This is a genomic window from Vulcaniibacterium tengchongense (assembly GCF_003814555.1).
GTDB lineage: Bacteria > Pseudomonadota > Gammaproteobacteria > Xanthomonadales > Xanthomonadaceae > Vulcaniibacterium > Vulcaniibacterium tengchongense.
The window spans coordinates 101,332-158,672 of sequence record NZ_RKQN01000003.1 but is presented as its reverse complement, the minus strand read 5'-3'; the positions used below and the strand labels follow the sequence as shown (position 1 = coordinate 158,672).

At 73.6% G+C, this 57,341-nt stretch carries 42 protein-coding genes and 1 pseudogene (2 of these 43 only partly in view); 17 read left to right on the top strand and 26 right to left on the bottom strand.

Annotation, left to right across the window (positions count from 1 at the left end; genetic code table 11):
* The 3 genes from EDC50_RS11150 to EDC50_RS11140 form a co-directional block, all read right to left on the bottom strand.
* Positions 1-382, bottom strand: the start of a protein-coding gene (locus EDC50_RS11150) for a TonB-dependent receptor (RefSeq protein ID WP_123770565.1). The gene continues 2,432 nt to the left of window position 1, outside the view; 382 of the gene's 2,814 nt are visible here — the first part of the coding sequence; the start codon lies at positions 380-382; the stop codon falls past the left edge of the window.
* Between the two features lie 165 nt (positions 383-547).
* Positions 548-727, bottom strand: a complete 180-nt coding sequence (locus EDC50_RS11145) for a hypothetical protein (protein ID WP_123770564.1) — start codon at positions 725-727, stop codon at positions 548-550.
* A gap of 11 nt (positions 728-738) precedes the next feature.
* The gene (locus tag EDC50_RS11140; protein ID WP_425477918.1) at positions 739-1,503 is read right to left on the bottom strand and encodes an SIMPL domain-containing protein; all 765 of its coding nucleotides are present in this window, start codon (positions 1,501-1,503) and stop codon (positions 739-741) included.
* Between the two features lie 118 nt (positions 1,504-1,621).
* Here EDC50_RS11140 and EDC50_RS11135 point away from each other — a divergent pair, with 118 nt between their 5' ends.
* From EDC50_RS11135 to tldD, 4 genes are all read left to right on the top strand, one after another.
* Positions 1,622-2,203: a Maf family protein gene (locus EDC50_RS11135; RefSeq protein WP_123770563.1), complete on the top strand. Its 582-nt coding sequence runs from the start codon at positions 1,622-1,624 to the stop codon at positions 2,201-2,203.
* A gap of 145 nt (positions 2,204-2,348) precedes the next feature.
* A complete protein-coding gene (gene rng / locus EDC50_RS11130; RefSeq protein WP_123770562.1) occupies positions 2,349-3,845 on the top strand; it encodes a ribonuclease G in 1,497 nt (498 codons plus the stop codon).
* Between the two features lie 90 nt (positions 3,846-3,935).
* Positions 3,936-7,814, top strand: coding sequence for a YhdP family protein (locus EDC50_RS11125; RefSeq protein WP_123770561.1), 3,879 nt, complete (start codon positions 3,936-3,938; stop codon positions 7,812-7,814).
* Positions 7,815-7,976: 162 nt separating this feature from the next.
* Complete coding sequence (gene tldD / locus EDC50_RS11120; RefSeq protein ID WP_123770560.1) at positions 7,977-9,434, top strand: metalloprotease TldD; 1,458 nt, start codon at positions 7,977-7,979, stop codon at positions 9,432-9,434.
* A gap of 92 nt (positions 9,435-9,526) precedes the next feature.
* Here tldD and yjgA read toward each other — a convergent pair whose 3' ends face one another.
* Positions 9,527-10,099, bottom strand: a complete 573-nt coding sequence (gene yjgA, locus EDC50_RS11115; protein WP_123770559.1) for a ribosome biogenesis factor YjgA — start codon at positions 10,097-10,099, stop codon at positions 9,527-9,529.
* A gap of 143 nt (positions 10,100-10,242) precedes the next feature.
* Here yjgA and pmbA point away from each other — a divergent pair, with 143 nt between their 5' ends.
* Both pmbA and EDC50_RS11105 read left to right on the top strand, forming a co-directional pair.
* Positions 10,243-11,616 carry a metalloprotease PmbA gene (gene pmbA, locus EDC50_RS11110; RefSeq protein WP_123770932.1) on the top strand — a complete coding sequence of 458 codons (1,374 nt, stop codon included), beginning with the start codon at positions 10,243-10,245 and terminating at the stop codon, positions 11,614-11,616.
* Positions 11,617-11,733: 117 nt separating this feature from the next.
* Positions 11,734-12,180, top strand: a complete 447-nt coding sequence (locus EDC50_RS11105; protein ID WP_277872366.1) for a DUF4870 domain-containing protein — start codon at positions 11,734-11,736, stop codon at positions 12,178-12,180.
* A 219-nt stretch (positions 12,181-12,399) separates the two neighbouring features.
* On the opposite strand, the gene ispA is transcribed toward EDC50_RS11105, so the two are convergent.
* From ispA to tilS, 3 genes are read right to left on the bottom strand one after another with little or no spacing between them, the layout of a single operon-like run.
* On the bottom strand, positions 12,400-13,281 hold the full coding sequence (gene ispA, locus EDC50_RS11100; protein WP_123770558.1) for a (2E,6E)-farnesyl diphosphate synthase: 882 nt from the start codon (positions 13,279-13,281) through the stop codon (positions 12,400-12,402).
* Positions 13,274-13,555 (bottom strand): exodeoxyribonuclease VII small subunit, encoded by a 282-nt coding sequence (locus EDC50_RS11095; RefSeq protein WP_123770557.1) that lies wholly within the window; start codon positions 13,553-13,555, stop codon positions 13,274-13,276. The genes ispA and EDC50_RS11095 overlap by 8 nt, the downstream gene beginning before the upstream one ends.
* Positions 13,556-13,586: 31 nt before the next feature.
* Positions 13,587-14,894 carry a tRNA lysidine(34) synthetase TilS gene (tilS, locus tag EDC50_RS11090; protein ID WP_123770556.1) on the bottom strand — a complete coding sequence of 436 codons (1,308 nt, stop codon included), beginning with the start codon at positions 14,892-14,894 and terminating at the stop codon, positions 13,587-13,589.
* A 483-nt stretch (positions 14,895-15,377) separates the two neighbouring features.
* Between tilS and EDC50_RS11085 the strand changes: the two genes are divergently transcribed.
* A complete protein-coding gene (locus EDC50_RS11085; protein ID WP_242002995.1) occupies positions 15,378-16,439 on the top strand; it encodes an NADH:flavin oxidoreductase/NADH oxidase in 1,062 nt (353 codons plus the stop codon).
* A gap of 205 nt (positions 16,440-16,644) precedes the next feature.
* On the opposite strand, the gene EDC50_RS11080 is transcribed toward EDC50_RS11085, so the two are convergent.
* A complete protein-coding gene (locus tag EDC50_RS11080; protein WP_123770930.1) occupies positions 16,645-17,604 on the bottom strand; it encodes an acetyl-CoA carboxylase carboxyltransferase subunit alpha in 960 nt (319 codons plus the stop codon).
* 162 nt (positions 17,605-17,766) lie between these two features.
* Here EDC50_RS11080 and EDC50_RS11075 point away from each other — a divergent pair, with 162 nt between their 5' ends.
* On the top strand, positions 17,767-20,217 hold the full coding sequence (locus EDC50_RS11075) for a glycoside hydrolase family 31 protein (protein ID WP_123770554.1): 2,451 nt from the start codon (positions 17,767-17,769) through the stop codon (positions 20,215-20,217).
* 388 nt (positions 20,218-20,605) lie between these two features.
* On the opposite strand, the gene dnaE is transcribed toward EDC50_RS11075, so the two are convergent.
* The 15 genes from dnaE to pyrH form a co-directional block, all read right to left on the bottom strand.
* Positions 20,606-24,157 carry a DNA polymerase III subunit alpha gene (gene dnaE, locus EDC50_RS11070; protein WP_123770553.1) on the bottom strand — a complete coding sequence of 1,184 codons (3,552 nt, stop codon included), beginning with the start codon at positions 24,155-24,157 and terminating at the stop codon, positions 20,606-20,608.
* 235 nt (positions 24,158-24,392) lie between these two features.
* Complete coding sequence (locus EDC50_RS11065) at positions 24,393-25,016, bottom strand: hypothetical protein (protein ID WP_123770552.1); 624 nt, start codon at positions 25,014-25,016, stop codon at positions 24,393-24,395.
* Positions 25,017-25,186: 170 nt separating this feature from the next.
* Entirely contained in the window at positions 25,187-25,867 is a 681-nt protein-coding gene (locus EDC50_RS11060) for a ribonuclease HII (RefSeq protein ID WP_123770551.1), read from the bottom strand.
* Complete coding sequence (lpxB, locus tag EDC50_RS11055; RefSeq protein ID WP_123770550.1) at positions 25,860-27,044, bottom strand: lipid-A-disaccharide synthase; 1,185 nt, start codon at positions 27,042-27,044, stop codon at positions 25,860-25,862. Before lpxB ends, EDC50_RS11060 begins: the two co-directional genes overlap by 8 nt.
* 270 nt (positions 27,045-27,314) lie before the next feature.
* A complete protein-coding gene (gene lpxA / locus EDC50_RS11050) occupies positions 27,315-28,118 on the bottom strand; it encodes an acyl-ACP--UDP-N-acetylglucosamine O-acyltransferase (protein ID WP_123770549.1) in 804 nt (267 codons plus the stop codon).
* A gap of 5 nt (positions 28,119-28,123) precedes the next feature.
* The gene (gene fabZ / locus EDC50_RS11045) at positions 28,124-28,579 is read right to left on the bottom strand and encodes a 3-hydroxyacyl-ACP dehydratase FabZ (protein ID WP_123770548.1); all 456 of its coding nucleotides are present in this window, start codon (positions 28,577-28,579) and stop codon (positions 28,124-28,126) included.
* 132 nt (positions 28,580-28,711) lie between these two features.
* A complete protein-coding gene (gene lpxD / locus EDC50_RS11040) occupies positions 28,712-29,728 on the bottom strand; it encodes a UDP-3-O-(3-hydroxymyristoyl)glucosamine N-acyltransferase (protein ID WP_123770547.1) in 1,017 nt (338 codons plus the stop codon).
* Between the two features lie 22 nt (positions 29,729-29,750).
* A complete protein-coding gene (gene bamA, locus EDC50_RS11035; protein WP_123770546.1) occupies positions 29,751-32,198 on the bottom strand; it encodes an outer membrane protein assembly factor BamA in 2,448 nt (815 codons plus the stop codon).
* An 80-nt stretch (positions 32,199-32,278) separates the two neighbouring features.
* Complete coding sequence (gene rseP, locus EDC50_RS11030) at positions 32,279-33,643, bottom strand: RIP metalloprotease RseP (RefSeq protein ID WP_123770545.1); 1,365 nt, start codon at positions 33,641-33,643, stop codon at positions 32,279-32,281.
* A gap of 25 nt (positions 33,644-33,668) precedes the next feature.
* A complete protein-coding gene (locus EDC50_RS11025; RefSeq protein ID WP_123770544.1) occupies positions 33,669-34,838 on the bottom strand; it encodes a 1-deoxy-D-xylulose-5-phosphate reductoisomerase in 1,170 nt (389 codons plus the stop codon).
* Positions 34,838-35,674: a phosphatidate cytidylyltransferase gene (locus EDC50_RS11020; RefSeq protein WP_123770543.1), complete on the bottom strand. Its 837-nt coding sequence runs from the start codon at positions 35,672-35,674 to the stop codon at positions 34,838-34,840. The genes EDC50_RS11025 and EDC50_RS11020 overlap by 1 nt, the downstream gene beginning before the upstream one ends.
* The gene (gene uppS / locus EDC50_RS11015; RefSeq protein ID WP_123770542.1) at positions 35,671-36,438 is read right to left on the bottom strand and encodes a polyprenyl diphosphate synthase; all 768 of its coding nucleotides are present in this window, start codon (positions 36,436-36,438) and stop codon (positions 35,671-35,673) included. Before uppS ends, EDC50_RS11020 begins: the two co-directional genes overlap by 4 nt.
* Positions 36,439-36,457: 19 nt before the next feature.
* The gene (gene frr, locus EDC50_RS11010) at positions 36,458-37,015 is read right to left on the bottom strand and encodes a ribosome recycling factor (protein ID WP_123770541.1); all 558 of its coding nucleotides are present in this window, start codon (positions 37,013-37,015) and stop codon (positions 36,458-36,460) included.
* Between the two features lie 81 nt (positions 37,016-37,096).
* Positions 37,097-38,011: a cation diffusion facilitator family transporter gene (locus EDC50_RS11005; RefSeq protein WP_123770540.1), complete on the bottom strand. Its 915-nt coding sequence runs from the start codon at positions 38,009-38,011 to the stop codon at positions 37,097-37,099.
* Positions 38,012-38,307: 296 nt separating this feature from the next.
* The gene (pyrH, locus tag EDC50_RS11000; RefSeq protein WP_123770539.1) at positions 38,308-39,030 is read right to left on the bottom strand and encodes a UMP kinase; all 723 of its coding nucleotides are present in this window, start codon (positions 39,028-39,030) and stop codon (positions 38,308-38,310) included.
* Between the two features lie 392 nt (positions 39,031-39,422).
* Between pyrH and EDC50_RS10995 the strand changes: the two genes are divergently transcribed.
* The 3 genes from EDC50_RS10995 to EDC50_RS10985 all read left to right on the top strand — a co-directional run bounded on the left by EDC50_RS10995 (position 39,423) and on the right by EDC50_RS10985 (position 44,021).
* The gene (locus EDC50_RS10995) at positions 39,423-39,995 is read left to right on the top strand and encodes an RNA polymerase sigma factor (protein WP_123770538.1); all 573 of its coding nucleotides are present in this window, start codon (positions 39,423-39,425) and stop codon (positions 39,993-39,995) included.
* Positions 39,995-40,987, top strand: coding sequence for a FecR family protein (locus tag EDC50_RS10990; protein ID WP_158635686.1), 993 nt, complete (start codon positions 39,995-39,997; stop codon positions 40,985-40,987). The genes EDC50_RS10995 and EDC50_RS10990 overlap by 1 nt, the downstream gene beginning before the upstream one ends.
* Before the next feature lie 187 nt (positions 40,988-41,174).
* On the top strand, positions 41,175-44,021 hold the full coding sequence (locus EDC50_RS10985; RefSeq protein WP_123770536.1) for a TonB-dependent receptor: 2,847 nt from the start codon (positions 41,175-41,177) through the stop codon (positions 44,019-44,021).
* 718 nt (positions 44,022-44,739) lie between these two features.
* Here EDC50_RS10985 and tsf read toward each other — a convergent pair.
* Both tsf and rpsB read right to left on the bottom strand, forming a co-directional pair.
* On the bottom strand, positions 44,740-45,621 hold the full coding sequence (tsf, locus tag EDC50_RS10980; protein WP_123770535.1) for a translation elongation factor Ts: 882 nt from the start codon (positions 45,619-45,621) through the stop codon (positions 44,740-44,742).
* Positions 45,622-45,798: 177 nt separating this feature from the next.
* Positions 45,799-46,611 (bottom strand): 30S ribosomal protein S2, encoded by an 813-nt coding sequence (gene rpsB, locus EDC50_RS10975; protein WP_123770534.1) that lies wholly within the window; start codon positions 46,609-46,611, stop codon positions 45,799-45,801.
* Between the two features lie 324 nt (positions 46,612-46,935).
* Between rpsB and map the strand changes: the two genes are divergently transcribed.
* The 5 genes and pseudogenes from map to dapE all read left to right on the top strand — a co-directional run bounded on the left by map (position 46,936) and on the right by dapE (position 52,994).
* Positions 46,936-47,730: a type I methionyl aminopeptidase gene (gene map, locus EDC50_RS10970; protein ID WP_425477917.1), complete on the top strand. Its 795-nt coding sequence runs from the start codon at positions 46,936-46,938 to the stop codon at positions 47,728-47,730.
* Positions 47,727-50,348 (top strand): [protein-PII] uridylyltransferase, encoded by a 2,622-nt coding sequence (glnD, locus tag EDC50_RS10965; RefSeq protein WP_123770532.1) that lies wholly within the window; start codon positions 47,727-47,729, stop codon positions 50,346-50,348. The genes map and glnD overlap by 4 nt, the downstream gene beginning before the upstream one ends.
* Before the next feature lie 29 nt (positions 50,349-50,377).
* Positions 50,378-51,250 (top strand): annotated as a pseudogene (gene dapD, locus EDC50_RS10960) (2,3,4,5-tetrahydropyridine-2,6-dicarboxylate N-succinyltransferase); the annotation flags it as partial.
* A 131-nt stretch (positions 51,251-51,381) separates the two neighbouring features.
* The gene (locus tag EDC50_RS10955) at positions 51,382-51,732 is read left to right on the top strand and encodes a Spx/MgsR family RNA polymerase-binding regulatory protein (protein ID WP_123770530.1); all 351 of its coding nucleotides are present in this window, start codon (positions 51,382-51,384) and stop codon (positions 51,730-51,732) included.
* 131 nt (positions 51,733-51,863) lie between these two features.
* Entirely contained in the window at positions 51,864-52,994 is a 1,131-nt protein-coding gene (gene dapE, locus EDC50_RS10950) for a succinyl-diaminopimelate desuccinylase (protein ID WP_123770529.1), read from the top strand.
* A 180-nt stretch (positions 52,995-53,174) separates the two neighbouring features.
* On the opposite strand, the gene EDC50_RS10945 is transcribed toward dapE, so the two are convergent.
* On the bottom strand, positions 53,175-55,505 hold the full coding sequence (locus EDC50_RS10945) for a penicillin acylase family protein (RefSeq protein WP_123770528.1): 2,331 nt from the start codon (positions 55,503-55,505) through the stop codon (positions 53,175-53,177).
* Between the two features lie 398 nt (positions 55,506-55,903).
* Here EDC50_RS10945 and asnB point away from each other — a divergent pair, with 398 nt between their 5' ends.
* On the top strand, positions 55,904-57,341 hold the 5' portion of the coding sequence (gene asnB, locus EDC50_RS10940; RefSeq protein WP_123770527.1) for an asparagine synthase B. It continues 257 nt past the right edge of the window; the window shows 1,438 of its 1,695 coding nt (coding positions 1-1,438); its start codon is at positions 55,904-55,906; its stop codon lies beyond the right edge, outside the window.

Here is a 57,341-nt window from a genome sequence, read left to right as displayed (position 1 = left end):
GGGCGAGGCGGCGGCCGTTGAGCAGCACCAGGGTGCTGCCCGCGCCGAGGCCGCGCAGCGACACCGCGGCGCCGCCCGGGGAGAAGCCGGTGCCGAAGCTCTTGGGCACCGACCCTTGGCCGTCCACCGCCAGCGTCTGCAGGTATTCGGCGATCGTGTTCTTGCCGGTGCGGTCGATCTCCTGGCGGCTGATCGTCTGGATCGGCGAGGAGGTCTCGCTGTCGGTGCGGCGGATGCGCGAGCCGGTGACCTCGATCCGGTCCAGGGTGGTGGCCTGTGGGTCGGTCGCGGTTTCCTGCGCGTACGAGGCGGGGCTCGCGAGCGTGCCGAGCGCGAGCGCTTGCAGGATGGCCAGGCGGAGCGTGGCGGCGCGTAGCTTCATGTCGTTGTTTTCTCGATGGTGGCGGAGTGTGACGAACGCCTTACAGATTCGTTGTGAATCCGTCGAGAGAACATAAAGAGTGACACGAATCCAGTAAACCGCCAGATTCGGCAAAGTGCTTGCGGCCGAAAAGCGCTGGGGCCGGACGGGCCGGAGGACGCGGGCTCAGCGCCCGCGCCGGTCCGGGCGTTCGCCGCCGCCCTCGCGCGGCTCGCGGTCGGGCGGGTTGGGCGGCGGCGGCAGCTTGACGTCGTTCTTGTGCCGCGGTTCGGGTTCCGAATAGCCGGGGTTGCGGCCCGGCCGGGTGTCGGGCGCCGGGGGCGCGCTCTCGTCGCGGCGGGACATGGCTCCTCCTGTTACTTGCCCAGTTCGAACACCACGTCCAGATTGACCGACAGGGTGTTCTCGCCGGGCGAAATCGAGGTGTCGTAGGCCGCCTTCTCGGCGCGGGCCATGGCCATCATCACCGGCCGCGGCGGGGCGAAGCCGCCGCCCTCGCTGATGCTGACGATGCGGCGCACGCGCATGCCCAGGGTCCGGGCGTAGGTTTCGGCGCGCGCCTGCGCCTTCTCGACCGCGGCGCGGCGGGCCTCGTCGAAGGCGCGCTCCTTCTCCTGCTCGTCGACGTCGAAGCTGGGGCCGTTGATCTGGTTGGCGCCGGTGGCGACCAGCGCGTCGAGCAGCTTGCCCAGCTTGGCGATGTCGCGCACGGTGACGTTGACGGTGTTGGTCGCCTGGTAGCCGGTGATGGTCGGCGGCTGGTTCTCGGCGTAGCGGTATTGCGGGTTGAGGTTGACGCCGCTGGTCTGCACGTCGCGGTCGGCGATGCCGGCGGCCTTGATCGCCGCCACCACCTTATTCATCTGCTCGGCGTTCGCGCGCATCGCCGCATTGGCGTCGGCCGCCTGGGTGACCACGCCGGTGGAGATCGTCGCCAGGTTCGGCGCGCGCTTGGTTTCGGCCTGGGTCGACACCGAGAGCAAGGTGCCGTCGGTGGCGACGTAGGGCGTGGTCTGGGCGCGGGCGGGCATGGCGGACAAGGCTCCGAAGGCGAGGGCGGCCGCCGCGGCGAAGGCGAGCGGGCGCAGGGCGGGGCGGAACGACGGGACGCGTGAGGTCATGACAACTCCTTTGGTCGGGGCAAGGGTCTGGCCGTTCCAGTGAACGATCCGTGAGCCCGGTCGGGGTTATGCCCGCGCGCGCGGCGTTCGTCCAGCCGGTGCGGGTTATTCTTCCGCGATGCTCTATCTCGCCTCGAAATCGCCCCGCCGGCGCGAACTGCTGGCCCGGCTGCTGAGCCCTTCCCGACTGGAATTCGACGTGCTCGACGTCGACGTCCCGGAGCATCCCCAGCCCGGCGAGCCGGCCGAGGACTACGTGCGCCGGGTCGCGCGCGAGAAGGCCGGCGCCGGGCTGCTGCGGGCGGCGGGCCGTCCGGCCGCGCTGGTGCTGGGCTCGGACACCGAGGTGGTGCTGGACGGCGAGGTGTTCGGCAAGCCGCGCGACGACGAAGACGCCCGGGCGATGCTGCGGCGCCTGTCCGGGCGCACCCACCGGGTGATCTCGGCGGTGTCGCTGGTGTCGGCCTCGCGCGAGGAGCAGACGGTCTCGGTGTCGGAGGTGACCTTCGCCGAGCTGGCCCCGGCGCAGATCGACGCCTACGTCGCCAGCGGCGAGCCGCGCGGCCGCGCCGGGGCCTACGCGATCCAGGGGCTGGCGGAAAGCTTCACCGTGCGGCTGTCCGGGAGTTTCTCCGGGGTGATGGGCCTGCCGCTGTACGAGACCGCGCAGCTGCTGCGGCGGTTCGGGGTACTGGCATGAGCCGGCGGCGGTTCGCATCGGCGCTTCGCCCGTCGGCGCCGGGGCCCGGGGCCTCGCTCCTCCCCCTCTCCCGCAAGCGGGAGAGGGGGAGCCGGGGCGGGGCGGGCGTCGTTTTGCCGGGCGTCCGTCGCGCCGGGGCCCAGCGATGACCGAGGAAATCCTGGTCAACGTCACCCCGCGCGAGACCCGCGTCGCGGTGGTCGAGAACGGCATGCTGCAGGAGCTGCACATCGAGCGCGGCTGGCGGCGCGGGGTGGTCGGCAACATCTACAAGGGCAAGGTGCAGCGGGTCATGCCCGGCATGCAGGCGGCCTTCGTCGAGATCGGCCTGGAGCGCGCGGCGTTCCTGCACGCCGCCGACATCGTCAAGCCGGTGCAGTCGGCCGAGCGCGACGAGGGCGGCGACGACGCCGCGCCGTTGCCGCCGGCGCCGGCCCGGCCGATCGCCGAGCTGCTGCGCGAGGGCCAGGAGATCATCGTCCAGGTGGTCAAGGACCCGATCGGCAGCAAGGGCGCGCGCCTGACCACCCAGCTCAGCATCCCCTCGCGCTACCTGGTGCTGCTGCCGCGCACGCGGGTGGTCGGCGTCTCGGCGCGGATCGAGGACGAGGCCGAACGGATGCGGCTGAAGTCGATCGTCACCGCGCTGGCGCCGACCGGCAGCGCCCACGGCTACATCGTCCGCACCAACGCCGAGGGCCAGCCGGAGGAACAGCTGGCCGAGGACATCGCCTACCTCGGCCGGGTCTGGGGCCTGATCGAGGAACGCACCCGCAGCGCCCGCGTCGGCGAGTGCGTGTACGAGGACCTGAGCCTGCCGCTGCGCGCGGTGCGCGACCTGATGCGGCGCGACGTGGAGAAGGTGCGGGTCGATTCGCGCGAGACCAGCGAGCGCCTGCGCGTGTTCGCCGCGCAGTACATGCCCGGCCTGGACGAGAAGATCGAGCACTACACCGGCGCGCGGCCGATCTTCGACCTGTACGGGGTCGAGGACGAGATCCAGCGCGCGCTGGAGAAGGAAGTGCCGCTGAAGTCCGGCGGCTACCTGGTCATCGACCAGACCGAGGCGATGACCACGATCGACGTCAATACCGGCTCCTTCCTCGGCCAGCGCAACCTCGAGGAGACGGTGTACCGGACCAACCTCGAGGCCGCGCAGGCGGTGGCGCGGCAGCTGCGCCTGCGCAACCTCGGCGGCATCATCATCATCGACTTCATCGACATGCTCGACGCCGAGCACAAGCGCCAGGTGCTGCGGCAGCTGGAGAAGTCGCTGGCGCGCGACCACGCCAAGACCACGGTGTACGACTTCTCGCCGCTGGGCCTGGTCGAGATGACCCGCAAGCGCACCACCGAGAGCCTGGCGCGGCAGCTCAGCGAGCCCTGCCACGAGTGCGGCGGCCGCGGCACGCTGAAGACGCCGGAGACGGTGACCTACGAGATCTTCCGCGACATCGTCCGCCAGGTGCGCCAGTTCGACGCGCAACGCCTGCTGGTGATCGCCTCGCCGAAGGTGGTGACGCGGATCACCGACGAGGAATCGGCGGCCGTGGCCGAGCTGGAGGAGTTCATCGGCAAGTCGATCCGCTTCCAGGCGGACGAGCAGTACGCGCAGGAGCAGTTCGATGTCGTGCTGCTTTGAGCCCGCGATCCGGCGTCCGGGATCCGGGCGTCGTCGGGTCGGTCTTGCGTCCGTCGCAGCCATGAAGCCCGCGCCCGGGGCGCGACGCTGATGCCCACCCCGCTGCGCCGCCGCCTGCGCCTGCTCCGCCGCGGCATCGGCTACGCCGTGGCGATCGGCCTGGTGCTGCTCGCGCTGCTGCTGGCGGTGGCCAGCCAGGTGCTGCCGCTGGCCGAGAGCCACCCCGGGCGCATCGCCGCCTGGCTGAGCGAGCGCGCCGGCCGCGCGGTCGCGTTCGACCGGGTCGAGACCGCCTGGACCCGGCGCGGCCCGCTGCTGCGGCTGGACAACCTGCGGGTGGGCGAGGGCGCGAACACCTTCACCGTCGGCGACGCCGAGATGCTGGTCTCGCTGTACGCCGGCCTGCTGCCGGGACGGGCCTTCTCGGAACTGCGCCTGCGCGGGCTGGACCTGGCCCTGGAGCGCGCCGCCGACGGCCGCTGGCGGGTGCGCGGCCTGCCCGGCCAGGAGCAGGCCGCCCAGGGCGACCCGCTGGGCGCGCTGCAGGGGCTGGGCGAGCTGCAGGTGATCGACGGCAAGCTGGCGGTGCTGGCGCCGCAGCTCGGCGTGGACGTGCGCATCCCGAAGATCGACCTGCGCCTGCGCGTGACCGGCGACCGCGTGCGCGCCGGCCTGCGCGCCTGGCCCAGCGTCGGCGTCCCCGGCACGGCGGCGTCGCCACTGGACGCGGCGATCGACTTCGACCGCAAGCGCGGCGACGGCCGCGCCTATGCGGGCCTGCGCCGCGCCGAGCTGGCCGCATGGGCGCCGCTGCTGCAGTTCGCCGGCATCGGCGTGGAGTCCGGGCAGGGGCGCGCCGAGGCCTGGGCCGAGCTGCGCGGGCATCGCGTGGTCCGGGTCCGCGCGGCGGCGGCGCTGGAGCGCATCGGCCTGCGCGGCGCGGCGCTGGGCGCCGATCCCGCGCCGCGCCTGGCGTTCGGCCGGGTCGATGCGCTGGCGCGCTGGCAGCTGGCGCCCGGCGGCTGGCGCCTGGACGCGCCGCGCCTGCGCGTCGGCGCCGGCGCCGGCACCCAGACCCTCGACGGCCTGCGCGTGGCCGGCGGCGAGCGCTACGGCCTGCACGCGGCGCGGCTCGACGCCGGCCCGCTGCTGGCCGCCGCCGCGCTCAGCGACGCGCTGCCGGCGCGCCTGCGGCAGTGGCTGGTGCGGACCCGGCCGCAGGCCGCGCTGCGCGGCATCGCCATCGACGGCCGACGCGGCGGGCCGCTGCACGCGCGGGCGCGGGTCGACGCGCTCGGCTTCGCCGCGGTCGGCGACGCGCCGGGGCTGCAGGGCCTGGCCGGCGATTTCGAAGGCGACGCCGACGGCTTCAGCCTGCGCCTGGATCCGGCCTCGCGTTTCCGCTTCGACTGGCCGCGCGGCTTCGGCGTCGTCCACGCGGCGCGCCTGCAGGGCACGATCGGCGGCTGGCGCGAGGGCGCCGGCTGGCGCGTGGCCACGTCCGGCCTGCGCGTGCGCGGCGACGACATCGGCCTGCAACTGCGCGGCGGGTTGTGGTGGCAGGGCGACGGCAGCCGGCCATGGATCGACCTGGCGGCGAACGTCGACACCGCCGCGGTGCCGGCGGCCAAGGGGTTCTGGGTGCGCCACAGGATGCCGGCGCGGGTGGTGCAGTGGCTGGATGCCGCGCTGATCGGCGGCGAGGTGCGCGACGGCCGCGCGCTGGTCTCGGGCGACCTCGACGAATGGCCGTTCCGCGATCGCAACGGCCGCTTCGAGGCCGACGCGCGGCTGCACCAGGCGACCGTCAAGTTCCAGCCGGACTGGCCGGCGGTGGAGGGGCTCGACGCCGCCGTCTCGTTCGTCGCCGACGGCTTCCGCGTCGAAGGCAGCGGCCGCCTGGCCGGCGTCGGCATCCGTTCGATCCGCGCCGGCATCGACCGCTACAAGGACGGCGCGCTGACCGTGCAGGCCGAGGGCGGCGGCGACGCGGCGCAACTGCTGGCGCTGCTGCGGCAGAGTCCGCTGCGCAAGGAACACGGCGAAACCCTGCGCCAGCTCGACGCCAGCGGCCCCGCCCGGGTCGGCTTCGCGTTGGACCTGCCGCTGCGCCGCGGCGCGACCGCCGCGATCGAGGGCACGGTCGAGCTCGCCGACGCCAGGCTCGCCGACCCGCGCTGGCAGCTCGCCTTCGACCAGGTCCGCGGCCGCGCCCAGTATTCCCGCGACGGCTTCCGCGCCGAGGGCCTGCGCGTGCGCCACGAAGGCCAGCCCGGATCGCTGTCGCTGCGCGCGGGCGCGCCCTACGTGCGCGATCCGGCCGCGGCGTTCGAGGCCGAGCTCGACGCCGCGCTCGACGCCGATGCGCTGCTGGCGCGCGCGCCGGACCTGGCCTGGCTGAAGCCGTACCTGGACGGGCGTTCGAACTGGAACGTCGGCGTGAGCATGGCGCGCGGCGCCGGCGCGGCCAACGCCGCGGGCCTGCTGCGGCTGCGCTCGAACCTGGCCGGCACCGCGCTCGACCTGCCGGCGCCGCTGCACAAGCCGGCCGGCGAGGCGCTGCCGGCCACGGTCGAGGTCCCGCTGCCGCTGGGCAGCGGCGAGATCGCGGTCGGCCTGGGCTCGCGGATGGCGCTGCGCGCGCGCAGCGGCAACGGCCAGACCGGGGTGCGCGTCGCCCTGGGCAGCAGCCGGGTCGAGCAGCCGGCGCCGCCGCACGGGCTGGTCGCCAGCGGGCGCGCGGCGACCCTGGATGCGATCGACTGGATCGCCCTGACCCAAGGCGGCGGCCGCGGCGGCGGCCTGCCGGTGCAGCGCATCGACGTCGCCGCCGAACGGCTGCGCCTGCTCGGCGGCGAATTCGCCGACACCCGCCTGCGGGTGGTGCCGGCGCCGCAGGGCGCGCTGGCGGTGCAGGCCGAGGGCGAGGCCCTGGCCGGCGCGCTGCTGGTGCCGGCCGGGCCGGGCGCGCCGATCGCCGGCCGGTTCCAGCGCGTGCATTGGCGCGCTCCGCAGCGGGCGGCGGGCGCGGGCGCCGCGGCGCCGGCATCCGCATCGGCTTCGGCGCAGGCACCGGGACACGCGCCGGCGCCCGCCGCCGCCGACGCGGGCTTCGACCCGGCGCGGATCCCGCCGTTGACCTTCGAGATCGACGACCTGCGCGTCGCCGACGCGCGCCTCGGCGCCGCCGAGCTGCGCACCCGGCCGAGCGCGACCGGCCTGCGCATCGAGCGGTTCCGGGCGCAGGCGCCGCGGCAGACGATCGAGCTCGACGGCGACTGGAGCGGCCGTGGCGCCCAGGCCCGCACCCGGCTGGACCTGCGCGTGGACAGCGAGGATCTCGGCGCGCTGATGAACGGGCTCGGCTACGGCGGCCAGCTCGCCGGCGGCGAGGGCAGCCTGCGCTTCCAGGCCGGATGGAACGGCAGCCCGGCGGCGTTCGACCCGGGCTCGCTCGACGGCCGCTTCACCGCCGACGTCCGCAACGGCCGCCTGCTCGAGGTCGAGCCGGGCGCGGGACGGGTGCTCGGGCTGCTCAGCATCGCCCAGCTGCCGCGCCGGCTGATGCTCGACTTCCGCGATTTCTTCTCCAAGGGGTTCGCTTTCAACCGCGCCGGCGGCGAGGTCCGCTTCGAGGCCGGCCAGGCGCGCAGCGACGACCTGAGCATCGACGGCCCGGCGGCGTCGATCGCCATCCGCGGCAGCGCCGACCTGCGCGCGCAGCGCTTCGACCAGACCGTCGAGGTCCGGCCCAAGGCCGGCAACCTGCTGACGGTCGCCGGCGCGCTGGCGGGCGGCCCGGTCGGCGCGGCGATCGGCGCCGCCGCCAACGCGGTGCTGAGCAAGCCCTTGGGGCAGATCGCCGCACGCACCTACCGGGTCACCGGGCCGTGGAAGGACCCGAAGGTCGAGGTGATCGGCGGCGAACAGAGCCGCGCCGCGGCGGCGAGGCCGCCGGGCGCCGGTTGATCCGCGGCCTTCGTGGCACCATCTAGCGCTGACGCGCCTCCACGGAGGCGCAGGCGCCGACCCGCCGCAGGGTGGCCCGCCCGCCCAATCCCCGGCCGCCGTGCGGCCTTTTTCCCTCCCGCACGCGGGAGGGGCGACCCGTTTCCCCACCCCGGACCGTCCATGACCCTTCCCCTGCAAATCGCCGAATCCCGCCTGCTGTTGCCCGCCGGGCTCGACACCGGCGGCCTGGAACGCGCCTTCGGCGCGCTGCTCGGGCCCGGCGTCGACTTCGGCGACCTGTACTTCCAGCATTCGCGCCGCGAGAGCTGGACGGTCGAGGATGGCATCGTCAAGGACGGCGCGCATTCGATCGAACAGGGCGTCGGCGTGCGCGCGATCAGCGGCGAGAAGACCGGCTTCGCCTATTCCGACGAGATCGACGCGCAGGCGCTGCTGGGCGCGGCGCAATCGGCGCGGGCGATTTCCAAGGGCGCGGTCGCGCCCGGGCGCGGCGCGCGCGCCGGGCACGCGCTGGCGCGCGGCGAGGGCCGCGCGCTGTACCCGGCGCAGGATCCGATCGACGGCTACGCCAACGAAGCCAAGGTCGAGGCGCTGCGCCGCGTCGACCGCCTGCTGCGCGCCGCCGACCCGCGGGTGAAGCAGGTGATGGTCAGCCTGTCGGCCGCGGTCGACACCGTGCTGGTGGCGCGCAGCGACGGCGTGCTCGCCGCCGACGTGCGCCCGCTGGTGCGGCTGAACGTGCAGGTGATCGTCGAGCAGGGCGGCCGGCGCGAGAGCGGCTACGCCGGCGGCGGCGGCCGCTACGGCTACGCGGAACTGCTCGACGGCGACAAGCCGGAGCGGTTTGCGCGCGAGGCCCTGCGCCAGGCGCTGGTGAACCTCGAGGCGGTCGACGCGCCGGCCGGGGTGATGCCGGTGGTGCTGGGCAGCGGCTGGCCCGGGGTACTGCTGCACGAGGCGGTCGGCCACGGCCTGGAGGGCGACTTCAACCGCAAGGGCACCTCGACCTACGCCGGCCGCCTGGGCCAGCGCGTGGCCGCGCAGGGGGTGACCATCGTCGACGACGGCACCCTGCCGGGCCGCCGCGGCTCGCTCAACGTCGACGACGAGGGCACGCCGACGAACTGCACCACGCTGATCGAGGACGGCGTGCTGGTCGGCTACATGCAGGACACGCTCAACGCCCGGCTGATGGGCATGGCGCCGACCGGCAACGGCCGCCGCGAGTCGTTCGCGCACCTGCCGATGCCGCGCATGACCAACACCTACATGCTGGCCGGCCCGCACGATCCGGAGGAGATGATCCGCTCGGTGAAGCGCGGCCTGTACGCGGTCAACTTCGGCGGCGGCCAGGTCGACATCACCAGCGGCAAGTACGTGTTCTCCGCGACCGAGGCCTACCTGATCGAGGACGGCCGGATCACCGCGCCGGTCAAGGGCGCGACCCTGATCGGCAACGGCCCGGAGACCATGCAGCGGGTGAAGATGATCGGCCACGACCTCGCGCTGGACGAAGGCGTCGGCGTGTGCGGCAAGGACGGCCAGAGCGTGCCGGTCGGCGTCGGCCAGCCGTCGCTGCTGATCGACCAGCTCACGGTGGGCGGCACCCAGGCGTGAGCCGCGGCGGCAGGGATCCGATCGGGCGGAACCCGATCCGGCGGAGAGCGGGCGCGCGCCGTGGCGCGGCCCGCCGGCGCGCTCGCCCGGCTTCAGGCGAGCTCGTCTTCCGCATCGCCCTCGCCGGGTTCGGCCGCAGGCGCCGCGCCGCCGGCGATCAGCCGGTGCAGCTCGCGGTACAGCTCGCGGTAGGAACGCGGCGGCTTCTCGCGCTTGCGCTCCTCCTGCGCGTTGCGCACCAGCTGGCGCAGGCGCTGGCGGTCCGCGTCGGGGTGCTCGGCGAGCAGCCGCGCCAGCGCCTCGTCGCCGCCGTCGAGCAGGCGCTCGCGCCAGGCCTCGGCGCGGTGCATGGCCGCGACTTCGCGGCGCGCCGCCTCGCCGTGCTCGTCGAGCGCGTCGCGGATCGCGTGCAGGGTGTCGTCGTCCTCGCGCCGCATCTGCTTGGCCAGGTACGCCAGCTGGCGCTTGCGCGCGATGTGCGAGGTGATGCGCCGGCACTGGCGGATGTGCGGCAGCAGCGACTCCGGCACGGGCAGGCGCGCCAGCTGGGCCTCGCTCAGCTCCGCCAGCCGCTCGCCGAGCGCGAGCACCTCCAGCGCCTCGCGCCGTTGCCGGCTGCGGCTGGGGCCCAGGTACTCGCCGGTTTCGGGATCTTTGCCGCGCATGGTGCGTGCCTGCTGCAGGTGACGACGTTCGGTCCCGGATTTTCCCGGATCGGCGCGGATAAAGCACTTTTCCACTCACGACCGTTCCGGGCCGCGCGCGTCGCGGCCGCGGGACTCCAACCAGGGACACGCCGTTGAACCCGATCGCCCGCCAGAACCTTCCCGCCTACGCCGCCTCGCTCGGCGACAGCCAGGCCCGCCTGGACGCGCTGGCCGAACTGTCGCAGCGCCTGCTCGAGCGCTGCCGCGCCCGCGGCGCCAGCCAGGCCGAGGTGTCCTGCTCGGAGGACACCGGCCTGAACGTCAACGTGCGCATGGGCGAGGTGGAGACGGTCGAATCCACCCGCGACCGGGGCATCTCGGTGACGGTCTACTTCGGCAAGCGCAAGGGCAGCGCCAGCACCGCCGACCTGCGCGCGGAGAGCCTGGACGCCACCGTCGAGCAGGCCTGCGCGATCGCCCGCCACACCGAGGACGACCCGGCCGCCGGCCTGGCCGATCCGGAACGGATGGCCACCGAGATCCGCGAGTTCGACACCTGGCATCCGTGGGCCATCGACGCCGACCGCGCGATCGACCTGGCCCTGGCCTGCGAGCAGGCCGGGCGCGACAGCGACGCGCGCATCGGGAATTCCGACGGCGCCTCGCTCGGCACCGGCGAGAGCGTGGCGGTGTACGCCAACACCCACGGCTTCGTCGGCCGCGAGCGCAGCACCCAGCACAGCCTGGCCTGCGCCTTGATCGCCGGCCGCGGCGAGGCGATGCAACGCGACGGCTGGTACAGCTACGCGCTGGCCGCCGAGGACCTGGAAAGCGCCGCGGCGATCGGGCGCAAGGCGGCCGAGCGCGCGGTTGCGCGGCTGGCGCCGCGCCGGCTCGCCACCGGCGAGTACCCGGTGCTGTTCGCCGCCGAGATGGCGCGCTCGCTGATCGGGCACCTGCTCAACGCCGTCTCGGGCGGGGCGCTTTACCGGCGCGCCAGCTTCCTGGTCGACGCCGCCGGCACCCAGGTCTTCCCGGAATGGTTCGCGATCGAGGAGCGGCCGTTCCTGCGCCGCGGCTTCCGTTCGGCCTCGTTCGACGCCGAGGGCGTGGCCACGCGCGAGTCGGCGCTGGTCGCGGGCGGGGTGCTGCAGCGCTACGTGCTGGGCAGCTACTCGGCGCGCAAGCTCGGGCTGCAGACCACCGGCAACGCCGGCGGCGTGCACAACCTGCAGGTTGCCGCCAACGCCGGCGATTTCGAGGCGATGCTGCGCGGGATGGGCCGCGGCCTGCTGGTGACCGAGCTGATGGGGCAGGGCGTGAACGCGGTCACCGGCGACTACTCGCGCGGCGCCGCCGGCTTCTGGGTCGAGGACGGGCGCATCCAGTACCCGGTCGACGGCATCACCATCGCCGGCAACCTCAAGAACATGTTCCGCGCGATCGAGGCGGTCGGCAGCGACGTCGACGCGCGCTCGCACGTCCGCACCGGTTCGATCCTGGTCGGCAGGATGACGGTGGCCGGCGAGGACTGAGCGCGCGCCGGGCCGGGCGGACCGTGCCGCAAGGCGCCGGGACCGCCCGCACTTGACCGCGCCGGCTGCGCGCGCGGAAAGTGGCCGGGCCCATCCGGGCTTGAGGGAGCCGAGGCCATGAGCGAGAACCCCGTCGATCCGAACCAGGCCGTGCCGCCGCCCCCGCCGCCCGCGGACGCGCAGCCCGGCGGCGTGCCCGCCGACCAGCGGCAGTGGGCGATGTTCGCCCACCTGTCGGCGATCGCCGGCGCGATCCTGACCTCCGGCGTCGGCGGCTGGGGCACCTTCCTCGGGCCGCTGATCATCTGGCTGGTGAAGAAGGACACCATGCCCTTCGTCGACGAGCAGGGCAAGGAGGCGCTGAACTTCAACATCACCGTGGCGCTGGCCTGCGTGGCGCTGGTGGTGCTGGTGGTGGTGACCCTCGGCATCGGCGTACTGATCGCGATCCCGGCCTGGATCCTGATCGGCATCGCCTGGCTGGTGTTCACCATCATCGCCGCGGTCAAGGCCAACGACGGCGTGAGCTACCGCTACCCGTTCGCGTTGCGGCTGGTGAAGTAGCGCTGGCCGCTCGCGCTCCGCACCGCGAGCGGGAGCGCCGCGCCGGTCTTCGGCGCGCCAGTCCGGCTGCCGCCCGCGCGGCGCTTCCGTTGCGGCGGCGTTGCGCATGGCGCCGCATCGCAGGCCGCGCTCGCGCGCCGGGGAGGGCCGGCCGCCGCGAGCGCGATCGTCGTGCTCCATCGCCGGCCTGAGGGCCGCGGTGGGCGCCGGCAGGCGCGCTCAGCGGTCGCGTTCGATCGCCATCCGCCCGAGCGCCGCCAGCGCCGCGGCGCGCTCGCCGTAGGGCGCCAGCGCCTCGGCCATCGCCGCGGCCAGCTGGCCCAGGCGCGCGCGCGAGGCGTCCAGGCCGAGCAGGGCCGGGAAGGTGGCCTTGTCCTGCGCGACGTCCTTGCCGGCGGTCTTGCCGAGCGTGGCGCTGTCGCTTTCCACGTCGAGGATGTCGTCGCGCACCTGGAACGCCAGGCCGAGCGCCTCGGCGTAGCGGTCCAGGCGTGCCAGCTCGGCCTCGCCGGCGCCGCCGCACAGCGCGCCCATGCGCACCGCGGCGCGGATCAGCGCCCCGGTCTTGAGCGCGTGCAGGCGCTCCAGTTCGGCCGCGGCGAGCGCGCCGCCGCGGCCGGTGGCGTCGAGGTCCAGGGCCTGGCCGCCGCACATGCCGGCGACCCCGGCGGCGCGGGCGAGCGTGCCCAGCAGGGCGACGCGCACCGAATCGGCAAGCGGCGCCGCGGCCAGCGCCTCGAACGCGAGCGCCTGCAGCGCGTCGCCGGCGAGGATCGCGGTGGCCTCGTCGAAGGCGACGTGCACGGTCGGCTGGCCGCGGCGCAGCGCGTCGTCGTCCATCGCCGGCAGGTCGTCGTGGACCAGCGAATACGCGTGGACCAGCTCGACCGCCGCGGCGGGCGCGTCGAGCGCCTCGTCGGCGGCGCCGAACAGCGCGCCGGCGGCGTAGACCAGCAGCGGGCGCATGCGCTTGCCGCCGAGCAGCACCGCATGGCGCATCGCCGCGTGCAGGCGCCTCGGCGATGCGTCGGGATCGGGCAGCACGCGCGCGAGCGCGGCGTCGGCGCGCTCGCGCCAGCCGGCCAGGCGCGGCTCAGGCATCGCCGTTGGCGTTGCCCGGGAGGGGCGCGAACGGCTCGGCCGAGGCCGGCTCCTGCGGATCGCTGAGCAGGCGCACGCGCAGTTCGGCGTGCTCCAGCGCGGTCTGGCAGCGGCGGTACAGGCCCACGCCGCGTTCGTAGGCGGCGAGCGACTCTTCCAGGCTCATCTCGCCGTGCTCCATCTTCTCGACCAGCTGTTCGAGCTCGTCGAGCGAGCGTTCGAAATCGGCGACCGGGGAGGTTTCGACGGCGTCGTCGGCGGGTTTGCGCGGCATGCGCGAAGTGTGCGGCCGCGGTCGCGGACGGTCAATCGGCCGCCCCGGGCGTGCGGCGCAGGCGCGCGCCGCGCGCGCGCAGCCAGGCGTCGAACGGCGCGGCGTAGACCAGGTCACCGGCGGCGAGCAGCGCGCCGTCGGCGGCGAACAGCAGCGGCAGCCGCGCGCGCTCCCAGGGCGGCACCTCCAGCGCCTGCAGCACGTGCTTGAGCGCATGGCGATGGGCGCGGCCGGGCAGGGCGATGCGCTCGCCGCCGCGACGCGCGCGGGCGCGCAGCGGCGCGTCGAACCGGGCCGCGCCCTCCAGGCGCAGCGCACCGCCGCCGGGCAGCGGCAGCGGCGCCGCGCCGTCCCAGTCCGCTTCCCAGTCGCCCGGCAGCGGCGGGCGCGGCCGGTCGGCGTGCAGCAACCCGCGCCAGCGCAGGATGCGCGCGCCGCGCCAGGCGAATTCCGCGGCCGCGTCGATGCGCGCGCACAGCAGTTCGCGCTCGATCCGCTCCGCGCCGTGGCCGGGCAACGGCGGCAGGCCGAGCGCGGCGATCCAGCGGCGCAGCGCGCGCGCGCGGCGCGGCGCCGGCAGCGCCCGCAGCGGTCCCACGCGCAGGCAGTGCGGGTCGGCGCTGGCGGCCAGCGCCAGGGCCTCGGCGTCGCCGTCCTCGAGCAACGCCTGCGCCTCGCCGCACAGCGCCGCGGCGCGCGCCAGCGCGGCGTCGGCGTGCGGCCAGCGCTCGCGCAGCAGCGGCAGCACGCGGGCGCGCAGGAAGTTGCGGTCGAAGGCGGGGTCGGCGTTGCCCGGATCGTCGATCCAGCCCAGCCCATGCGCGCGGGCGTGGGCGAGCAGGGCGTCGCGGCCGCAGCCGAGCAGCGGCCGCCACAGCCAGCCCGCGCCGTAGCGGCGCCACGGCCGCATCGCCGCGAGCCCGTCGGGCCCGGAGGCGCGCAACGCGCGCAGCAGGAAGGTCTCGGCCTGGTCGGCGCGATGGTGGGCGAGGACCAGGACCTCGCCGGCCGCGAGTTCCGCGGCGAAGGCCGCGTGCCGCGCCTCGCGCGCCGCGGCCTCCAGCCCCGACCCGGCGCCGCGCTGCACCTCGACGCGCACGCTGCGCAGCGGCACCTGCAGCCGTTCGCAGACGGCCACGCAATGGCGCTGCCAGGCGTCGGCCGCCGGATGCAGGGCGTGGTTCACGTGCAACGCGCGCAGGCCGCGCGCGCGCAGCGCCGGATCGGCGGCGAGCCAGTGCAGCAGGACGGTCGAATCCAACCCGCCGCTGAAGCCGACCACCAGCGCGCCGGTCGCGGGCAGTTCGGGCGGCACGGCGGGAGCGGGCAGCGGCGGCATCGCGCCATGATCGGCGCGGCGGGCGCGCGGCTGCAATGGTGCCCGGTGAGAGGGGAGCGGCAGCGGGCGCAAGCCCAGGCCGGCCCGTGCCCGTGCGCCGCGGCCCGCCTCCTGGGCGTTCGCGCAGCGCGACGGTGGCCCCGGGGCATGTGTCGCAGACGCCTGCCGACGGCCGCGCCGGCGGCATCCGTCTCGATGCGCCGCGCCTTCGCTCGGCGACGCGAAGCGGGCGAGCGCCCGTCCGGCGCTCGCGGGATCCGTCGCCCCGGTGCGCTTCGGCTTTGCGCGGCGCGCGACCTGCTCGACAACGGGGATCGCATTGGCACGCAGCGTTGCGCGCGCGCGGAACGCTGCCGTGAAGCGCGCGTGAGCGGCCACGCGCGCGGCGCCGGCCGGCGATGGAATGCTGCGGCCCAGCGGTGCGGCTGCCGCGCCGACGATTCGCACGCATCATCTGTCGCGACGAAGACACGAGGTGGTGCGTTGTCCCGGCTGTTCCAACCCCTGACCCAACGTTCGCTGACCGTGCGCAACCGCATCGCGGTGTCGCCGATGTGCCAATACTCGGCGAACGATGGCGTGCCCGGCGATTGGCACCTGGTGCACCTCGGCGCGCGCGCCACCGGTGGCGCCGGCGCGGTGATCGCCGAAGCCACCGCGGTTTCGGCCGAAGGCCGCATCTCGCCGGCCGACACCGGGCTGTGGAACGACGCGCAGGGCGAAGCCTGGGCGCGCATCGTCCGCTTCATCGCCGCGCAGGGGGCGACGCCGGGCGTGCAGCTCGCCCATGCCGGGCGCAAGGCGAGCACCGCCGCGCCTTGGCTCGGCGGCGGCGCGCTCGCGCCCGGGGACGGCGGCTGGACGCCGGTGGCGCCGTCGCCGCTGGCGTTTTCCGCGCGTTCGCCGCAGCCGCGGGAGCTCTCCGCCGCGGAGATCGCCAACGTGGTCGACGATTTCGCCTGCGCCGCCTGGCGCGCGCGCGCCGCGGGGTTCCGCCTGATCGAGATCCATGCCGCGCACGGCTATCTGCTGCACCAGTTCCTGTCGCCGCTGAGCAACCGCCGCCGCGACGCCTACGGCGGCTGTTTCGACAACCGCGTGCGCCTGCTGCTCGAGGTGGTCGACGCGGTGCGCAAGGTCTGGCCGGAACGCCTGCCGCTGTGGCTGCGCGTCTCCGCGACCGACTGGGCCGCGGGCGGCTGGGACATCGAGCAGAGCGCGGCGCTGGCCCGCCTGGTCGCGCACCGCGGCGTCGACCTGATCGACGTGTCGAGCGGCGGGCTGGTGGCGGAGGCGAAGGTGCCGGTGGCGCCGGGCTACCAGGTGCCGTTCGCGGCGCGGATCCGCCGCGAGGCGAACATCGCCACCGGCGCGGTCGGGATGATCACCACCCCGGAGCAGGCCGAATCGATCCTCGCCGAGGGCGCGGCCGACGTGGTGCTGCTGGCGCGCGAGCTGCTGCGCGACCCGAACTTCCCGCTGCGCGCGGCGAAGGCGCTGGGCGCGGAGGCGCCGGTGCCGGAGCAGTACCTGCGGGCGTGGTGAAGCGCGGCGGTTGCGGCGTTTCCGCGCAGTCCGCCGCACTCGTCCGCGGCAGGTGCGGCCGGTCCAGCGCGTCGACGGGCCCCGCGGACGAAGCGAACGACGGGGCGCGGCTTCGCGCGTCCCTCCCGCGCGCGTTCCGCATGAGCGGGGTGGAAGGCCTCGGCGCCGCCGGGATGGGGCTTGGCGCCGGCCTCGCCGGCGAGGCTCAGGCCGCCTCGTAGGCGCCGTAGCCGCGCAGGCGGCGGTAGCGGCGTTCCAGCAGTTCCTCGACCGGCAACGGCTCCAGCGCGTCGAGCTCGTTGAGCAGCACCGCCTTCAGCCGGATCGCCATCTGCTTCGGGTTGCGGTGCGCGCCGCCGATCGGCTCGCGCACGATCTTGTCGATCAGCCCCAGTTCGAGCAGCCGCTTGGCGGTCAGGCCGAGCTGCTCGGCGGCGTCCTTGGCCTTGGCCGCGTCCTTCCACAGGATCGAGGCGCAACCCTCCGGCGAGATCACCGAATAGGTGCTGTACTCGAGCATCAGCGTGCGGTCGCCGACGCCGATCGCCAGCGCGCCGCCGGAGCCGCCTTCGCCGATCACGGTGCAGATCACCGGGATCTTCAGCTCGCTCATCTCCAGCAGGTTGCGCGCGATGGCCTCGGACTGGCCGCGCTCCTCGGCGCCGACGCCCGGGTACGCGCCCGGGGTGTCGATGAAGGTGAACAGCGGCAGCTTGAAGCGCTCGGCCAGCTTCATCAGCCGCAGCGCCTTGCGGTAGCCCTCCGGGCGCGGCATGCCGAAGTTGCGCTTGATCTTGCTCTTGGTGTCGCGGCCCTTCTGGTGGCCGATGATGACCACGCTGCGGCCGTTGATGCGGCCGAGGCCGCCGACGATCGCGGCGTCGTCGGCGAAGGCGCGGTCGCCGGCCAGTTCCTGGAACTCGTCGCAGATCACCCGGACGTAGTCGAGCGTGTACGGCCGCGCCGGATGGCGCGCCAGCTGCGACACCTGCCACGGGGTCAGGTCGCGGAAGATCTGGGCGGTGCGCAGGCGCAGCTTGTCCTGCAGGGCGTGCACTTCGGCGTCGACGTCCACCGCGGGGCCGCTGCTGGCGTGGCGCAGCTCCTGGATCTTGGCCTCCAGGTCGGCGATGGGTTGTTCGAAGTCGAGGTAGTTCGGATTCATGCGCGGGCCGATGGCCGGGAAAGGCATCAGTCTAGCCGAGCGGGGCGGACCATACCGAGAGGTCCGGTGTGGTACGGAGACTCCGACTGCAAACGACTTCAGCGCGCCGCCCGCGCGGACGCGTGCTTGAATCGGCCCGGTCGACCGTCGGGAGGAAAGACGATGCGCAACGGCTGGGTCTCGGCGCTGGTGCTGCTGCTGGCGCCGCTGGTCGCGGATGCGCAGGGCTGGCGCCATCTGGGCGCGGCGGACGCGGTGCAGCGGCGCCCGGACGGGGTGGAGTTGCGCAGCGGCCCGGCGCGGGTGCGGGTGAGCGCCCATGCCGAGGGCGTGTTCCGCGTGCGCATGGCCCCGGACGGGCGCTTCGACGGGACGCCGTCGTGGGCGGTGATCCAAGCGCCGTCGCCGCCGCAGGTGCGGATCGAGGAAACGCCCGCAGCGGTGCGGATCGCGGCCGGCGACGTGGTCGCGACGATCGAGCGCAAGCCGCTGCGGATCGTGTTCGCGGACGCCGCCGGCCGCGAGTTGCTGGCCGGCGCCCCCGAACTGCCGATGGCGTGGATGGACGCGCCGCACGGCCCGCGCGTGCGCGCCTGGATGCGCATGCCCGCGGACGAGCACTACTACGGCCTGGGCGACAAGGCCGGCCCGCTCGACCGGCGCGGCCGCGCCTTCACCATGTGGAACACCGACGCCTACGGCTGGCAGGGCTGGAGCGATCCGCTGTACAAGTCGATCCCGTTCTTCCTGGCCCTGCGCGCCGGCCGCGCCTACGGGCTGTTCTTCGACAACGCCCACCGCAGCAGCTTCGATTTCGGCAAGGAGTCGGAGGACTGCTACGCGTTCGGCGCCGACGGCGGCGAGCTGGACTACTACTTCGTCGCCGGACCGGCGCCGGCCAGGGTGCTGGAGCGCTATACCGCGTTGACCGGCCGGGCGCCGTTGCCGCCGTTGTGGGCGCTGGGCTTCCAGCAGTCGCGCTACAGCTACCACCCGGAGGCGAAGGTGCGCGAGATCGCCGCGCAACTGCGCCGCCGGCGCATCCCCGGCGATGCGCTTTACCTCGACATCGACTACCAGGACGGCTACGCGCCGTTCACCGTCGACCGCAAGCGGTTCCCCGGCTTCGAAGGCCTGATCGCCGACCTGCGCGCGCAGGGGCTGCGCACGGTGCTGATCACCGACCTGCACATCAAGCACGCGCCGGGCGCCGGCTACGCGCCGTTCGACTCGGGCCTGCGCGAGGACGCATTCGTGAAGATGCCGGACGGCTCGCTCTACGTCGGGCCGGTGTGGCCCGGCGACGCGGTGTTCCCGGACTTCACCCTGGGCCGGGTGCGCGACTGGTGGGGCGGGCTGTACCGCGACTTCGCCGCGATGGGCGCGGGCGGCTATTGGAACGACATGAACGAGCCCTCGGTGTTCCGCGTGCCCGGCAACACCATGGCGCCCGACGCGGTGCACAGGCTCGACGACGGCACCACGCGCGCCCACCGTGCGATCCACAACGTCTACGGCATGCTCAACGCGCGCGCGACCTACGAGGGCCTGCTGAAGCTGCAGCCGCAACAGCGCCCGTTCGTGCTGACCCGCGCCGCCTACGCCGGCGCCCAGCGCTACGCCGCCACCTGGACCGGCGACAACAGCGCCACCTGGCACCACCTGGCGCAGAGCACGCCGAACCTGCTGAGCCTGGGCCTGTCCGGCTACGCGCTGGCCGGCGACGATGTCGGCGGCTTCATCGGTTCGCCGCCGCCGGAGCTGCTGACGCGCTGGTTCCAGCTCGGCGCGTTCAATCCGCTGTTCCGCAACCATGCCGCGACCGACACGCGCCCGCACGAGGCCTGGGTCGACGGCGCCGAGCATGAGGCGCGGCGCCGGGAGGCGATCGAGCTGCGCTACCGCCTGCTGCCGTACCTGTACACGGCGATGGAGGAGCACGCGCGCACCGGGCTGCCGCTGATGCGCCCGGTGTTCCTGCACTATCCGCAGGCCGAGGCGTTCTACGGCAACGACCGCGACTTCCTGTTCGGCGCCGACCTGTTCGTCGCGCCGGTGGTGGACGAGCGCCTCGATCCGCACCCGGTGACGCTGCCGCCCGGCCGGTGGTACGAGTTCGGCAGTTCGCGCCGGCACGTCGCGGCGAAGGAGCCGCTGCAGCTCGACCCGCGGCCGCCGGGGGTGCCGCTGTACGCCCGCGCCGGCGCGATCGTGCCGCTGCAGCCGCTGGTGCAGCACACCGGCGAGACGCCGCGGGGGCCTCTGCAGCTGCAGGTCTACCTGCCGGCGCCGGGCGCGGACGACTGCCGCGGCGCGCTGTACCAGGACGATGGCGAGAGCTTCGACTACCGCAACGGCGAGCTGCTGCGCATCGCCTATCGCTGCGAGGTCGCCGACGGCGGCGTCGCGGTGGAGTCGCGCATCGAGCAGCGCGGTTACGCGCCGTGGTGGAACCGGGCGCGGCTGACGCTGTACGGCCTCGCGCGCCGGCCGGCGCAGGTGCGGATCGACGGCAGGCCGTTGCCGGGCTGGCGCTACGACGCGCAAGCGGGCGCCGTCGAGGCGGAGGTGGGCGAGGCGCTGCGCGACTGGCGCCTCGAGTTGAGCTACTGAAGGCGTCCGGGATCGAGACGAACTTACGTCGGCCCGGGCGCGGCCTGCCGGGGCATCGCTCTTCCCCCGGTCCGGGCATCCGGCCCTGGCCCGGGCGCCGGCCATCCTTGGCCGGCTAGGCCGCGATGCCCCGGCAGGCCGGGCCCTCGGCGGCGTGGCCGGGTCTCCCACTGCGGAGCCAGCGATCTCTACTGTGGAGCGATCTCTCAGGAGGGGCCTGCAAAGCCGAGCGCCCGAACGGCGGCGCCCTCGTTGCGCTGGGGAGCGAGGAATCCCGGCAGGCCCGAAGGCCGGAAGCAAGGCACGCCTCGGGCCGTCGAGGCGTGGCGGCGCTTCCGCCTGCACCCGCCGGGCGAGCCCTGGCCGAAGCAAGGGAGCCGGGCGGGGCTCAGTTCGCCCAGGGGCGTGCCAGGGCGAGCTTGACCGCCTTCACTCCGGGTTGGGCGCGCAGCCGCGAAGCCAGCACGGCGTCCACCCGCACCGAGGCGCTGCCGTTGAGATCGAGCATGCCCGCGGCGCCGTGGCGCAGCAGCAGGTCGAGGCGGATCGGGGTCGGGCCGGGGCGGTGCTCGGCGAGCAGCGCGTCGATGCGCTGCCAGGTGCCCGGCTCGCGCAGGTCCAGGCGCAACGACAGGCGCTGCGCGTGCTTGGCGCAGATCTGGTCGAAGTCCCAGCAGCGCGACGCGCGCAAGGCGAAGCCGCCGCTGAAGCTGTCCTCGCGCAGGCCGCCCTGGACCACCAGCAGGCGGTCGCGCACCAGCAGCGGCGCGTACTCGGCGTAGGTCTCGGCGAAGAACGCGCACTCCAGGCGGCCGCGGCCGTCCTCGATCTGCACGAACATCTGGCTGTCGCCTTTCTTGCGCAGCCCGACCACCAGGCCGGCGACCACGGTCTCCACTTCCTGCCGCCAGCTGCCGCGCGACTCCGGCCGCGTCGCCCAGATCTTCTCCAGGTCGCCGAGGTCGTGCCCGACCAGCGCGCGCACCTCCTCGCGGTAGGGGTCGAACGGATGGCCGCTGAGATAGTGGCCAAGGGTGTCGCGCTCGCCGGTGAGGATCTGCGGCAGCGGCCATTCGTCGCATTCCGGCAAATCGATGCGCAGCGCCGGCGTTTCCGCCTCGAAGCCGCCGAACAGCGAGACCTGGCCGGCCTCGCGTTCCTTGGCGAGCTGGTCGGTGGCCTTCAGCACCTCCGGCAGCTGCAGCATCAGGCTGGCGCGGTTGCGGCCGAGGCCGTCGAGCGCGCCGGCCTGGATCAGCGCCTCCAGCGCGCGGCGGTTGAGCTTGCCGCTGTCGACGCGGCGGCAGAAGTCGAGCAGGTCGACGAACGGCCCGCCGCTGCGCCGCGCCTCGACGATCGCCTCGCACACGCCGCGGCCGACGCCCTTCACCGCGCCCAGGCCGTAGCGGATCGTATCGGCCGGCGCGCGCGCGTCGTCCCTCGACGGGATCGCCTCGAACATGTAGTCCGAGTGGTTGACGTGCGGCGGCAGCACCTGCAGGCCGAGCGCGCGCGCCTCGTCGAGGAAGTTCACCACCTTGTCGGTGTTGTCCATGTCCGACGAGGCGGTGGCGGCCATGAACTCGGCCGGGTAGTGCACCTTCAGCCAAGCGGTCTGGTAGGCGACCAGCGCGTAGGCGGCCGAGTGCGACTTGTTGAAGCCGTACTCGGCGAACTTCTCCATCAAGTCGAAGATTTCCGACGCCAGCCGGGCGTCGATGCCGCGCTCGGCGCAGCCGGCCTCGAACAGCGCGCGCTGCTTGGCCATCTCCTCGGGCTTCTTCTTGCCCATCGCGCGGCGCAGCAGGTCGGCGCCGCCCAGCGAGTAGCCGGCCAGGACCTGGGCGATCTGCATCACCTGTTCCTGGTACACGATCACGCCGTAGGTCGGCGCCAGCACCGGCTCGAGCAGCGGGTGCGGGTAGGTGACCTCGGTATGGCCGTGCTTGCGGTCCACCCACTCGCGGTCCATTCCCGAGCCGAGCGGGCCGGGGCGGAACAGCGCGGCGAGCGCGATGATGTCCTCGAAACGGTCCGGCATCGCGCGCTTGAGCAGCTCGCGCATGCCCCGCGATTCGAACTGGAACACCGCGACCGTGTCGCCGCGCGCGAACAGCCGGTAGGTCTCGGCGTCGTCGAGCGGCAGCGCGGCGATGTCCAGCGGCGCCTCGCCGGCCTTCGCCCGCCGCGCGTTGATCGCCTTGACCGCCCAGTCGATGATGGTCAGCGTGCGCAGGCCGAGGAAGTCGAACTTGACCAGGCCGACCGCCTCGACGTCGTCCTTGTCGAACTGGGTGACCGGGTTGCGGCCGCGGCCCTCGCCGTCGTGTTCGGCGAACAGCGGGCAGAAGTCGGACAGCGGCGAGGGCGCGATCACCACGCCGCCGGCGTGCTTGCCGGCGTTGCGGGTCAGGTCCTCGAGCTGGCGGGCGAGGTCGAGCAGGTCGCGCACCTCCTCCTCGGCGTGATAGCGCGCGATCAGGTCGGGCGAGGCGAGGCTGGAATCCTCCTTCGCCGCCTTCGACTCGCCCAGCGCGTCGTCCAGCGAGATGCCCAGCGTGTTCGGGATCAGCTTGGCGATGCCGTCGACGAAGCCGTACGGATGGCCGAGCACGCGGCCGGCGTCGCGCACCACCGCCTTCGCCGCCATCGTGCCGTAGGTGATGATCTGCGAAACGCGGTCGCGCCCGTACTTGCGCGCGACGTAGTCGATCACCTCGTCGCGGCGGTCCATGCAGAAGTCGATGTCGAAGTCCGGCATCGACACGCGTTCGGGGTTGAGGAAGCGCTCGAACAGCAGGTCGTAGGGCAGCGGGTCGAGGTCGGTGATGCCCAGCGCCCACGCGACCAGCGAGCCCGCGCCCGAGCCGCGCCCCGGGCCGACCGGGATGTCGTGGTCCTTGGCCCAGTTGATGAAGTCCGCGACGATCAGGAAATAGCCGGGGAACCCCATCTTGATGATGACGTCCAGCTCGGTCTCCAGGCGCGCGTCGTAGTCCTCGCGGGTCTTGCCCGGCGCCAGCGGATGCTTGGCCAGGCGCTTGTCCAGGCCCTCGCGCGCGCTGTTGCGCAGCCAGCTCTCGATGGTGTGCTCGCTCGGCACCGGGAACGCCGGCAGCGCGTATTCGCCGAGCTTCATCTCGACGTTGCAGCGCGTCGCCAGCGCGATCGCGTTGTCGACCGCGTCCGGCACGTCGGCGAACAGCTCGGCCATCTGCTCGCTGGACTTCAGGTATTGCTCGGGGCTGTATTCCTTGGGCCGCTTCGGATCGTCGAGCACGCGCCCGGAGGCGATGCACACGCGCGCCTCGTGCGCGGCGAAACCCTCCGGCTCCAGGAAGCGCACGTCGTTGCTGGCGATCACCGGCAGCGAACGCGCGGCGGACGCATGCAGGGCGAACGCGTTGAACGCCTCCTCGCCGTCGCGGCCGGTGCGGGTCAGCTCCAGGTGCAGGCGGTCGCCGAACACGCCGCGCCAGTCCATCAGCCAGGCTTCGGCGAGGTCGTGGCGGCGCCCGGCGACGAGGCGGCCGGCCAGGCTCGAGCGGCCGACCAGCGCGAACAGCCCGCCGTTGTCCTCGCGCAGCCAGTCCGGGCGCAGCGCCACGCCGTCGTGGCGGTGGCCCTCGAGCCAGGCGCGGGTGAGCAGGCGCGACAGGGTGAGATAGCCGGCGCGGTCGCGGCACAACAGGGTCATGCGCGTGGCCGCCTCGTTGCCGTCGGCGAGGGCGACGTCGGCGCCGACGATCGGCTTCAGCCCGGCGCCCTCGGCGGCCTTGTAGAACTTGACCGTGGCGAACAGGTTGTCGAGGTCGGTCACCGCCACCGCGGGCTGGCCGAGGGCGGCGCAGCGCTTGACCAGCTCGCCGATGCGGATCGTCGAGTCGGCGAGCGAGTATTCGCTGTGCAGGTGGAGATGGACGAACGGAGTTGCGGTCATGCCGGTCCTGGGCGCCCGCCGGCGACGGCGGGCGGTGGGCCTCGGCAGGGTAGCAGCCCCGCGCGCCGGGGCAAGCCTTGACAGCGCCTGGCGGCGCGCGGCGCGGCGCGTGCGTGTGCATGCGTGTCCCGCGGTTATCCCAAGGCAGGCGCGGCCGCCCGCCGCTCTCCGCAGGAGAGCGTCCGCATTGCCGCTTCGCCGGGGGCGCCGGGGCGCGCGCCCGCGGGCTGCGCGCCTACGAAACCCGGAACAGCAGGCGCGGCGTGGTCTCGGGCGCGTAACGGCGGGCGCGGACCGCCCACTCGTGGCGCAGCAGCGCCAGCTCGTCCATGCGATCGCGCACCCAGGCGGCGCGGCGTTCGGCGCCGCCGCCGGCCGGGCGTTCGCGCTGGCAATAGGCGCAGTAGTCGCGGTAGTCCTCGGCCTCCTCGGCGAACGCCGGCCAGGCCAACTCGATCAGCAGCACGTCGTCGAGCAGGCCGAGCAGCGGCACGCGGTCGACGATCAGGTCGTCGTCGCGGTCGACGTAGGCGAGCAGCTTGGCGATCCGCGCGCGCACGGCTTCGTCGCTGTCCCAGTCGGGGTCGGCGAGCATCGCGCGCAGTTCGTCGACGCGCCGCAGGCGCGTATCGAGCGTGCGCTGCGCGGCCTCGGCGGGCAGCTCCAGCAGCCAGCCGGCGAGCCGGCGCAGGCGGTCGGCGTCGACGCGCGGCGCGTCGGCGTGGACCTCGTGCAGCAACTGGTCGAACCCGACCACCGCGGCGTCGGCCAGCGGCAGCGCGGCGAGAGCGGCGTCCGCGGGCGCGGCCCGCGGGCGCTCGAAGGGCAGGGGATCGGGAGTGGGCGTGGGATGAGGCATGCGCATGGCGCACCTCGCATCCGGCCGACGGTCGGAACCCGCGCCCGGCCGGCTAGGTCCGCGGGCCCGCGGGCGATCCCGGGACGGGACCCCACGCGCGCATCATGCGCCTTTGCGCGCGGGTTGTCGCGCGATGCGGGCCCGGGTGGGCGCAGCGGTTGCCGCGCCGTTTAGCCGGCCACGGCCAGGCCGTCCGCCGCGGGCGCCTGCGCGGGGCCGGGCTCGCGCGCGCGCAGCGCGGCCCGGACCGGGGCGAAGCTGCGCCGGTGCTGCGGGCATGGGCCGAAGCGGGCCAGCGCCTGCAGGTGCGCCGGCGTCGAATAGCCCTTGTGTTCGTCGAAGCCGTACTGCGGCCATTGCGCGTGCAGCGCGCGCATGTGCCGGTCGCGTTCGACCTTGGCCAGGATCGACGCGGCCATGATCGCGCGGTCGCGGGCGTCGCCGCCGACCAGCGCCTCGGCCGGGCAGGGCAGGCCGCGCGGGATCGCGTTGCCGTCGATGCGCGCCAGGTCCGCGACCTCCCGCACCGCCTCCAGCGCGCGGCGCATGCCGAGCATGGTGGCCTGGTAGATGTTGATGCGGTCGATCTCCTCGGCATCGACGAACACCGTCTTCCACGCCAGCGCGCGCTCGACGATACGCTGGTACAGCACCTCGCGCCGCGCCGGCGGCAGTTGCTTGGAGTCGTCCAGGCCGTTGATCGGGGTGCGCCCGGGCGCGAACACCACCGCGGCGACCACCAGCGGCCCGGCCAGCGGGCCGCGTCCGGCCTCGTCGACGCCGGCGACGCGCCGCGGCCCGCTCTGCGGCGCGGCGAGGGCGAGCGCGAGCTGGGCCTTAGATTCAGCCATGCGCGGCTCCGGCGATCTCGGCCACGGCCGCCGCCGCCTGCGCGGAGGCGTCGCGGCGCAGCTGCTCGTGCAGGGCGCGGAAGCGCGGTTGCAGCGCGGCCACGGCCTGCGGCTCGCGCAGCCAGTGCAGCACCGCCGCGGCCAGCGCGTCGGGCGTGCATGCGTCCTGCATCAGCTCCGGCACCAGGGTCTCGCCGGCGAGCACGTTCGGCAGCGAATAGCGGTCCACCTTGAGCAGGCCCAGGCCCTTGACCAGGCGGTAGGTGCTCGGCGCCAGCTTGTAGCCGACCACCATCGGCCGCTTCGCCAGCATCGCCTCGAGGGTGGCGGTGCCGGAGGCGAGCAGGACCACGTCGCTGGCGACCATGAGCGTGCGCGCCTGGCCGTCGAGCAGCCGGAACCGTCCGCTCGCCGGGGTAGCGGCGAGCAGGCCCTGCAGCGCCTCGCGGCAGACCGCGTTGGCCGCGGGCACCACCACCCGCAGCTCCGGCACCTGCTCGGCGACGCGCCGCGCGGCGTCGAGGAACACCGCGCCGAGGCGCTGGATCTCGCTCAGCCGCGAGCCGGGCAGCACCGCCAGCACCGGCACGCCCGCGTCCAGGCCGAGCGCCGCGCGCGCGGCGGCGCGGTCGGGTTGCAGCGGCATCTCGTCGGCGAGCGGGTGGCCGACGAAGCGCGCGTCGACGCCCTGGCGGGCGTAGATCGGCGGCTCCATCGGGAACAGGCACAGCACGCGGTCGGCGCTGCGGCCGATCTTCTCCGCGCGTTTCTCGCGCCAGGCCCAGACCGACGGGCTGACGTAGTGCACGGTGCGCAGCCCGCGCGCGCGCAGCCGGCGCTCCAGGCCGAGGTTGAAGTCGGGGGCGTCGATGCCGACGAACACGTCCGGGCGCCAGTCGAGCACGCGCCGGCGCAGCTCGCGGCGCAGGCGCAGCAGGCGCGGCAGGTGGCGCAGCACCTCGGCCAGGCCCATCACCGCCAGTTCGGAGGCGTCGTGCCAGGTCCGCATGCCCGCCGCGCGCATCTGCTCGCCGCCGACGCCGGCGAACTCGGCGTCGGGATGGCGTTGCCGCAGCGCGCGGACCAGCCCGGCACCGAGCAGGTCGCCGGAGGCTTCGCCGGCGACCAGGGCGATGCGCAGGCCGCGGTTCGGGGCAGGAGAGGCGGGGCTGGTCAAAGCGGATCGAGCGCATGGCGCGCCGTCGCGCCGTCGTGCGGCATCATAGCGCCGGTACCCGCGCTCGGCAGCCCCGTCGCGACTTCCGCCGCCGCGACCGTCGCCGCGTCTGTCGCTGGAGCGCGGCCACAGAGCCTGCCTTGCGCTTGGGGACGAGTCGGAGCGCGTCCGCAGGCATGGGCTTGCGCGGCACGCCGTGAATACGTCTTCATCGTCGAACGGCTGGGCGACGCGAACCGGCGGACCCTTCGCGCAACGGGCCGCGAGGCCTCAGCGCAGCAACGGCCGCTCGCCGCTGTCGATGAATTCCAGCAGCGCGCGCACGTCCTCGCTGCCCTCGGCCAGTTCGGCCAGCCGCGCGCGCGCGTCCTCCATCGAGCCGCCGGCGACGTACAGCGCCCGGTAGGCGCGCTTGATCGCGGCGATGCGCCCGGCGTCGAAGCCGCGGCGCTTGAGCCCTTCGCTGTTGATTCCCCGCGGGCGGCCGTAGCCCTCCTGCGCCACCATCACGAACGGCGGCACGTCGCCGTTGACGAACGCGCCCATGCCGACGAACGCGTGCGCGCCGATCCGGCAGAACTGGTGGATGCCGGCGAACCCGCTGAGGATCACGTGGTCGCCGACGGTCACGTGCCCCGCCAGGGTGGCGTTGTTGGAGAACACGCAGTGGTCGCCGACCTGGCAGTCGTGGGCCACGTGGGTGTAGGCCAGCAGCCAGTTGTCGTTGCCGATGCGGGTGACGCCGCCGCCGCCGCCAGTGCCGCGGTTGATCGTGCAGAACTCGCGGAACAGGTTGCGGTCGCCGATCTCCAGCTCGACCCGCTCGCCGCGGTACTTCTTGTCCTGCGGGTCGCCGCCGACCGCGCAATGGCCGGCGAAGCGGTTGTCGCGGCCGATCCGGGTCGGCCCGTGCACGCTGCAGTGCGGGCCGAACACCGTGTTCTCGCCGACCTCGACCTCGTCGCCGATGTAGCAGAACGCGCCGACCTGCACGCCGGCCGCGAGCTTGGCGCCCGGTTCGACGACCGCGCTGGGATGGATGCGTACGCCCGGGGAAACGCTGGCCTGGCTCATCTCGTTCAGCCCTTGGCTTCGGCGCAGACGATCTCGGCGCAGGCGACCTGCTCGCCGGCGACGCTGGCCACGCCGCTGTAGATCGCCACGTTGCGGATCACCCGCCTGAGCTCGACGGCGAGGTCGAGCCGGTCGCCGGGCACCACCATCTTGGTGAACTTGGCGCCGTCGATCTTGACCAGATAGAACAGCCGGCCGTCGGCCGTGGTCTGGCTGGACAGCTGGGTCAGCACGCCGCCGGCCTGCGCCAGCGCCTCCACCACCAGCACGCCCGGCATCACCGGATGGCCCGGGAAATGGCCCTGGAAGTAGGGCTCGTTGCAGGTGACGTTCTTGTAGGCGAGCACGCGCTTGTGCGGCTCGAATTCGACCACGCGATCGACCAGCAGGAACGGATAGCGGTGCGGCAGCAGCTTCTGGATCGCGCCGACGTCGAGGGGCAGTTGCACGTTTTCGGTCATGGACTTTCCTGGTGCGCGCGTCCGCTGCGCGGCGTTGACGTTGCCGCGGCCGGCAGGACCGTACGCGAGCTTCCCGGCGCGTATGGTACCGCGGCGGGCGCCGGTCCGGACGGCGACGACGTCGAGCTGCGCTCAGTCCGCGCCGCGCGCGCCGAGCCGGCGGGCGATGGCGTCGAGCTGCTTGAAGCGCGCCGCGCTCTTGCGCCAGCTGCGGTTGTCCATCAGCGGCGTGCCCGAGGAGTACTCGCCCGGTTCGCGGATCGAATGGGTGACCAGGCTCATCGCGGTGACCACCACCTTGTCGCAGATCTCCAGGTGGCCCAGCACGCCCGCGGCGCCGCCGATCAGGCAGTAGCGGCCGATCTTGGCGCTGCCGGCCACCGCCGAGCAGCCGGCCATCGCGGTGTGCGCGCCGATGCGGACGTTGTGGCCGATCTGGATCTGGTTGTCGAGGCGCACGTCCTCCTCGAGCACGGTGTCGTCGAGCGCGCCGCGGTCGATGGTGGTGTTGGCGCCGATCTCGCAGTCGTCGCCGACGACCACGCCGCCGAGCTGCGGCACGTTGAGCCAGCGGCCGTGCTCCATCGCCAGGCCGAAGCCGGCGGCGCCGAGCACCGCGCCGGGGTGGATCGTCACCCGCCGGCCCAGGCGCACGCGCGTCACCAGCGTCACCCGCGCGACCAGCTCGCAGCCCGCGCCGACCACGCAGTCCTCGCCGATCACGCAGCCCGGGCCGACCACCGCGCCGGCCTCGATGCGGCTGCGCGCGCCGATGCTGACGAAGGCGCCGACGTGCGCACCCGGATCGACCTGCGCGCTCGGGTCGATGTCGGCGGAAGGATGGATGCCCGGCGCGCGCCGCGGGCGCGGTTCGAACAGCGCCGCGATCCGGGCGAACGCGGCGTACGGGTCGCGCGCGACCAGCGCGGTGCCGGCATGCGCGGCGGCATCGTCCTCGCGCAGCACCACCACGCCGGCGCGGCTGTCGGCGAGCTGGGCGCGGTACTTCGGGTTGGCCAGGAACGCGAGCTGCTCCGCGCCGGCCTGCGCGAGCGTGGCGACGCCGCGCACGCGCGCGGCGCCGTCGCCGCGCAGGCCGAGGCCGAAGCGCTCGGCCAGTTCGGCGGCGGTGTAGGCGGTCCCGCTCACGGCCGTTCGCGGCGCCCGGGCGTCAGAACGTGCCGCCGAAGGTGAACTGCAGGCGCTCGAGCTCGTCGCCGTCCTCCTTCTTGATCGGGAAGGCGTAGCTGATCGAGATCGGGCCCATCGGCGAACGCCACATCAGGGCCACGCCGGTCGAGGCGCGCAGTTCCTTGGCGTCCCAGCTGTCGTAGTCCTTGTACACGTTGCCCACGTCGACGAAGGCGGACACGCGCGCGGCCGGGGTGTCGAGCAGGGTCGGGAAGTACATCTCCAGCGAGCCGATCGTCTTGAACGCGCCGCCGATCGACTGCTGGTAGCTGCTGCCGAGCGCGGTGTCGCGCGGGCCGAGGGTGTTGTCGGTGAAGCCGCGCACCGAGCGCACGCCGCCGGCGTAGAAGTTCTCGAAGAACGGCAGGCCGTCGGCGGTGATCGTGCGCAGGTAGTCCGGGGCGGACGGATTGCAGGCGTCGCCGGTCGAGGTGGTGCACAGGTGCCGGCTCACCGCGTCGCCGTAGCTGTCGCCATAGCCGAGTTCGGCGCGGGTGTTCAGCACGAAGTGGCGCGACAGCGGCCAGAACTTGGAGATGTTGTAGTTGAGCTTGTAGAACTCCACGGTCGAGCCGGGCAGGGTGGCCTCGAGCCAGATCCGCTGCTGCATGCCGCGGGTCGGCGTCAGGTAGCTGTCGAGCGAGTTGCGGCCCCAGCCGATCTCGGCGCGCCAGGAGTGGAAGGTGCGGCGGCCGAGCGCGTCGATGTAGTCGATCAGGCTCTCCGGCGTCGAGCCGCGGTAGGTGAGGATCTCGTTGCTGTCGATGCCGAGCATCGCCGTGACCGTGTCGGTCTCGGTGATCGGCAGGCCGAGCACCACCTGGCCCGCGCCGCTGGTGCTGGAGTACTGGGCGGTATTGAAGTCGGAGTAGTCCCACTCGCGCCACCACAGGTTGTAGCCGAGCGAGACGCCGCTGTCGGTGAAGTACGGGTTGACGAAGGAGAAGTCGTAGCGCTGCAGGTAGTCGTTGCGCTGCGCCTGCACCGACACGCGGTTGCCGCTGCCGAGGAAGTTGGTCTGCGACAGCTGGATCTGCGTGGTCAGGCCGGACAGCTGCGAATAGCCCAGGCCGAACACGAAGCTGCCGGAGGTGGTCTCCTTGACGTTGAACACCACGTCGACCTCGTCGTTGCTGCCCGGCACCGGCTGGGTCTCGACGTCCACCGTCTCGAAGTAGCCCAGCTGCTGCAGGCGGATCTTGGACCGGTCGATCGCCGCCTGCGAGTACCACGAGCCCTCGAACTGGCGCATCTCGCGCCGGATCACCTCGTCGCTGGTGCGGGTGTTGCCGCGCAGCACGATGCGGCGCACGTTGACGCGCGGGCCCGGCACCACCTGCATGTTGATGGCGACGGTCTTGTTCTCGCGGTCGACGTCCGGGATCGGGTTGACCTGGGCGAAGGCGTAGCCGACGTTGCTGAGCGTGGCGACGATCGCGTCGGAGCTGATCTCGAGCAGGCGGCGGGAGAAGATCTGTTCCGGCTTGACCAGCACCAGGCGTTCGATCTGCTCCTTCGGCAGCACCGTGTCGCCGCTGACCTGAACGCTGGAGACCTTGTACTGGTCGCCCTCGGTCACGCCGGCGGTGATGAACATGTCCTGGCGATCGGGGCTGATCGCCACCTGGGTGGAGTCGATGCTGACGTCGACGTAGCCGCGGTCGAGGTACCAGGAGTTGAGCTTCTCCAGGTCGCCGGACAGCTTCTCGCGCGAGTACTGGTCGTCGCGGCGGTACCAGCTCAGCCAGTTGTGCTCGCGCGATTCCCAGCCGGCGAGGATCTCCTCGTCGCCGAACTTCTCGTTGCCGATCAGGTTGATGTGGCGGATCTTGGCCGCCTTGCCTTCCTTGATGGCGATGGTGACGTCGACGCGGTTGCGGTCCAGGCGCGAAACGGTCGGGGTGATCTCGACGTTGTACTTGCCGCGGTTGTTGTACTGGCGGGTCAGCTCCTGGGTGACGCGGTCCAGCGCGAGGCGGTCGAAGGTGTCGCCCTCGGCCAGGCCGGCTTCCTTCAGGCCCTTGAGCAGGTCCTCGGTCTTGATGTCCTTGTTGCCGCTCAGGGTGAGCTTGTTGATCGCCGGACGCTCGGCCACGGTCACGACCAGGATGTCGCCCTGGCGGTCCAGGCGGACGTCCTCGAAGAAGCCGGTCTTGTACAGCGCGCGGATCGCCTCGCCGGCGCGCGCGCTGTCCATGGTGTCGCCGCGCTCGACCGGCAGGTAGGTGAACACCGTGCCGGCGGAGATGCGCTGCAGGCCGTCGATGCGGATGTCGCCGACCACGAACGAACCGGCGGTCGCGGCCGCGTCCTGCCCCGGCAGCGCGAACGGATCGGCCGTCTGCGCCCACGCGGTGGAACCCGCGGCCGGCGCCAGCGCGGCGGCGAGGGCGAGAGCGAGCAGGCGGCGATTGGGGTTTCGCGTCATCGTTGCGTCCGGTTGAGGGTCGTTGTGGCCCGGAACCGGGCGTCGGGTCGAGGCGAGGTGTGCGGTAAGCGTGGCCGGCATCAGCGCACCAGGTTGTTCACGATGTCGTTGTAGAACGCCAGGCCCATCAGGCCGGCGATCAGCGCCAAGCCGACGTACTGCCCGGCCGCCATCACGCGTTCGCTGACCGGGCTGCCTTTGACCAGCTCGATAAGGTAATACAGCAGGTGACCGCCGTCCAAGATCGGGATCGGCAAGAGATTCAGGATGCCGAGGCTCAGCGACAGCATCGCGAGGATGGTCAGGAACCAGGCCGGCCCCTGCTGCGCGCCCGCGTTGGCCGCGCGCGCGATGGTGATCGGGCCGGCGACGGTGTTCTGCACCGAGACGCGGCCGGTGAACGCACGGCCGATCATCGCCAGCAGTTCGCGCGACTGGTGCGCGGTCTCCGCGAACGCCGCCGGCACCGCGGCGAGCGCGCCGTAGCGCAGCACCGCGTCCTTCGCCGGCTCCTGCGCGCGCGCCGCGGCCACGCCCAGGCCCCAGTACTCGCGGCCGTCGTCCGGGCGCTTCATCCGCGCCGGCGCGATCTCCAGCGCGAGCCGCTCGTCCTTGCGCGCGACCTCGATCATCGCCGGGCCGCCGCGCTCGCCCAGCTTCTGCAGCAGCGGCGGGATGTCGTCCCAGGTCGCGACCGGCTCGCCGTCGATCGCGGTGATGCGATCGCCCTCGGCGAGCACGCCCCAGGCCGGCGTGCCGGGCGCGACCCGGCCGATCACCGCCGGCACCAGCAGGTGCCGCGGCGTCAGGCCGATCGCCTCGACCGCGCGACGCTCGTCGAAGCCCTTGGGCAACTGCGACAGGCGCAGCTCGTAGGTGCTCTCGCCGCCGTCGCGGCGATGCACGCGCACGGCGACGTCGCGGCGGTCGAGCGCGGCAGGCAGCAGCGCCAGCTGCACCTCGCTCCAGGTCGGCGTGGCGCGGTCGCCGACGGCGAGCACGGTGTCGCCGCCGTGCAGCCCGGCCGCGGCGGCGAGGCCTTCGGTGTGCCCGAGCACCGGCGCGTAGTCCGGCCGGCCGATCACGAACATCGCCCACAGCAGGCCGACGCACAGCACCAGGTTGGCGAGCGGGCCGGCGACCACGATCGCGATGCGCTTCCACACCGGCTGCCGGTTGAACGCCTGGGCCGCGAGCTCGGGTGGAACCGGGCCTTCGCGCTCGTCGAGCATCTTGACGTAGCCGCCGAGCGGGATCGCGGCGATCGCGTACTCGGTGCCGTCGCGCCCGCGGCGCAGCCACAGCGGCTTGCCGAAACCGACCGAGAAGCGCAGCACCCGCACGCCGCAGCGGCGCGCTACCCAGAAGTGGCCGAATTCGTGGAAGGTGACCAGGATGCCGAGGCTGACGATCAGCCACCAGATCGAGCCGAAGAACTCACTCATGCTTGTCGACGCTCGGAAAGGCGGCTCAGGGATGGGTGGCGACGGCCTGCTCGACGCGCCGCCGCGCCCGGGCGTCGGCGTCGCGCAGGGCCGCCAGCGAGGTCGCCGGGGTGGAGGGAAGCGCGGCGAGGGCGTCCTCGACCAGCGCGGGTATCGCTAGGAAACCGATGCGGCGCTGAAGAAACGCTGAAACCGCCGCCTCGTTGGCGGCGTTGAGCACCGCCGGCGCGGTGCCGCCCTCGGCCAGCGCGGCGAACGCCAGGCGCAGGCAGGGGAAGGCGTCCAGGTCCGGCGGCTCGAAATCGAGCCGGCCGTGCGCCAGCAGGTCCAGTCCGGCCACGCCCGAGGCGATGCGCTCGGGCCAGGCGAAGCCGACCGCCAGCGCGGTGCGCATGTCCGGCAGGCCGAGCTGGGCGAGGGTGGAGCCGTCGACGAACTCGACCAGCGAATGCACCAGGCTCTGCGGATGCACCAGCACCTCGATGCGCTCGCCGGCGACGCCGAACAGGTGGTGGGCCTCGATCACCTCCAGGCCCTTGTTCATCAGCGTGGCCGAGTCGACCGAGATCTTCGGCCCCATCGACCACTTCGGGTGCGCGATGGCCTGCTCCGGCGTCACCGCGCCCAGCTCGTCGCGCCGGCGGCCGCGGAACGGCCCGCCGGAGGCGGTGAGCAGGATCCGGCGCAGCCCGGCGCGCGCCTGCGCGTCGGGCAGGCACTGGAAGATCGCGTTGTGCTCGCTGTCGATCGGCACCACGGTCGCGCCGGCTTCGCGCGCGGCGCGCATCAGCAGCTCGCCGGCCAGCACCAGCGACTCCTTGTTCGCCAGCAGCAGGCGCTTGCCGGCGCGGGCCGCGGCCAGGGTCGAGGGCAGGCCGGCGGCGCCGACGATCGCCGCGACCACGGTGTCGCAGTCCTCGCCCGCGACCAGCGCCTCCAGCGCCTCGTCCCCGCAATGCGCCTGCGTCGCCAGGCCGCGCCCGCGCAGGCCGTCGCGCAGCGCCGGGTAGGCGCCGGCGTGGGCGACCACCGCGTGCCGCGGCCGATGGCGCTCGCACAGCGCGAGCAGCGCGTCGACGTTGCGGCCGGCGGCCAGCACCGTCGCGTGCAGGCGGTCGGGGTGGCGCGCGATCACGTCCAGCGCGGACGCGCCGATCGACCCGGTGGCGCCCAGTACGGCGACGCGGCGCTGCATCAGAACCCCATCACGGCCTTGCCGAGCGCGAACGCCGGCAACGCGGCGAGCACGCCGTCGATGCGGTCGAGGATGCCGCCGTGGCCCGGGATCAGGTGCCCGGAGTCCTTCACCCCGGCATGGCGCTTGAGCAGGCTCTCGAACAGGTCGCCGACCACCGAGAACAGCACGGTCGCCAGCGCCACCAGCGCGACCGCCGGCAATTGCGCCGGCTTGGCCCCGGCGACCAGCGCGAAGACGGCGCCGGCCGCGACGCCGGCGACCGCGCCGCCGATCAGGCCCTCGACGGTCTTGTTCGGGCTGACCCGCGGCGCCAGCTTGCGCCTGCCGAAGCGGCGCCCGGCGAAGTAGGCCCCGGTGTCGGCGGCCCAGACGACCGCCAGCGCGGTCAGCAGCCAGCGGTGGCCGTTCGGCGGCGCGTAGTGGATCCAGGCCAGCGCGCACCATGCCGGAATCGTCGCCAGCGCGCCGGCGGCCAGCTTGAACGCGCGCGCGTAGCCGGCGTGGTCGCTGGCGAAGCCGTAGCGGCCCAGCCACAGCAGCGCCAGCAGCCACCAGACCACGCCGGCCACCGCCGCCATCTGGAACAGCACCAGGGTGTAGCCGGTGCCGGTGCGCGACGCCCAGACGATCGCCACCATCAGCGCCAGGTGCGCCACCAGCAGCACGGTGCGCGCCAGGGTGTCCTCGATCTCGGCCAGGTCGAACCATTCCCACAGCCCGGCCAGCAGGATCACCGCGCCCAGCGCCACCATCCACGGCGTCGGCAGCAACAGGATCGCGGCGATCGCCAGGGGCGTCATCACCAGCGCGGCGAGCAGGCGGGTTCGGGTCATTCGGCGGTCTCGGATTTCGGGGCGGCGATCTGCGCGCCGGTCAGGCCGAAGCGGCGCTCGCGCCCGGCATAGTCGTCCAGCGCGCGCTGCAGTGTCGCCGCATCCAATTCGGGCCACAACAGATCGGTGAACCACAGTTCGGTGTAGGCCATCTGCCAGAGCAGGAAGTTGCTGATGCGCATCTCGCCGCCGGTGCGGATGAACAGATCCGGCGGCGGCAGGTCGGCCAGGCACACGCGCGCGCCCAACGCGGCTTCGTCGATGGCCTCCGGCGCGAGCCGCCCGGCGGCCACGTCCTCGGCCAGCGCGCGCGCGGCGCGGGCGATGTCCCAGCGGCCGCCGTAGCTGGCGGCGACCGTGAGGTGCAGGCGCGCGTTGCCGGCGGTGCGCGCCTCGGCCGCGTCCATCTGCTTGCGGATGGTCTCGCCGAAGCGCTCGCGTTCGCCGATGAACCGCACCCGCACGCCGCGGCGGTGCAGCTCGTCGACCTCGCGCTCCAGCGCGTTGAGGAACAGCTTCATCAGCGCGCCGACCTCCTCCTCCGGCCGGCCCCAGTTCTCGCTGGAGAAGGCGAACAGGGTCAGCGCCTCGACGCCGCGCTCGAGGCAGAAGTCGATGCAGACGTTGACCGCGCGCGCGCCGGCGCGATGGCCGACGGCGCGCGGGCGGCGCCGGCGCTCGGCCCAGCGGCCGTTGCCGTCCATGATGACGGCGATGTGGCGCGGCAGGCGCGCGGGCGCGGCGGTGGCGGAAGCGGCGGCCATGGCGGGACGGGCGCGCCCGTCAAACCGCCATCAGTTCTTGTTCCTTGGCCTTGATCACCTCGTCCACGTCCTTGATCGCGGCGTCGGTGATCTTCTGGATCTCCGCCTCGGCGCGCGCCGCGTCGTCCTCGGTCACCTGCCTGTCCTTCAGCAGCTCCTTGACGTGGTGGTTGGCGTCGCGGCGGATGTTGCGGATCGCGACCTTGGCGTCCTCGCCGGCGGCGTGCACGACCTTGGTCAGCTCGCGGCGGCGCTCCTCGGTCAGCGGGGGCAGGTTGAGGCGGATCACCTGGCCGGCGGTGTTCGGGGTCAGGCCGAGGTCGGAGGCCAGGATCGCCTTCTCGACCGGGCCCACCATCTGCTTCTCCCACGGGGTGATGGTCAGCGAGCGGGCGTCGGACACCGCCACCGTGGCGACCTGCGACAGCGGCACGTCCGAGCCGTAGTAGTTGACCTTGAGGTGGTCGACCAGCGCGGTCGAGGCGCGGCCGGTGCGTACCTTGACCAGCTCGTGGCGAAACGCCTCGACGCTCTTGGCCATGCGGGTCTGGGCGTCTTTCTTGATTTCGTTGAGCATCGCCGGCTCCGGTCCTTGTAACGGTAAGCGCGGGATTATAGGCGCTCCGGCCGGGGCCGGGAGCGCGCCCCGGGCCGCCGTTCAGTGCCGATGGCCGTGCGGGGCGCGGACGTGGCGGTCGTGCTCGCAGGCGGTCCCGAACTCGACCTGCAGGGTCGGGTGGTTGATGCCGAAGCGCTCGTCCAGGGCGTGGTTGAGGCGGTCGAGGAAGGCGTCGTGGCCGGCGCTGCCGTCGCGCACCAGGTGCGCGGTCATCGCGATCTCGCCGGCGCCGAGCGACCAGATGTGCAGGTGATGCACCGCGCTCACGCCGGGCTGCGCGGCGAGGAAGGCCTCGACCTCGCGCCGGTCGATCGCCGGCGGCACCGCGTCCATGGCGGCGTCGAAGCTCTCCCGCAGCAGGCCGAACGCGCCGACCGCGATCACCGCGCCGACCAGCAGCGCCGTCGCCGGGTCCAGCCAGGACCAGCCCAGCCACCACATTCCGGCGCCGGCCAGCACCGCCGCCAGCGACACCGCCGCGTCCGCGACCAGGTGCAGGAAGGCGCCGCGGCGGTTGAGGTCGTGGGCATGGCCGTCGCGCACCAGCCAGGCCGCGCCGAGATTGACCGCGATGCCGACCGCGGCCACCGCCATCACCGGCAGCGCCGGGATCTGCGGCGGCGCGCCGAAGCGGCGCAGCGCCTCCCAGGCCAGCGCGCCGGAGAAGCCGACCAGCAGCAGGGCGTTGGCCAGCGGCGAGAGCAGGGTGGCGCGGCGCCAGCCGTAGGTGTGGCGCTCGGTCGGCGCGCGCCGCGCCAGCGCCGCCGCGGCCCAGGCCAGCCCGAGGCCGAGCACGTCGCCGAGGTTGTGCAGCGCGTCCGACAGCAGCGCCAGCGAATTGGTCGCGAAGCCGTAGCCGGCCTCGAGCGCGGTATAGGCCAGGTTGATCAGGGTGACCGCGGCGAACGCGCGGGTGCCGCCGTGGACGTGGTCGTGGCCGTGGTGCGCATGCATGGCGCGCATCCTCGCCCGTGGCCGCGGGCGGACACAATTACGCGCCGATGGCTGTCGCCGGCACCCCGATCCTCGGCGCAAGCGGAAGAGGGCGTCGCGGGTGCGGCGAACCGTGCGTGCCGATCGCGGCGCGTGGAGTTCGGTCCGCGCCGCGCAAGCGGCCCCGACGTTCGGCGCCGCCGCGCCCGGTCGCGCCAGGCCGTCCCGCGCGAGGACGGGCGATGCGCTCGTGGCCGGCAAGCGCGTGGACGCCAGCCATTCCCCTCCGGCCTGCGGAGAGCGCCGGGGTGGCCCGATCAGCCGCGCCCCTGCACCAGTGTGCCGATGTTCTCGCCGCGCAGGATCCGCAGCAGCTGGCCCGGCTGGCCCATGTCGAAGATGCGCAGCGGCAGGTCGCTGTCGCGGCACAGGGCGAAGGCGGCGGTGTCCATCACCTGCAGGTCGCGGGCGATGACCTCGTCGTAGCTGAGCTTGTCGAAGCGGACCGCGTCGGCGTGCTTCTTCGGGTCCTTGTCGTAGACGCCGTCGACCTTGGTCGCCTTCAGCAGCAGGTCGGCGCCGATCTCGATCGCGCGCAGCGCGGCGCCCGAGTCGGTGGTGAAGAACGGGTTGCCGGTGCCGGCGGCGAAGATGGCGATGCGGCCCTTCTCCAGATGGCGGATCGCGCGCCGGCGGATGTAGTCCTCGCAGACGTCGTTGATCTTGATCGCGCTCATCACCCGGCACCTGGCGCCGAGCTTCTCCAGCGCGTCCTGCATCGCCAGCGCGTTGATCACGGTGGCGAGCATGCCCATCTGGTCGCCGGTGACCCGGTCCATGCCGCCGGCGGCCAGGCCGGCGCCGCGGAAGATGTTGCCGCCGCCGATCACCAGCGCGACCTCGGCGCCGGCCTGCTGGGCCTCGATCACCTCGCGGGCGAGGCGGCCGATCATCTTCGGGTCGATGCCGTAATCCTCGTCTCCCATCAGCGCCTCGCCGGACAGTTTGAGCAGGACACGGCGATAGGCGAGCTGGGACATGGGGACCTCGGCGTGGGGTAGACAAACGTGCGGATTGTACGGGATCGCGGTGCCGGCTCCGCGTATCCGCAGCGGTCCGGACCGGGCCCGGGGTGGGGAAGTGGTCCGCCGCCTGCGTTGTCTGCGGTATGGACGCCGATTTCAGCCCGCCGCCGCTCGCACTGCGCCGCCGCGCGCACGCGTCCGTGCGTCCGTCGTGCTACAACAGCGCCCGAGGGCGGTCGCTGCGACCGGCGATCCGCGTCCTGCGGTTCTCCGGACGGCGGCCGGCCCGTCACGTTCTCTTCGCCGGCCCGCTTGCCCCCGACTATGTGCCCGTTGCGCCGCCCCCGGATACCCCTGCATCGCCGCCGCGTGGCCGCAGCGGGGGGACGGTGAACCGGGGAGGCGGCATGCACGGATCGCCCGAGGAGCGGGTGCCGGGGCCCGCCGCGACACCTGCGGACGGGTTCGAGCGCTTCCTGCGCGAGCACCAGGCGGCGCTGCTGGGCTTCCTCGCCCGCCGCAGCAACGAGGAGGACGCGAAGGACGCCGCCCAGGAAACCCTGGTGCGGCTGATGCGCTACCGCGCGCAGCCGCCCGAGCAGCTGCGCGCGCTGATGTACCGGATCGCGCTGAACGTGCTGAACGACCGCGGCCGGCGCGATTCCAGCCGGCAGTCCGCCGCGCACGTGAGCCTGGACGAGGACTTCCACGGCCTGCCCTCGCCCGAGCCGAGCCACGACCAGCGCATCGCCCACGAGCAGGAGCTGGCGCTGGTGCGCGCGGCGATCCTGCAACTGCCGGCGCGCTGCCGGCAGGTCTACCTGCTCAACCGCATCGAGGGCCTGAGCTACAGCGAGATCGCCCGCCATTGCGGCATTTCGGTCAAGGCCGTGGAGAAGCACATCGGCAAGGCGCTGGGGCTGCTGCGCCAGCGCCTGAAGCAGGGCGGCTACGCCCAGGACAAGGACGAGGAACGATGATGAGCCCGAGCATCGGCAAGGACACCCGCGACGGAGCGCAGCGCCAGGCCGAGGCCTGGCTGGCGCGGCTGGATTCGCCCGAATGCGATGCGCGCGAACGCGCGGCGTTCGAGGCCTGGCTGGCGCAGTCTCCGGAACACATCGACGCCTACCTGCAGGCCGAGCGCGTGCACGCGCTGGCCGCGGCCCTCGCCGGCGACGAACTGCTGCGTGCGGCGGCCCGGCGGGAGCGGCGCCGTGCCGCATCCTCCTGGCGCCGGCCGCGGCGCTGGCTGGCCAGCGCCGCGGTGCTGCTGGTGGCGATCGGCGCGGCGGCGCTGTGGCGGCCGCATTCGCCGCCGGCGCAGGTGCAGCAGTTCGCCACCGCGGCCGGCGAACTGCGCCAGGTCGCGCTGGCCGACGGCACCCGGCTGTGGCTGGACGCCGGCTCCGCGGTGGAGACCCGTTACGGCGAGGAACGGGTGGTGGAGCTGCGGCGCGGCCGCATCCAGGTGGACGTCGCCGCCGATCCCGGGCGTCCGTTCCGGGTCCGCGCCGGGGCGGGCACGATCCGCGACATCGGCACCGTGTTCCAGGTGAGCCGTCGGGGCGAGGCGGTCGACGTCGGCCTGCTCGAGGGCGAAGTCGAGGTGTCGGTGGGGACCGGGGCCGAGCGGCGCAGCAGCCGGCTGCGGCCGGGCGAGCAGGTCGCGATCGACCCCTCCGGCAGGCTGCAGCCGAAGCGGCCGCTGGACCTGGCCGTGGCGCAGGCCTGGCCGCGGGGCGACCTGGTGTTCAAGCAGCGCCGCCTGGACGAATTGCTGGCCGAGATGAACCGCTATTCGCCGGTGCAGCTGCGCCTGGCCGACCCGGCCCTGGGCGCCCTGACCGTGAGCGGCGTGTTCCACGCCGGCGACCAGGACGCCCTGGTGGCGGCGCTGGAGCAGGGCTGGTCGCTGCGCGCCGAGCGCGTCGGCGAGCGCGAGATCGTCCTGCACCCGCCGCGGCGCTGAGATCCGCGGCTGCGCCGCGTGCCGCGGCGCAGTCTTGCATTCCGCCTTCCGCCCTTCTGCGCCCGCATCGGGCGGATCGGCGCGGCCTCGCCGCGTCGGGCGATCCGCGCCGGCGCGACGCGATGCATTGCGCGAGCACGCCGGCTTCACATAATGTGCGGCTTCCGCTCGTTCGCCGCGCCGTTGAATGGCCAGGTCTGCACGCTTCGCCTACGCCTTCTTCGGAGCCCTCGGCCTGGCGTTTTTCGCGGCTCCCGCACCGGCCGGCCAGCGCGAGGCCGGCGCGGCGCTGCGCCTGAGCATCCCCGCCGGCACCCTCGACCGCGCGCTGCAGGCGCTGGCGACCCAGGCGCGGATCCAGATCCTGTACCCGCCGGAGCTGGTCGAGGGGCGCAAGGCGCCGGGCCTGCAGTTGCGGCTGCCTCCGGCGCAGGCCCTGCAGGCGCTGCTGCGCGGCTCCGGGCTGGAAGCGGTCGCGGTGTCCGGCAACGCCTACGTGTTGCGCCGCGCAGCCCTCCCGCCGCCGCGGCCGCAACCGCCCGGGAAACCGCGCCCGGATCCGGCGGTGGAGTTGGAGACGGTGCAGGTCACCGGCACCCACATCCCGCGCGCCAGCCTCGACGTGCTGACTCCGGCGCCGCTGACCGTGATCGGCCGGGCCGAGATCGAAGCCAGCGGGCAGCAATCGCTGTTCGAACTGCTGAGCTATCAGCCCGGCATGATCGGCCTGCATCCGGTCGAGATCGCCAGCGAAGGCAGCCTGGGCACCCAGCAGCTGTACGGCGCGGCCGCGTCCTCCAGCCTGTACGGCCTCGGTCCCCGCGCGACCCTGTTCCTGGTCGATGGCCGGCGCGTGGCCAGCTACGGGCTGATCTCGGCCGAGCTTGGCGGCCTCACCGACCTCGACGGCATTCCGCTGAGCATGATCGAGCGGATCGAGATCATGCGCGGCGGCGCGTCGGCGATCTACGGCGCGGACGCGATGGCCGGCGTGGTCAACATCATCCTCAAGCGGGACCAGCGCGGCGAGGAAGCCACCTTGCGCTACGGCGCATCGGAACGCGGCGACGCCGAACAATTGCGCCTGACCTTCAGCCACGGCCAGCCAACGCGCGGCGGCGGCAGCCTGCTGCTCGGCGCCGACCTGTTCCACCGCGAGGGGCTGCTCGGCGGCCAGCGCGAGTGGCGCAGCGACGACCTGCGCCGGTTCGGCCTCGGCGACTACCGCATCCAGCTGGGCTACCTCGGTCCGGACGGCCGCGTGATCCGGCCGGCGTGCCCGGCCGCGCAGCGCGACGCGCAGGGCGGCTGCGCGCTCGACCAGGCGCGCCACGTCACCCTGCAGCCGGAGCTGGAGAGCCGCACCGTCTACGCCAACCTGCAGCAGCCGTTGGCGGACTCGCTCGAACTGCGTGCGGACCTGCGCCTGGGGCGCGTCGAGCAGCGCCTGCAAGGGGCGCCGATGTTCACGACCGTGACGCTGCCGGCCAGCCACCCGGACGCGATCCGCTACCAGGGCCGCTCCGCGCCGCTGGCCTACGCCTTCTTCGACGTCGGGCCGGTGCGCAGCCGCAACGAGGCCGACGTCCGCGACCTGACCGTCGGCCTCGCCGGAACCCGCGACCGCTGGCAATGGCAGTTCGACCTGGCGCATCACCGCAACGACGCCGGGAACACGATCGACGGCCTGGTCATGCAGGACCGGCTGAACCAGGCCGTCGCCGAGCGCAGCTACCGCTTCAACGGCGCCGGTAATCCGCCAGACGTGCTGGCGTGGCTGGCGCCGCGGCTGCGCTCGCGCGGGCGGGCGCAGTTGGACCAGGCGCTGTTCTCGGCGAATGCGCCGGTGTTCGAGCTGCCCGGCGGCACCGCCCAGGTCGCCGCCGGCGGCGAGTTCGGCAGGGACGCGCTGCGCAGCGAGCCCGACCCGCGCATCCTCGAGCGCGACGTGGTCGGCGGCACGCAGAAGCCGCGGCTCGACGCCCACCGCTACCAGTCGGCGCTCTATGCCGAGCTGAGCCTGCCGGTGCTGCGCCGCCTGCACGCCGACGTGGCCTGGCGGCTGGACCACATCCAGGGCTACGGCAGCGAGGTCTCGCCCAAGCTGGGCCTGAAATGGAACGCGTTGCCGACCCTGACCTTGCGCGGCACCGCCGCCACCGGCTATCGCGCGCCGTCGCTGTTCGAACTGCGCAGCCCCAGCACCCTGAGCGGCTTCCACCGGCTGCTGCCGATGCAGCCGGCGATGGCGCCCTGCGCGGTGGCGATCCCGATGGGCGATGCGGTCTGGTGCGCGCTCACGGTCGGCTCGAAGGAGAACCCGGATCTGCAGCCGGAGACCTCGCGCAGCCATACCCTCGGCGCGGTATGGGCGCCGTCGTCGCGGTTCGAACTCAGCCTCGACCATTTCAGCATCCGGCGCCGCAACGAGATCGTCGTCACCGACGCGGTGACGCACCCGGAGCTGTTCCCGCAGGCGCTCGAGCGCGACGCGAGCGGTCGGCTGGTCGCGATCAACGACTACTACGAGAACCTCGGCCGCACCCGGGTGCAAGGCTGGGAACTGCAGGCGTCCTACCGCCTGGATACCGCGCGCTTCGGCCGCTACGCCTTGCGCCTGAGCGGCCATTACCTGGACGAGTTCGCGACCCGGGCGCACGCCGGCGCGCCCGAGATCGACCGCACCGGCTACGACCGGCCGCGCCACTCCGCGCTGGCCGGCATCCAGTGGTCGTACCGCGACTGGAACACCGCGCTGAACCTGCATGCGCTGGGGCCGGTGAAGATCGGCGAGCCGGGCGCGCCGTGCCCGCCGCGCAACGCCGCGGCGGGCAAGTGCACCACGCCGGCTTCGCGCACGCTCGACCTGCACCTGGCCTACGCCGGCATCCCCGGCTGGCGCCTCGCGCTCAACATCGACAACCTCACCGACCGCGAGCCGGCGAACTACGCCGCGACCAAGGGCGGCTACGACCTGGCCTACGACGACCCGCGCGGGCGCTATTACCTGCTCAGCGCCAGCTACCGTTTCTGAGTCCCGGGCGCTCCGCTCCCGGCGCCGCCCGTTGCCACGCGCGGACGAAAAAAGCAGGTGAAGAAAAGGTAGGGGGGTGGCGCATCCGCTGCGTTATGGAGGTCGAGTCCCTTCTACGGAGGGGTCTTCGGCGCCAGGGATGGCGCATTTCCGAACAGTCCGGACGCACTGGCCCGGCGCGCGGGCGGCTCCGACGGGGCCGCCCGTGCCGGCAGGACGCCACGCAACGCAGGACGCGATGCGACGCCGGGACAAAGCCGCGGACGCAGGACGCGTCCGCGGCCCGGGGCGCCCGGAGGGCGCGAACAAGCGCGTCGCCCACGCGCAGCAGCTCTGCCAGGACGGCACCGCGGCCGGTTTCCACGGGACCGGCCGCAGCATCGCCGCAGCGCGCGGCGGATCCGGAGACGCCCAGGACGGGTATCTCCGGATTTTTTTTGTCCCCGTCCAGCCGCCCGCAGGCCGGCGGGGCGCTCGAGCCGTCGGCGGTCCGGGCGCCGGGCCGGGGTCGGGGGGCTGCACTGCGGCCGGTCCGCCCATGCGCCTACGGCGAAGGGCGGGGAGCGCGGACCCCGGCGCGCGGGCGCGTGGCGGCGAGCCCATCGCCGGGCCAGGGCGAGGTTTCGCGTCGATCGCCGGCGCGGTTCGGCCGGAACCGCGCAAAAAACGAAGGCCGCGATCGCTCGCGGCCTTCGCATGCGCGGGAAGCGGTGGCGGCTTACGCCAGGCCGGCCTGCTTCATCACCTCGGCGGCGTAGTCCTCGACCACCTTCTCGATGCCCTCGCCGACGGCCAGGCGCTGGCTGCTGACGACTTCGGCGCCGGCGGCCTTGAGCACCTGCTCGACGGTCTGGTTGGTGTCCAGCACGTACGGCTGGCCGTACAGGGTGACCTCGTTGACGATCTTGGCGATCTTGCCGCCGATGATCTTCTCCAGGATCTCCGCCGGCTTGGCCTTGTCCTTCTCGCTCATCTTCGCCAGCTCGATCTCCTTCTCCTTGGCGACGAACTCGGCCGGCACGTCGCTGGCCTTGATGTAGGGCGGGTTCATCGCCGCGACGTGCATGGCCAGGCCGCGGGCCAGCTCGGCGTCGCCGCCCTTGAGCTCGACCAGCACGCCGATGCGGCCGCCGTGGACGTAGGCGGCGACGTTGTGGGCGCTGTCGACGCGCACCAGGCGACGCACCTGCACGTTCTCGCCGACCTTGGCGATGACCGCGGCGCGGCCTTCCTCGACGGTCTCGCCGGAGGCGAGCTTGGCGCTCTTCAGCGCCTCGGCGTCGGCGGCGCCGGAGGCCAGCGCGGCCTGGGCCACGGCCTCGGCGAAGCCCAGGAAGTTGCTGTCCTTGGCGACGAAGTCGGTCTCGGAGTTGACCTCGACCAGCACGGCCTTGCCGCCGTCCTGGGCCACGGCGATGCGGCCCTCGGCGGCGACGCGGCCGGCCTTCTTGTCGGCCTTGGCCAGGCCGGCCTTGCGCAGCCACTCGGCGGCGGCGTCGATGTCGCCGTTGTTCTCGGTGAGCGCCTTCTTGCACTCCATCATGCCGGCGCCGGTGCGCTCGCGCAGTTCCTTGACCAGGGAAGCGGTGATTTCTGCCATGGGTGACCTCGAAATGGTGTGTCGATCCGGGCGCAGCGAGGAGCCTGCTCAGCGGCGGCGAGCCGGAAGCGGGAAGCAGGTTCCCCGCTGCGCCCGGGCGACGGGTAAAGGGGCGGCGTACGGCGCGCGTACGGGCGGCGCGGCCGCGCATGATCGCGCGGCCGCGTGAGGCGGGTCTTACTCGGCGGCCTCGGCCTTCTTGGCCGCCTTCTTGGCCGGGGCGCGGCGCGGCTTGCGCTCGTCCTTGCCTTCCTGGCCTTCGCCGGCCTCCACGAACTCCTCCTCGCGGACCGAGGCGGCCGACGGCGCGGCGGCCTTGCCCTCGAGCACGGCGTCGGCGGCGGCGCGGGCGTACAGCTGCACGGCGCGGATCGCGTCGTCGTTGCCCGGGATGGCGTAGTCCACCAGGTTCGGGTCGTAGTTGGTATCGACCACGGCCACGACCGGGATGCCGAGCTTCTTGGCTTCCTTGATCGCGATGTCCTCGTGGCCGATGTCGATCACGAACAGCGCGTCGGGCAGGCGGTTCATGTCCTTGATGCCGCCCAGCGAGGCCTCGAGCTTCTCGCGCTCGCGGCGCAGGGCCAGCACTTCGTGCTTGACCAGGCGCTCGAAGGTGCCGTCGGTCTCGGCCGCCTCGAGTTCCTTCAGGCGCTGCACCGACTGCTTGACCGTGCGGAAGTTGGTCAGGGTGCCGCCCAGCCAGCGCTGGGTCATGTACGGCATGCCGCAGCGCTCGGCCTCTTCCTTGACCGCGTCGCGCGCGGAGCGCTTGGTGCCGACGAACAGGATGATGCCGCGCTTCTGCGCGACGCCCGAGATGAAGTTCATCGCGTCGTTGAACAGCGGAACCGTCTTCTCGAGGTTGATGATGTGGATCTTGCCGCGCGCGCCGAAGATGTACGGGCCCATCTTCGGGTTCCAGTAGCGGGTCTGGTGGCCGAAATGGACGCCGGCTTCCAGCATCTGGCGCATGGTGATCTGGGGCATTGCGATGACTCCGGGCAGTGGAACCCGCCGCCGTCGTAACGGGTGGGGCGGCCGCCCGCGGCGGGCGCGGGCCTGGGTTCCGGGGTTGGGCCTCCCCGCCGCGTCCGCGACCAGATCCGCGCGCTTGGACGCGCGGACACCCCGGCACGGAACGTGGGCGGCGGGTGTGTATTCGCCTGCGCGGGCACCTGCGGAACCCCGCGCTGCGCCCGGCGTGGGCGCGCGGACGGCCTCGTGGAGAGGGCGGCTGCGAAGCGGGCAATTGTAGCCGCCGGGGCGGTCGCGGGCAAACCGCGGCGCGGCCGGACCCTGAACGGGCTCCCGATGGGGGATAATGCCGCCATGCCCGTCACCCTCAAGACCCCCGAAGAGATCGAGAAGATGCGCGTCGCCGGCCGCCTGGCCGCCGAGGTGCTGCAGGTCGTCGCCCCGTACGTGAAGCCCGGGGTGACCACCGATGAGCTCGACCGCATCTGCCACGACCACATCGTCAACGTGCAGGGGGCGATCCCCGCGAACGTCGGCTACAAGGGCTTTCCCAAGACCATCTGCACGTCGGTCAACAACGTCATCTGCCACGGCATCCCGAGCCCGGCCAAGGTGCTCAAGGACGGCGACATCCTCAACATCGACGTCACCGTGATCAAGGACGGCTGGCATGGCGACACCAGCCGGATGTACTACGTCGGCACGCCCTCGGTGATGGCGCGGCGCCTGGTCGAGGTGACCCGCGAGGCGATGTTCCGCGGCATCCGCGCGGTGCGCCCGGGCGCGACCCTGGGCGATATCGGCCATGCGATCCAGAGCTATGCCGAGTCCGAGCGCTTCAGCGTGGTGCGCGAGTACTGCGGCCACGGCATCGGCCGGATCTATCACGAGGACCCGCAGGTGCTGCATTACGGCCGGCCGGGCGAGGGCCTGGTGCTGAAGCCGGGCATGACCTTCACCGTCGAGCCGATGATCAACGAGGGCAGCCGCCACACCCGCCTGCTGCCGGACGGCTGGACCGTGGTGACCAAGGACCGCAAGCTGTCGGCGCAGTGGGAGCACACCGTCGCCGTGACCGAGGACGGGGTCGAGATCCTGACCCGGCTCCCCGGGGACGACAACGACCTATGACCGGCTCCGCCGCCGACGGCGACGCGGCGGCGCCGTCGGCGGGCCGCGACGCCGGCGCGATCCGCCAGGCGCTGGCCGCCACCGACGCCGCGCTGGCCGCGCGTTTCGACTCCGGAGAGGACGTCGACCGCCTGCTGCGCGCGCGCGCCGACGCGGTCGACGCGCAGATCCGCGCGGCCTGGCGCGCCTCGGTAGCGGCGGGCGCGCCGCTGGCGCTGTTCGCGGTCGGCGGCTACGGCCGCGGCGAGCTGTTCCCGCAGTCCGACATCGACCTGCTGGTGCTGGCCGAAGCCGAGGCGCAGGCGCTGTACGGCGACGCGCTGGCGCGCTTCTTCGCGCGGCTGTGGGACGCCGGCCTGCCGCTCGGCCACGCGGTGCGCTCGGCCGCGCAGTGCGCCGAGGCGGCGGCCGCGGACATCACCGTGCTGACCGCGATGCTGGAGGCGCGCCCGCTCGAGGCCGACGCCGCGGCGCTGCACGCGCTGCAGGCGGCGATCGCGCCGGCGCGGGCCTGGCCGGCGCGCGAGTTCTTCCTCGCCAAGCGCGAGGAACTGCGCCTGCGCCACGCGCGCTACGGCGACACCGCCGACAACCTCGAGCCCAACCTCAAGGAAGGCCCCGGCGGCCTGCGCGACGTGCAGACCCTGCGCTGGATGGCGCTGCGCATCGTCGGCACCGGCGACCTGGAGTCGCTGGTCGCGATCGGCCAGTTCGGCGCCGACGAGCTGGCCACGCTGGAACGCGAGCGCCGCACCCTGTCGCGGCTGCGCTTCGGCCTGCACCTGGTCGCCGGCCGGCGCGAGGAGCGCTTGCGCTTCGACCACCAGAAGCGGCTGGCCGAGCGCCTCGGCCACGTCGACGACGCCGACAACCTCGCGGTCGAGCAGATGATGCAGGGCTTCTACCGCAGCGCCGCGCTGGTGCTGCGGATCGGCGAGCGCCTGCTGCAGCGCTTCGAGGAGCAGATCGAGGGCGAGGCGCCGCCGCTGCCGCTGGACGACGCGTTCGAGCTGCGCCGCGGCTACCTGGCCGCGCGCGATCCGGCCTGGCCGCGCGACGCCTTCGAGGTGTTCGCGCTGTTCGCGACCTGGGCGGCGCACGACGAGGTGCGCGGGCTGCATTCGCGCACGGCTCGCGCCCTGGCCGAGTCGCTGGCGCGGGTGCCGGCGTTCCAGCAGGCCGAGCCGGCCCTGCGCGAGCGCTTCCTGGCGCTGCTGCGCGGCCCGCATCCGGTGCACGCGCTGGAGCGCATGGCGCGGCTGGGCGTGCTCGGGCGCTGGATCCCGGCGTTCGCGCGCGTGTCCGGGCGCATGCAGTTCGACCTGTTCCACGTCTACACCGTCGACCAGCACACGCTGGCGGTGCTGCGCAACCTGGCGCGCTTCGCCTCGGGCGTGGCCGACGAGCGCTTCAGCATCGCCCACGAGGTCTGGCCGCGCCTGCGCAAGCCCGAGCTGCTGCTGCTGGCTGGGCTTTTCCACGACATCGCCAAGGGCCGCGGCGGCGACCATTCCGAGCTCGGCGCCGAGGACGCGCGCATCTTCTGCGGCACGCTCGGCCTGTCGCAGGCCGACGCGGCGCTGGTCGAGTGGCTGGTGCGGCACCACCTGCTGATGTCGGTGACCGCGCAGAAGCAGGACATCGCCGATCCGGAGGTGATCCACCGCTTCGCCGCCCGCGTCGCCGACCGCGAGCGCCTCGATCACCTCTACCTGCTGACCTGCGCCGACATCGCCGGCACCTCGCCGAAGCTGTGGAACGCCTGGAAGGACCGGCTGCTGGCCGACCTGTACACCGCCACGCGCCTAGCCTTGCGGCGCGGCCTGGAGCATCCGGTCGCGGCGGCCGAGCGCGCCGCCGAGACCCGCGACACCGCGCGCGCGATGCTGCGCGCGCTCGGCGTGGCGGACGATGAAATCGACGCGCTGTACGCGCGCATGCCCGAGACCGGGTTCGAGCGCGGGCGGCCGGACCAAGTGGCCTGGCAGGCGGCTTCGCTGCGCGACGTCGCGCCCGGCGAGACCCGGGTGCGGGTGCGCGCGCTCGGCGGGCAGGGCGGCGCGCACGCGGGTGCGCTCGAGGTGTTCGTGCATTCGCCGGACCGCGACGGCCTGTTCGCGGCGATCGTGGCCACGCTCGACCGCCTTGGCTTGGCGATCCAGCAGGCGCGGGTGCTGGACGGGCCGCGGGGCACGATCTTCGACACCTTCGAGGTGGTGCCGGTGGACCCGCGCTGCCCGCCCGCGCCGCAGGAGGTCGAACGCGGCCTGGAGGGCGCCCTGGCCGGGCCGCTCGACCGCATCCGCCCGGCGCGGCGCGCGCTGCCGCGGCACCTGCGCCACTTCCGCATCGCGCCGCAGGTGGGTTTCGACGCCACCGCCAACGGCCGCACCCTGCTCAGCCTGGTCTGCACCGACCGGCCCGGCCTGTTGGCCGACGTGGCCCAGGTCATCCGCGACCAGGCCCTGCGCGTGCACGACGCGCGCATCGCCACCTTCGGCGAGCGCGCCGAGGACGTGTTCCAGATCACCGACGGGCGCGACCGCGCCCTCGACGAAAGCCAACAACAGGCGCTGCGCGACGCGCTGCTCGCCTGCCTCGACGGAGAAGCCGCATGAGTCCCGCCAAGCCCGCCAAGAGCTCCCGCAAGACCGCCGCGCGCAAGAAGGCGCCGCCGAAAGGGCCGGGCCCGGACGAGCTGAAGTTCATGGTCGACAGCGCCTTCGAGCGCCGCACCATGCTGACCCTGGACGAGATCGAAGGCTCGACCCGGCCGACCGTGGAGCGCGTGATCGCCGGCCTGGAAAGCGGCGAGTTCCGCGTCGCCGAGCCGGACGGGCAGGGCGGCTGGAAGGTCAACGAGTGGCTCAAGAAGGCGGTGCTGCTGTACTTCCGCGTCAACGACATGCAGCTGGTCGAGGCCGCGCCCGCGCCGTTCTGGGACAAGGTGCCCGCGCGCTTCGTCGGCTACGACGAGGCCGGCTTCCGCAAGCTCGGCGCGCGCGTGGTGCCCGGCGCGATCGCCCGCCGCGGCAGCTACATCGGCAAGGATGTGGTGCTGATGCCCAGCTTCGTCAACATCGGCGCCCACGTCGGCGAAGGCACGATGGTCGACACCTGGGCCACGGTCGGTTCCTGCGCCCAGGTCGGCAAGCACTGCCACCTGTCCGGCGGCGCCGGCATCGGCGGCGTGCTGGAGCCGCTGCAGGCCAGCCCGACGATCATCGAGGACCACTGCTTCATCGGCGCGCGCTCGGAGGTGGTGGAAGGCGTGGTCGTCGGCCACCACAGCGTGATCGGCATGGGCGTGTTCCTCGGCCAGAGCACCCGCATCTACAACCGCATGACCGGCGAGATCACGTACGGCTACGTGCCGCCGTACAGCGTGGTCGTCTCCGGCCAGCTGCCGGCCAAGGACGGCTCGCACTCGCTGTACTGCGCGGTGATCGTCAAGCAGGTCGACGCGAAGACGCGCAGCAAGACCAGCATCAACGAGCTGCTGCGCGGGCTGGCGGAGTAGCGGGGCGCATCCCCGCGAAGGCGGGGATCCGGCCACCGGTACGTCTGCTAGGAGCGAAGCCGCGCGGTGCTTCGCGGGACGACGGCATCACGTTTCCCGCGTTACACGCATCGCCCGATCGAGAGCGGAACATGACGACGCTGTACGGACTGGACAACTGCGACACCTGCAAGAAAGCGCGGAAGTGGCTCGACCGCTTCGGCGTCGCCCACACCTTCGTCGACTATCGCGACCACCGCCAGTCGCCGGAGACGCTGGCCGAGTGGAAGGACAAGCTCGGCGGCTGGGACGCGATGATCAACAAGTCCTCGACCACCTGGCGCAACCTGCCGCCGAACCGCAAGACCCCCGGTTCGGACGCCGAGTGGAAGCTGCTGCTGAAGGAGTACCCGCAGCTGATCCGCCGGCCGGTGGTGGTCACCGATGACGGCGAGGTCAGCCAGGGCTTCAGCGACAACGGCTTCAAGCGGCGTTTCGGCTGAAACGCAGCGGAGGAAGGCATGGAGATCGACGGAAGGCGTACGGGGAACGCCGGGGACGGGCAGCGCAAGCGCCGCGACCGGCTCTCGTTCCCCGTTCCTCTTCACCGCGTTGCCCGTCCCGGGGGCAGGCGATGAGCGACGTCCTCGACCTGGCCTGCGACCTGATCGCGCGCCCCTCGGTGACGCCGGACGACGCCGGCTGCCAGGCGCTGCTCGCGCGGCGGCTGGAAGCGGCCGGCTTCCGTTGCGAGCGCCTGCGCTTCGGCGCGGTCGACAACCTGTGGGCGACGCATGGCGAGGCCGGCGCGCCGACGCTGGTGCTGCTCGGCCATACCGACGTGGTGCCGCCCGGCCCGCGCGAGGCCTGGGCCAGCGATCCGTTCGCGCCGCAGGTCCGCGACGGCGTGCTGTACGGCCGCGGCGCGGCGGACATGAAGGGCAGCGTGGCGGCGTTCGTGGTCGCCGCCGAGCGCTTCGTGCGGGCGCGCCCCGGGCACGCCGGCCGGCTCGCGATCCTGCTGACCTCGGACGAGGAAGGCGATGCGATCGACGGCGTGCGCAGGGTCGCGGAGACCTTCCGCGCACGCGGGGAGCGCCTCGACTGGTGCGTCACCGGCGAACCCTCGTCGAAGCAGGTCCTCGGCGACCTGCTGCGCGTCGGGCGCCGCGGCAGCCTCTCGGCGACGTTGCGCGTGCGCGGCGTGCAGGGCCACGTCGCCTACCCGGAAAAGGCGCGCAACCCGGTGCACCAGGCGCTGCCGGCGCTGGCCGAACTGGCCGCGCGGCGTTGGGACGAAGGGTACGAGAGCTTCCCGCCCACCAGCCTGCAGGTCAGCAACGTGCACGCCGGCACCGGCGCCAACAACGTGATCCCGGGCGAGCTGCAGGTGCTGTTCAACCTGCGCTACAACCCGCACTGGACGGCGGCGCGGCTGGAGCGCGAATGCGAGGCCGTCCTGCGCGCGCATGGCCTCGATTACGCGGTCGCCTGGCACCGCAGCGGCGAGCCGTTCTACACCCCGGAGGGCCCGCTGCGCGTGGCCGCGCGCGAGGTGCTGGCGCGTTTCGCCGGGGCCGCGCCGGAGGAGAGCACCGGCGGCGGCACCTCCGACGCCCGCTTCATCGCGCCGCTGGGCGCGCAATGCGTGGAGATCGGCCCGGTCAACGCCAGCATCCACAAGGTCGACGAGCACGTGCGCGTGGCCGACCTGGAGGCGCTGCCGGAACTGTATCTGGCGTTGATCGCGCGTTTGCTGGGCTAGCGCCCTCGCCCCAACCCCTCTCCCGCTTGCGGGGCTTTGGACTCGTCGCCGCATCGGCGCCGACCGCGAGACCCGAGGCGGGGCTTGGGGCCGCGTCGTCGCGCATTGCCGGCCGCGGCGCCCGGGGAATCCCTCGCCCGCTTGCGTGAGAAAGGGCAGGGCGGAGGGCCACGGTCGCCCTCAGCGGGCCGGGCGCAGGCGCAACTCGTGTCGGGGCTGCCCCGGCAGGAACGGCGTCGGCCGGCCCTGCGCCCAGTCCCGGTGCCCGGCGCCCCAGAACGGCGACAGCGGATGCCCGCTCTGGCCGCCGGGCATGTGCACGATGCCGTCGGCTTCGTGGCCGGGCGCCACCACCATGCGTTCGGAGGCGCCGAAATCCGGGCGCTGCACCCGCGGCATGTGCGTATCGCCGGGCAGCGGCTCAGCCGGCATGCACAGCAGGCCGCGGGCGAAGCCGGGCAGCGCCGCGGCGAGCGGATGGCAGATCGCCGCGGTGTTGCGCTCGCCCCAGGTGCGCTGCGCCAGCGGGCCGCGTGCGCGCAGTTCGTCGCGCACCTCGCGCGCGGCGTCCTCGAACAGCGCCTCCCAGCTGGGGAAGCGCCGCGGCAGCAGGTGCGGCGGGCGCCGCGCCACCAGCGGCCAGGCCACGCCCTCGAACTGCGGCGGGTCGGGCAGGGCGAAACCGTCGCCGAGCGCCGCGCGCGCCGGCGCCGCCAGGCCGTCGAGCAGGCGCTCGTGCACGGCCAGGCGCCAGGCACGCACGATCCGGTAGCCGGTCGAGCCGACGTCGGCGCGGCCACTCCAGTGCGCGGCCGCGTCGGCCAGCTCGCGCAACGCGGGCGTGCCGCCGGCGCGGGCGCGCTCGCCGAGCAGGCGCCACCAGCGCTCCAGGAACACCGCCCGGTCGTCGAGCTGGATCGCGAGCAGGTCGCGCTCGGCGAAACGCGGCTTGGCGAACAGCGCGTCGCGGATCTGCCGGGCGCGGGCGCCGTTGGCGTAGCCGCCGTCGCCGATGCGCGCCAGCAGCGCGCCGTCGACGACGCGGTTGTTGGCGGTCCAGGCGCGGGTCAGGTCCGACAGCGCCAGGCCGGACGCGCCGGCCAGCGGCCACGGCGCGCAGTCCGCCGGCGCGACCTCGGCGCCGCCGCAGCCCGGCGCGCGCCGCGGCACCGGCCCGAGCAGCTTCCAGGCGATGCGGCCGTTGCGGTCGCCGATCAGCAGGTTCTGCGCCGGGATCGCCGCGCGGTCGGCGAGCCGCAGGGCCTGGTCGAGGTCGCCGGCGCGGACCAGGTCGGCCAGGCCGAGGTTCAGCGAGCCGGGCAGGTGCGCGCTCCAGCGCAGCGCCAGGCGCGAGCCGTCGCGCTCGCGGTGCAGCACCGGGCCCCAGGCGGTTTCCTCGATCTCCAGCGCGACCGCGTCGCCGCCGGCGACGCGGATGCGTTCGACGTGGCGCGCGCTGCCGGGGCAACGCGCGGCGCACGGCGGCTCGCGGCGCCAGTCCAGCCAGTCGCCGTAGCTGTTGGTGAACCCCCAGGCAACGTGGCCGTTGCTGCCGACCACCAGCGCCGGCAGCCCGGGCAGGGTGAAGCCGGCGGCGTCCACCCGGCCGCCCGCCGCCTGCGCATCGGCGTAGCGCAGCCGCGCGCGGAACCAGAGGTTGGGCGCGCGCAGGCCCAGGTGCATGTCATCGGCGACGATCGCGCGGCCGTCGGCGGTGAGCGCGCCGGACACGGCGAAGTTGTTGCTGCCGACCTCCGTCGGGCGCGGGGCGGCCGCCCGCGGCGACGCCGGCGCGGGGAGCCGGCGCAGGTCGACCGCGGCCGCGCCCGGCAGGACCGCGTCGCCGCGGGCGCCGCCGATCAACGGCGCATCCCAGCTCGTGCCGTCGTGGGCGAGCAGGGCGAACAGCGCCGGCGGCAGGTGCGGGCGCATGCGCCACAGCGCCAGTTCGCGCGCGTTGGCCTCGTCCTGCAGGTCGAAGTACATGGTGTAGCCGACCAGGAGCGAGTCCTCGACCCGCCACGGCTCGGGCCGCGCGCGCAGCAGCAGGTACGGCCAGGGCCGGACCTCCAGCGCGGCCAGGCCGGCGTTGACGCCTTCGGCGTAGGCGCGCGCGACGTCGCGCCTGTCGCCGAGGAACGCGTCCGGGTCGGCCTGGATCCGCGCGCGCAGGCGGTGCATGCGGTGGCGCCTGTCCGCGTCGAGCGCGACCGGGCCGAACAGCGCGGCGAGCTCGCCGGCGGCGGTGCGCCGCATCAGGTCCATCTCGAAGTAGCGCTCCTGCGCATGCAGGTAGCCGAGCGCGCGCATCGCGTCGGCTTCGCCCGCGGCGTCGATCGTCGCGACCCCGAGCGCGTCGCGCTGGATCCGCACCGGCGCCGCCAGGCCGGGCAGCGCCGCCTCGCCGTCCAGCTCCGGCAGGCTGCCGCGCAGCAAGACGAGCGCGGCCAGCGCCACCAGCAACGCCACCGACAGAACCGCGACCAGGCCGCGCCGGATCCACTTCGCCATGAGCTCGTCCTCCCCGTCGCCCAAGCTTAGGCGCTGCCGGCGCGCCGGGGCCACCGTGGGGGAGGAACGGGAAACGAACGGGGATCGGGCGGGGCGCCGCTCGTTCCTCATCCCTCGCTCCCCGATCGCGCGGGCGCTTGCGTTCCGCCCGATCCTCAAGCAGGATCGGGCCATGACCTCCGTCCAGGCCCACGCCCGCGCCGCCCGTGCCGCACACCGCGGCGGCCTGCCCGTGGCCGGCCTGGGCAACAACAACCGCAATAACGCCAGCCTCCCGCGGGCCGGCGATTAGCGCGCGTCTGTAACGCTGATCCGCCTTCGAAGCCCGCGCCGCCAGCGCGGGCTTCGTGCTTTTCGCCCTCCGAAAAAACCCAAGCCCACCTCAGGAGTCCTTCCGCATGTGTTCGATCCTCGGCATCTTCGGCCTGCAGGCCGGCGACGACCTTCCCCGGCTGCGTCAGCGCGCGCTGCAGCTCTCGCAGCGCCAGCGCCACCGCGGCCCGGACTGGAGCGGCGTGCACGCCGACGACGGCGCGATCCTCGTCCACGAACGCCTCGCCATCGTCGACCCGGCCGGCGGCGCGCAGCCGTTGCGCTCGGCCGACGGCGCGCTGGTGCTGGCGGTGAACGGCGAGATCTACAACCACCGCGAGCTGAAGCAGCGCCTGGCGCGGCCGTACGCGTTCCGGACCGGCTCCGATTGCGAGGTGATCAACGCGCTCTACCGCGAGCGCGAAGACGTCGGCGCCTGGTTGGACGAACTCAACGGCATCTTCGCCTTCGCCCTGTGGGACCGCGCGCGCGGCCGCGTGCTGGTCGCGCGCGACCCGATCGGCGTATGCCCGCTGTACTGGGGCCGCGACGCCGAGGGCCGGCTGTGCGTGGCCTCGGAGATGAAGGCGCTGGCCGACGTCTGCGCCGACGTGGCGCCGTTCCCGCCCGGCCACTACTACGACAGCGACCGCGGCGCGCCGGTGCGCTACTACCGGCGGCCCTGGCGCGATTACGCCGCCACCGAGGGCGTGGAGGTGCCGCTGCAGGAACTGCGCGAGGCGTTCGAGCGCGCCGTGCACCGCCAGCTGATGACCGACGTGCCCTACGGGGTGCTGCTCTCCGGCGGGCTGGATTCCTCGCTGGTGGCGGCGGTCGCGGCGCGCTACGCCCGCCGCCGCGTCGAGGACGACGACGCCAGCGAGGCCTGGTGGCCGCGGCTGCATTCGTTCGCGATCGGCCTGGAAGGCTCGCCCGATCTTGCCGCCGCGGAAGTCGCCGCGAAGGCGCTGGGCACCGTGCACCACGGCTTCACCTACACCTTCGAGGAAGGCCTGGACGCGCTGCCGGAGGTGATCCGCCACATCGAGACCTACGACGTGACCACGGTGCGCGCGTCCACGCCGATGTTCCTGCTGGCGCGGCGGATCAAGGCGATGGGCGTGAAGATGGTGCTGTCCGGCGAGGGCAGCGACGAGGTGTTCGGCGGCTACCTGTATTTCCACAAAGCGCCGGACGCGCGCGAGTTCCACGCCGAGACCGTGCGCAAGCTCGACGCGCTGCACCACTACGACTGCCTGCGCGCCAACAAGTCGATGATGGCCTGGGGCGTGGAGCCGCGGGTGCCGTTCCTGGACGTGGAGTTCCTCGACGTGGCCATGCGCATGGACGCGAAGCACAAGATGGTGCGCACCGGACCGGACGGAAGGCGGCGGATGGAGAAGGCGATCCTGCGCGAAGCCTTCGCCGGCTGCCTGCCCGACTCGATCCTGTGGCGGCAGAAGGAGCAGTTCAGCGACGGCGTCGGCTACGGCTGGATCGACGGCCTGAAGGCCCACGCCGAGG

What these genes read in the sequence shown, in the direction of transcription:
- ispA (WP_123770558.1), bottom strand. Translation starts at nt 13,281, where the DNA reads ATGCCTGAGCCGCGCCTGGCCGGCTGGCGCGAGCGCGCCGACGCCGCG.
- tldD (WP_123770560.1), top strand. Translation starts at nt 7,977, where the DNA reads ATGACCCTTCCCCTGCAAATCGCCGAATCCCGCCTGCTGTTGCCCGCC.
- rng (WP_123770562.1), top strand. Translation starts at nt 2,349, where the DNA reads ATGACCGAGGAAATCCTGGTCAACGTCACCCCGCGCGAGACCCGCGTC.
- EDC50_RS11080 (WP_123770930.1), bottom strand. Translation starts at nt 17,604, where the DNA reads ATGAATCCGAACTACCTCGACTTCGAACAACCCATCGCCGACCTGGAG.
- EDC50_RS11025 (WP_123770544.1), bottom strand. Translation starts at nt 34,838, where the DNA reads ATGCAGCGCCGCGTCGCCGTACTGGGCGCCACCGGGTCGATCGGCGCG.
- EDC50_RS11020 (WP_123770543.1), bottom strand. Translation starts at nt 35,674, where the DNA reads ATGACCCGAACCCGCCTGCTCGCCGCGCTGGTGATGACGCCCCTGGCG.
- frr (WP_123770541.1), bottom strand. Translation starts at nt 37,015, where the DNA reads ATGCTCAACGAAATCAAGAAAGACGCCCAGACCCGCATGGCCAAGAGC.
- rseP (WP_123770545.1), bottom strand. Translation starts at nt 33,643, where the DNA reads ATGAGTGAGTTCTTCGGCTCGATCTGGTGGCTGATCGTCAGCCTCGGC.
- EDC50_RS11095 (WP_123770557.1), bottom strand. Translation starts at nt 13,555, where the DNA reads ATGCCGCGCAAACCCGCCGACGACGCCGTCGAAACCTCCCCGGTCGCC.
- EDC50_RS10990 (WP_158635686.1), top strand. Translation starts at nt 39,995, where the DNA reads ATGAGCCCGAGCATCGGCAAGGACACCCGCGACGGAGCGCAGCGCCAG.
- dnaE (WP_123770553.1), bottom strand. Translation starts at nt 24,157, where the DNA reads ATGACCGCAACTCCGTTCGTCCATCTCCACCTGCACAGCGAATACTCG.
- EDC50_RS11145 (WP_123770564.1), bottom strand. Translation starts at nt 727, where the DNA reads ATGTCCCGCCGCGACGAGAGCGCGCCCCCGGCGCCCGACACCCGGCCG.
- yjgA (WP_123770559.1), bottom strand. Translation starts at nt 10,099, where the DNA reads ATGCGCGGCAAAGATCCCGAAACCGGCGAGTACCTGGGCCCCAGCCGC.
- lpxA (WP_123770549.1), bottom strand. Translation starts at nt 28,118, where the DNA reads ATGAGCCAGGCCAGCGTTTCCCCGGGCGTACGCATCCATCCCAGCGCG.
- EDC50_RS11005 (WP_123770540.1), bottom strand. Translation starts at nt 38,011, where the DNA reads ATGCATGCGCACCACGGCCACGACCACGTCCACGGCGGCACCCGCGCG.
- tsf (WP_123770535.1), bottom strand. Translation starts at nt 45,621, where the DNA reads ATGGCAGAAATCACCGCTTCCCTGGTCAAGGAACTGCGCGAGCGCACC.
- EDC50_RS11060 (WP_123770551.1), bottom strand. Translation starts at nt 25,867, where the DNA reads ATGGCTGAATCTAAGGCCCAGCTCGCGCTCGCCCTCGCCGCGCCGCAG.
- EDC50_RS10995 (WP_123770538.1), top strand. Translation starts at nt 39,423, where the DNA reads ATGCACGGATCGCCCGAGGAGCGGGTGCCGGGGCCCGCCGCGACACCT.
- EDC50_RS10955 (WP_123770530.1), top strand. Translation starts at nt 51,382, where the DNA reads ATGACGACGCTGTACGGACTGGACAACTGCGACACCTGCAAGAAAGCG.
- uppS (WP_123770542.1), bottom strand. Translation starts at nt 36,438, where the DNA reads ATGGCCGCCGCTTCCGCCACCGCCGCGCCCGCGCGCCTGCCGCGCCAC.
- EDC50_RS11140 (WP_425477918.1), bottom strand. Translation starts at nt 1,503, where the DNA reads ATGACCTCACGCGTCCCGTCGTTCCGCCCCGCCCTGCGCCCGCTCGCC.
- EDC50_RS10945 (WP_123770528.1), bottom strand. Translation starts at nt 55,505, where the DNA reads ATGGCGAAGTGGATCCGGCGCGGCCTGGTCGCGGTTCTGTCGGTGGCG.
- EDC50_RS10985 (WP_123770536.1), top strand. Translation starts at nt 41,175, where the DNA reads ATGGCCAGGTCTGCACGCTTCGCCTACGCCTTCTTCGGAGCCCTCGGC.
- EDC50_RS11105 (WP_277872366.1), top strand. Translation starts at nt 11,734, where the DNA reads ATGAGCGAGAACCCCGTCGATCCGAACCAGGCCGTGCCGCCGCCCCCG.
- glnD (WP_123770532.1), top strand. Translation starts at nt 47,727, where the DNA reads ATGACCGGCTCCGCCGCCGACGGCGACGCGGCGGCGCCGTCGGCGGGC.
- dapE (WP_123770529.1), top strand. Translation starts at nt 51,864, where the DNA reads ATGAGCGACGTCCTCGACCTGGCCTGCGACCTGATCGCGCGCCCCTCG.
- EDC50_RS11125 (WP_123770561.1), top strand. Translation starts at nt 3,936, where the DNA reads ATGCCCACCCCGCTGCGCCGCCGCCTGCGCCTGCTCCGCCGCGGCATC.
- pyrH (WP_123770539.1), bottom strand. Translation starts at nt 39,030, where the DNA reads ATGTCCCAGCTCGCCTATCGCCGTGTCCTGCTCAAACTGTCCGGCGAG.
- fabZ (WP_123770548.1), bottom strand. Translation starts at nt 28,579, where the DNA reads ATGACCGAAAACGTGCAACTGCCCCTCGACGTCGGCGCGATCCAGAAG.
- rpsB (WP_123770534.1), bottom strand. Translation starts at nt 46,611, where the DNA reads ATGCCCCAGATCACCATGCGCCAGATGCTGGAAGCCGGCGTCCATTTC.
- tilS (WP_123770556.1), bottom strand. Translation starts at nt 14,894, where the DNA reads ATGCCGCCGCTGCCCGCTCCCGCCGTGCCGCCCGAACTGCCCGCGACC.
- EDC50_RS11135 (WP_123770563.1), top strand. Translation starts at nt 1,622, where the DNA reads ATGCTCTATCTCGCCTCGAAATCGCCCCGCCGGCGCGAACTGCTGGCC.
- EDC50_RS11065 (WP_123770552.1), bottom strand. Translation starts at nt 25,016, where the DNA reads ATGCCTCATCCCACGCCCACTCCCGATCCCCTGCCCTTCGAGCGCCCG.
- map (WP_425477917.1), top strand. Translation starts at nt 46,936, where the DNA reads ATGGGGGATAATGCCGCCATGCCCGTCACCCTCAAGACCCCCGAAGAG.
- EDC50_RS11075 (WP_123770554.1), top strand. Translation starts at nt 17,767, where the DNA reads ATGCGCAACGGCTGGGTCTCGGCGCTGGTGCTGCTGCTGGCGCCGCTG.
- bamA (WP_123770546.1), bottom strand. Translation starts at nt 32,198, where the DNA reads ATGACGCGAAACCCCAATCGCCGCCTGCTCGCTCTCGCCCTCGCCGCC.